General features: G+C 72.0%; 39 protein-coding genes and 1 rRNA gene (1 of these 40 cut by a window edge). 27 read left to right on the forward strand and 13 right to left on the reverse strand.

The window, feature by feature from the left end; genetic code table 11:
* From BM236_RS14825 to BM236_RS14845, 5 genes are all read left to right on the forward strand, one after another.
* Positions 1 to 771, forward strand: the 3' portion of a protein-coding gene (locus BM236_RS14825) for a bifunctional 3,4-dihydroxy-2-butanone-4-phosphate synthase/GTP cyclohydrolase II (RefSeq protein ID WP_091125265.1). The gene continues 480 nt to the left of window position 1, outside the view; 771 of the gene's 1,251 nt are visible here — the last part of the coding sequence; the start codon falls outside the window, past its left edge; the stop codon is at positions 769 to 771.
* Complete coding sequence (ribH, locus tag BM236_RS14830; RefSeq protein ID WP_091125268.1) at positions 768 to 1,250, forward strand: 6,7-dimethyl-8-ribityllumazine synthase; 483 nt, start codon at positions 768 to 770, stop codon at positions 1,248 to 1,250. Before BM236_RS14825 ends, ribH begins: the two co-directional genes overlap by 4 nt.
* Positions 1,251 to 1,330: 80 nt before the next feature.
* Entirely contained in the window at positions 1,331 to 1,594 is a 264-nt protein-coding gene (locus BM236_RS14835) for a phosphoribosyl-ATP diphosphatase (protein WP_091125269.1), read from the forward strand.
* A gap of 7 nt (positions 1,595 to 1,601) precedes the next feature.
* On the forward strand, positions 1,602 to 2,513 hold the full coding sequence (hisG, locus tag BM236_RS14840; RefSeq protein WP_091125272.1) for an ATP phosphoribosyltransferase: 912 nt from the start codon (positions 1,602 to 1,604) through the stop codon (positions 2,511 to 2,513).
* Positions 2,497 to 2,955: a PH domain-containing protein gene (locus BM236_RS14845; RefSeq protein ID WP_091125274.1), complete on the forward strand. Its 459-nt coding sequence runs from the start codon at positions 2,497 to 2,499 to the stop codon at positions 2,953 to 2,955. Before hisG ends, BM236_RS14845 begins: the two co-directional genes overlap by 17 nt.
* 22 nt (positions 2,956 to 2,977) lie before the next feature.
* Here BM236_RS14845 and BM236_RS14850 read toward each other — a convergent pair whose 3' ends face one another.
* Entirely contained in the window at positions 2,978 to 3,886 is a 909-nt protein-coding gene (locus tag BM236_RS14850; protein ID WP_091125277.1) for an aldose 1-epimerase family protein, read from the reverse strand.
* Positions 3,887 to 3,977: 91 nt separating this feature from the next.
* On the opposite strand from BM236_RS14850, the gene BM236_RS14855 reads away from it, so the two are divergent.
* Complete coding sequence (locus BM236_RS14855) at positions 3,978 to 5,459, forward strand: glycoside hydrolase family 6 protein (RefSeq protein WP_139230120.1); 1,482 nt, start codon at positions 3,978 to 3,980, stop codon at positions 5,457 to 5,459.
* A 51-nt stretch (positions 5,460 to 5,510) separates the two neighbouring features.
* On the opposite strand, the gene BM236_RS14860 is transcribed toward BM236_RS14855, so the two are convergent.
* Genes BM236_RS14860 through BM236_RS14870 form a run of 3 tightly spaced genes read right to left on the reverse strand, consistent with a single transcriptional unit; the run spans position 5,511 to position 7,685 of the window.
* Positions 5,511 to 6,059 carry a 4-amino-4-deoxy-L-arabinose transferase gene (locus BM236_RS14860; protein ID WP_245750350.1) on the reverse strand — a complete coding sequence of 183 codons (549 nt, stop codon included), beginning with the start codon at positions 6,057 to 6,059 and terminating at the stop codon, positions 5,511 to 5,513.
* Positions 6,043 to 7,269, reverse strand: coding sequence for an amino acid deaminase/aldolase (locus tag BM236_RS14865; protein ID WP_091125282.1), 1,227 nt, complete (start codon positions 7,267 to 7,269; stop codon positions 6,043 to 6,045). The genes BM236_RS14860 and BM236_RS14865 overlap by 17 nt, the downstream gene beginning before the upstream one ends.
* Positions 7,266 to 7,685: a hypothetical protein gene (locus BM236_RS14870; RefSeq protein WP_091125300.1), complete on the reverse strand. Its 420-nt coding sequence runs from the start codon at positions 7,683 to 7,685 to the stop codon at positions 7,266 to 7,268. Before BM236_RS14870 ends, BM236_RS14865 begins: the two co-directional genes overlap by 4 nt.
* A gap of 49 nt (positions 7,686 to 7,734) precedes the next feature.
* On the opposite strand from BM236_RS14870, the gene BM236_RS14875 reads away from it, so the two are divergent.
* From BM236_RS14875 to BM236_RS14895, 5 genes are all read left to right on the forward strand, one after another.
* Positions 7,735 to 8,265 (forward strand): SseB family protein, encoded by a 531-nt coding sequence (locus BM236_RS14875; protein WP_245750351.1) that lies wholly within the window; start codon positions 7,735 to 7,737, stop codon positions 8,263 to 8,265.
* A gap of 299 nt (positions 8,266 to 8,564) precedes the next feature.
* Positions 8,565 to 9,248, forward strand: coding sequence for a translation initiation factor IF-3 (gene infC, locus BM236_RS14880; protein WP_091125418.1), 684 nt, complete (start codon positions 8,565 to 8,567; stop codon positions 9,246 to 9,248).
* Between the two features lie 79 nt (positions 9,249 to 9,327).
* On the forward strand, positions 9,328 to 9,522 hold the full coding sequence (gene rpmI / locus BM236_RS14885; RefSeq protein WP_091125419.1) for a 50S ribosomal protein L35: 195 nt from the start codon (positions 9,328 to 9,330) through the stop codon (positions 9,520 to 9,522).
* 59 nt (positions 9,523 to 9,581) lie between these two features.
* On the forward strand, positions 9,582 to 9,965 hold the full coding sequence (gene rplT, locus BM236_RS14890; protein ID WP_091125333.1) for a 50S ribosomal protein L20: 384 nt from the start codon (positions 9,582 to 9,584) through the stop codon (positions 9,963 to 9,965).
* A gap of 29 nt (positions 9,966 to 9,994) precedes the next feature.
* Entirely contained in the window at positions 9,995 to 10,786 is a 792-nt protein-coding gene (locus BM236_RS14895; RefSeq protein ID WP_091125422.1) for a TrmH family RNA methyltransferase, read from the forward strand.
* Here the strand turns inward: BM236_RS14895 and BM236_RS14900 are convergent.
* A complete protein-coding gene (locus BM236_RS14900; RefSeq protein WP_091125336.1) occupies positions 10,756 to 11,151 on the reverse strand; it encodes a RidA family protein in 396 nt (131 codons plus the stop codon). The two genes, BM236_RS14895 and BM236_RS14900, sit on opposite strands and share 31 nt — an antisense overlap.
* A gap of 40 nt (positions 11,152 to 11,191) precedes the next feature.
* Between BM236_RS14900 and BM236_RS14905 the strand changes: the two genes are divergently transcribed.
* Positions 11,192 to 12,214 (forward strand): sensor histidine kinase, encoded by a 1,023-nt coding sequence (locus BM236_RS14905; RefSeq protein WP_091125338.1) that lies wholly within the window; start codon positions 11,192 to 11,194, stop codon positions 12,212 to 12,214.
* Positions 12,215 to 12,234: 20 nt separating this feature from the next.
* On the opposite strand, the gene BM236_RS14910 is transcribed toward BM236_RS14905, so the two are convergent.
* Genes BM236_RS14910 through BM236_RS14930 form a run of 5 tightly spaced genes read right to left on the reverse strand, consistent with a single transcriptional unit; the run spans position 12,235 to position 20,255 of the window.
* A complete protein-coding gene (locus tag BM236_RS14910) occupies positions 12,235 to 13,413 on the reverse strand; it encodes an MFS transporter (protein ID WP_245750352.1) in 1,179 nt (392 codons plus the stop codon).
* Between the two features lie 8 nt (positions 13,414 to 13,421).
* Positions 13,422 to 14,177: a respiratory nitrate reductase subunit gamma gene (gene narI, locus BM236_RS14915; RefSeq protein WP_091125340.1), complete on the reverse strand. Its 756-nt coding sequence runs from the start codon at positions 14,175 to 14,177 to the stop codon at positions 13,422 to 13,424.
* Entirely contained in the window at positions 14,174 to 14,854 is a 681-nt protein-coding gene (gene narJ / locus BM236_RS14920) for a nitrate reductase molybdenum cofactor assembly chaperone (protein ID WP_217645358.1), read from the reverse strand. The genes narI and narJ overlap by 4 nt, the downstream gene beginning before the upstream one ends.
* On the reverse strand, positions 14,851 to 16,542 hold the full coding sequence (gene narH / locus BM236_RS14925; RefSeq protein ID WP_091125343.1) for a nitrate reductase subunit beta: 1,692 nt from the start codon (positions 16,540 to 16,542) through the stop codon (positions 14,851 to 14,853). Before narH ends, narJ begins: the two co-directional genes overlap by 4 nt.
* A complete protein-coding gene (locus BM236_RS14930) occupies positions 16,542 to 20,255 on the reverse strand; it encodes a nitrate reductase subunit alpha (protein WP_091125344.1) in 3,714 nt (1,237 codons plus the stop codon). The genes narH and BM236_RS14930 overlap by 1 nt, the downstream gene beginning before the upstream one ends.
* 89 nt (positions 20,256 to 20,344) lie before the next feature.
* Between BM236_RS14930 and BM236_RS14935 the strand changes: the two genes are divergently transcribed.
* Positions 20,345 to 20,758, forward strand: coding sequence for a hypothetical protein (locus BM236_RS14935; RefSeq protein ID WP_091125347.1), 414 nt, complete (start codon positions 20,345 to 20,347; stop codon positions 20,756 to 20,758).
* A 9-nt stretch (positions 20,759 to 20,767) separates the two neighbouring features.
* On the opposite strand, the gene BM236_RS14940 is transcribed toward BM236_RS14935, so the two are convergent.
* Positions 20,768 to 21,100 (reverse strand): cupin domain-containing protein, encoded by a 333-nt coding sequence (locus tag BM236_RS14940; RefSeq protein ID WP_091125348.1) that lies wholly within the window; start codon positions 21,098 to 21,100, stop codon positions 20,768 to 20,770.
* Positions 21,101 to 21,235: 135 nt separating this feature from the next.
* Here BM236_RS14940 and pheS point away from each other — a divergent pair, with 135 nt between their 5' ends.
* The 3 genes from pheS to BM236_RS14955 are packed head-to-tail and all read left to right on the forward strand — an operon-like array spanning position 21,236 to position 27,782.
* Positions 21,236 to 22,333 carry a phenylalanine--tRNA ligase subunit alpha gene (gene pheS, locus BM236_RS14945; protein ID WP_091125351.1) on the forward strand — a complete coding sequence of 366 codons (1,098 nt, stop codon included), beginning with the start codon at positions 21,236 to 21,238 and terminating at the stop codon, positions 22,331 to 22,333.
* Positions 22,334 to 24,832, forward strand: a complete 2,499-nt coding sequence (gene pheT / locus BM236_RS14950) for a phenylalanine--tRNA ligase subunit beta (protein WP_091125353.1) — start codon at positions 22,334 to 22,336, stop codon at positions 24,830 to 24,832. It begins immediately after the preceding gene.
* Positions 24,833 to 24,866: 34 nt separating this feature from the next.
* Positions 24,867 to 27,782 (forward strand): ATP-binding protein, encoded by a 2,916-nt coding sequence (locus tag BM236_RS14955; protein WP_091125355.1) that lies wholly within the window; start codon positions 24,867 to 24,869, stop codon positions 27,780 to 27,782.
* A 12-nt stretch (positions 27,783 to 27,794) separates the two neighbouring features.
* On the opposite strand, the gene BM236_RS14960 is transcribed toward BM236_RS14955, so the two are convergent.
* Both BM236_RS14960 and BM236_RS14965 read right to left on the reverse strand, forming a co-directional pair.
* Positions 27,795 to 28,628: an ABC transporter permease gene (locus tag BM236_RS14960; protein ID WP_091125357.1), complete on the reverse strand. Its 834-nt coding sequence runs from the start codon at positions 28,626 to 28,628 to the stop codon at positions 27,795 to 27,797.
* Positions 28,628 to 29,614, reverse strand: coding sequence for an ATP-binding cassette domain-containing protein (locus tag BM236_RS14965; protein WP_091125359.1), 987 nt, complete (start codon positions 29,612 to 29,614; stop codon positions 28,628 to 28,630). The genes BM236_RS14960 and BM236_RS14965 overlap by 1 nt, the downstream gene beginning before the upstream one ends.
* Positions 29,615 to 29,767: 153 nt before the next feature.
* Between BM236_RS14965 and BM236_RS14970 the strand changes: the two genes are divergently transcribed.
* From BM236_RS14970 to BM236_RS15020, 11 genes are all read left to right on the forward strand, one after another.
* Positions 29,768 to 31,591, forward strand: coding sequence for a glycoside hydrolase family 15 protein (locus BM236_RS14970; protein WP_245750353.1), 1,824 nt, complete (start codon positions 29,768 to 29,770; stop codon positions 31,589 to 31,591).
* A gap of 60 nt (positions 31,592 to 31,651) precedes the next feature.
* On the forward strand, positions 31,652 to 32,677 hold the full coding sequence (gene argC, locus BM236_RS14975) for an N-acetyl-gamma-glutamyl-phosphate reductase (protein WP_091125363.1): 1,026 nt from the start codon (positions 31,652 to 31,654) through the stop codon (positions 32,675 to 32,677).
* The gene (argJ, locus tag BM236_RS14980; protein WP_091125365.1) at positions 32,674 to 33,828 is read left to right on the forward strand and encodes a bifunctional glutamate N-acetyltransferase/amino-acid acetyltransferase ArgJ; all 1,155 of its coding nucleotides are present in this window, start codon (positions 32,674 to 32,676) and stop codon (positions 33,826 to 33,828) included. Before argC ends, argJ begins: the two co-directional genes overlap by 4 nt.
* Entirely contained in the window at positions 33,825 to 34,751 is a 927-nt protein-coding gene (gene argB, locus BM236_RS14985; RefSeq protein WP_091125367.1) for an acetylglutamate kinase, read from the forward strand. Before argJ ends, argB begins: the two co-directional genes overlap by 4 nt.
* Positions 34,748 to 35,929 carry an acetylornithine transaminase gene (locus tag BM236_RS14990; protein ID WP_091125369.1) on the forward strand — a complete coding sequence of 394 codons (1,182 nt, stop codon included), beginning with the start codon at positions 34,748 to 34,750 and terminating at the stop codon, positions 35,927 to 35,929. The genes argB and BM236_RS14990 overlap by 4 nt, the downstream gene beginning before the upstream one ends.
* A complete protein-coding gene (argF, locus tag BM236_RS14995; RefSeq protein WP_091125372.1) occupies positions 35,926 to 36,870 on the forward strand; it encodes an ornithine carbamoyltransferase in 945 nt (314 codons plus the stop codon). The genes BM236_RS14990 and argF overlap by 4 nt, the downstream gene beginning before the upstream one ends.
* Positions 36,867 to 37,418: an arginine repressor gene (locus tag BM236_RS15000; protein WP_091125374.1), complete on the forward strand. Its 552-nt coding sequence runs from the start codon at positions 36,867 to 36,869 to the stop codon at positions 37,416 to 37,418. The genes argF and BM236_RS15000 overlap by 4 nt, the downstream gene beginning before the upstream one ends.
* A 7-nt stretch (positions 37,419 to 37,425) precedes the next feature.
* Positions 37,426 to 38,874 carry an argininosuccinate synthase gene (gene argG / locus BM236_RS15005; RefSeq protein ID WP_091125376.1) on the forward strand — a complete coding sequence of 483 codons (1,449 nt, stop codon included), beginning with the start codon at positions 37,426 to 37,428 and terminating at the stop codon, positions 38,872 to 38,874.
* Complete coding sequence (argH, locus tag BM236_RS15010) at positions 38,874 to 40,337, forward strand: argininosuccinate lyase (protein ID WP_091125378.1); 1,464 nt, start codon at positions 38,874 to 38,876, stop codon at positions 40,335 to 40,337. The genes argG and argH overlap by 1 nt, the downstream gene beginning before the upstream one ends.
* Entirely contained in the window at positions 40,303 to 40,917 is a 615-nt protein-coding gene (locus BM236_RS15015; protein WP_245750354.1) for a DNA-3-methyladenine glycosylase, read from the forward strand. The genes argH and BM236_RS15015 overlap by 35 nt, the downstream gene beginning before the upstream one ends.
* A 436-nt stretch (positions 40,918 to 41,353) precedes the next feature.
* Positions 41,354 to 41,475 (forward strand): 16S ribosomal RNA (locus tag BM236_RS15020); the annotation flags it as partial.

The following is a 41,475-nucleotide window of genomic DNA, read 5'->3' on the forward strand; positions in this document are numbered from 1 at the left end:
CGGCTGGCCGGGCTGGAGGAGGCGGGCGTCCTGGTCGAGGTCGTCAACGACGACGGCACCATGAAGCGCGCCCCCGAGCTGCGCGAGTTCGCCGACGAGCACGGGCTGGCGATGATCTCCATCGAGCAGCTGGTCAGCTTCCGCCGCCGCCACGACGTCCTCGTCGACCGGGCGGCCGAGACCCGGCTGCCCACGGCGTACGGCGACTTCGCCGCCTACGGCTACCGTATCGCGGTCGACGGCTCCGAGCACGTCGCCCTCGTGCACGGCGACGTGTCGGGCGACGCTCCGGTGCTGACGCGGGTGCACTCGGAGTGCTTGACCGGCGACGTCTTCGGCAGCCGGCGCTGCGACTGCGGGCCGCAGCTGGAGGAGAGCCTGCGGCTGATCGCCGAGGAGGGGCGCGGCATCGTCGTCTACCTGCGCGGCCACGAGGGCCGGGGGATCGGCCTGGTCGCCAAGCTGCAGGCCTACCAGCTCCAGGACGGCGGGCGGGACACCGTCGACGCCAACCTCGACCTGGGCCTGCCCGCCGACGCGCGCCACTACGCTGCCGCCACACAGATCCTGCGCGACCTCGGCGTCGGCTCGGTGCGGCTGCTCACCAACAACCCCGAGAAGGTCGCCGCGCTCGAGGAGTACGGCGTCCGGGTGGCCGAGCGGGTCGCGCTGACGCCGCGCCCCAACGACCACAACATCGCCTACCTGCTGACCAAACGCGACAGGATGGGCCACGTCCTTCCCGATCTCGACCTAGGAGCGACCTCATGAGCGGCGCCGGAGCACCCCAGACCCAGGCCATCGACTGCCACGACCTCCGGGTCGCGCTCGTCGCCGCCAGCTGGCACGAGCACGTCATGGACGGGCTGATCGCCGGGGCGCAGCGTGCCTTCGCCGAGCACCGCGTCGAGGCGCCGGTGGTCACCCGCGTGCCGGGCACCTTCGAGCTGCCGGTCGTCGCCAGCGCCCTCGCGCAGCACGGCTTCGACGCGGTCGTGGCGCTCGGCGTGGTGATCAGGGGCGGCACGCCGCACTTCGACTACGTCTGCAGCGCGGCCACCGATGGGCTCACCCGGGTCGCGCTCGACCACACGGTCGCGGTCGGGTTCGGCGTGCTCACCTGCGACGACGAGGCGCAGGCCCTCGACCGGGCCGGCCTCGAGGGCTCCAGCGAGGACAAGGGGTACGAGGCCGCCGCCGCCGCGCTGCAGACCGCCCAGACGCTCAAGCGGATCCGCAGCAAGGTCTGAGGGCGGCTCCCGCAGGCCGCCGGTCCCAGACCTGGGACCGAGTCGAGCCGCGCGCCGGTCACCGCCTAGGCTGGTGGCCCGTGAAGACGTTCGAACAGCTCTGGGCCGAGCTCTCCGACAAGGCCCAGAACCGACCCGCAGGATCCGGCACTGTCGCGCAGCTCGACGCCGGGGTCCATGCGATCGGCAAGAAGCTGGTCGAGGAGGCCGCCGAGTCGTGGATGGCGGCCGAGCACGAGGGCAAGGACGCGGCGGCGCTGGAGATCAGCCAGCTGCTCTACCACGCCCAGGTGCTGATGCTCGCGACCGGACTCGAGCTCGACGACGTCTACGCCCACCTGTGAGGAACTGATGGTCTCGACAAGCTCGACCACCGAGAACGCGAGCCCGACCAGCGGGAACGGTGCCAACCCCGGCTACCTGCGCATCGCGGTGCCCAACAAGGGCGCGCTCTCCGAGGCGGCGTCGACGATGCTGCGCGAGGCGGGCTACCGCCAGCGCGACGACAGCAAGCGCCTCACCCTGATCGACGACGACAACGGTGTGGAGTTCTTCTACCTGCGCCCGCGCGACATCGCGCTCTACGTCGGCGAGGGCACCCTCGACATCGGCATCACCGGCCGCGACCTGCTGCACGACTCCGGGGCCAAGGCGGACGAGGCGCTCCCGCTCGGCTTCGGTCGCAGCCGCTTCCGCTTCGCCGGCCCGGCCGGCTCCTACACCAGCGTCGAGGACCTGGCGGGCAAGCGGATCGCCACGTCGTACGCCGGCATCGTCGACGCCTTCCTGCAGCAGCGGGGGATCGAGGCGACCGTCACGCGGCTCGACGGGGCGGTCGAGTCCTCGATCCAGCTCGGTGTCGCCGACGTCATCGCCGACGTGGTCGAGACCGGGTCGACGCTGCGGCAGGCCGGGCTGGAGATCTTCGGCGACACGATCCTCGAGTCCGAGGCCGTCGTCATCACGTGTGCGCGCCGGGAGGCGCCCTCGGCGTTCGAGACGTTCCGGCGTCGGATCGAGGGCGTCCTGGTGGCGCGCAGCTACGTGATGATGGACTACGACATCCGCGCCCAGGACGTGCCCGCCGCCACCGAGCTCGCGCCCGGCCTGGAGGGCCCCACCGTGAGCCCGCTCCACCGCGAGGGCTGGGTCGCCGTTCGCGTCATGGTCCCGCGGGAGGGCTCGCAGAAGCTGATGGACGACCTCTGGGCGATCGGCGCCCGCGCGATCCTGCTGACCGACATCCATGCCTGCCGACTCTGAGCCCACGGGGCGGCCGGTGCTGCCGAAGACCTACCGCCCGCTCGGCCCCCGCATCGTCGCGGTCGTCCTGGTGGTCGGGCTGCTCGTGGTCTGCGTGACGGCGTGGTTCGCCTTCCCGCAGAGCACCCGCGACGCCTTCACCCTCTTCCAACGGATCACGATGGCGATCATCACCCTGATGATCCTGGCCTGCGTGCACGCGTTGACCCGCTCGCGGGTCACCGCGGAGCAGGACCGGCTGGTCGTCGTCAACGGCTACCGTCGGCGTGACCTGGCCTGGGCGCAGATCGTCGCGGTCCGGATGCCGCCGGGTGCCCCGTGGGCCAGGCTCGACCTGGCCGACGGGTCCGAGATCTCCGCGATGGGCATCCAGGGCTCCGACGGGGCCATGGCCAAGGACGCCGTCCGCGAGCTGCGCCGGCTCCTCGCCCAGCTGAGCTGAGCAGACCGGCCCGGGCGGCGACTCAGCTCGCCCGCACGCCCCACGACGCACTGAACCGCTGACCCGGCTCGAGCCGGACCAGGTCGACACCCGAGTTGAAGGCGTCGATCGGCGCGGTCATCGGCTCGACCGCGAGCGAGCGCCGGGCCGTAGCGGGCACGTCGTCGGCGGTGTAGACCATCAGCCAGTCGTGGTGCTCGTCGACCCACAGCTCCACGCCGGTGCCCTCGGGAGCGCGCAGGCGGGTCGTCGTCCGGCCGTGCTCGTCGCGCGCCAGCCGCCCGTAGGCGTGGTTGAGCACGAGGTCGCCGAGCGGTCGCGGCGCACGCAGGTCGTAGGGCGTGCCCTCGACGCCCTCGGTGTCGACGGGCAGCAGCCGCTCGGCGTCGGTGAGGATCCGGACCGAGGCGGGCAGCTCGACGGTCCAGCCGTCGACCGGCCCGGCGCCGGCGCGGAGATAGGGGTGCGCACCAGAGGCGTACGGCGCCGTCGTACCCGCCCTGTTGGTCGCCGACTGCGTCACCGTGAGCCCGTCGGGGCCGAGCGCGTAGCCGACCTCGAGGTCGAGTGTCCACGGATAGCCGGTCTGGCTCATCAGCCGGTAGGTGAGCGTCACGTGGTCGGGCCGGTGCGCGACCAGCGACCACGCCGCCCATCGCACCAGCCCGTGCGAGGCGTTGTGGCGCGCGGGCTCGCTCAGCGCGAGCTGCTGGGAGACGCCCTCGAAGGCGTAGCGCCCGTCCCGGACCCGGTTGGGCCACGGCATCAGCAGCTGACCCCGACCTCCGGACGCAGCGGCGTCCTCCTCGAAGCCGTCGATGAGCGGCCGGCCCGCGTGGCTGAGCGCCCGCAGCGCCCCTCCGCTCTCGGTGACGACGGCCTCGTAGTCGCCGCTGCTGATGACGAACTGCTGTCCGCTCGGAGGTAGCACGGCTCCACGCTAGCGCGCCTCGACTTGACTCCGCGGGCGGCACTGTCGGATGGTCGGGACCCGCCCACGACCGACCCGGAAGACGCCAGCCGTGCCGTCCCACGCTTCACCGCGCCCGCCTTCGCGGCTGCGCGACGTGTCGATGGTCGGCGCCATCCTCGTCGTCCTGGCGATCGTAGTCACGCTCGTCGTGGTGCGCCCCGGCGGGGACGACAGCGGACGGGCGGAACCGGCCAGCCAGCGCATCGCGGCGAGCTCCACCTCGTCGCCCACCCCGTCGCCCACACCGCCACCACCGCCGCAGCAGGTGAGCGCCGGGCGCGCGCCGAAGCTGGCCGAGGACCCCGTCGCCGGTCGGAAGGTCATGGCGCAGGTCCACAAGAAGCGCGGTTGGACCCCCGGCGTGCGGTTCACCTACCAGTGGCTGCTCGACGGCAAGCCGATCCCGGGCGCCACCAGGCGCGGCCTCGTGCCCACGGACAAGATGATCGGTCGCCGGGTCCGCGTGCAGGCGATCGGCCAGGTGCCCGGCTACCTGCCCGCCGTGTCACTCTCCAAGCCGCGCACCGTCGCGCCGGACAACCCGCTCGCCGGCGGCACGTGGGCTGTCTACCGGGGCCCGCAGAACGGCCTCTACCCCGCCTACGCGCGCGCCGGCGGCGACGACAAGCGCCAGCTCGCCAAGATCGCGCTGCAGCCGCGCGTCACCTGGTTCACTGACGCCAACTCCTCGATCGGCGAGGACGTCGACTCCTACATCGCCGACCAGCAGGCCGAGTCGGGCAAGGACGCGCTGATCCAGCTCGCCTTCTTCCGCGAGTGGCCGGACGGCGAGGCCGCCCGCGGCCGTCGCCTCAGCGGCGGTCAGCAGGCGGACTACCGCGGCGCCGTCGACGCGGTCGCCCGCGCGATCGGCGACGCCCGCGTGGCGCTGGTGCTCGAGCCCGACCTCGGCCTCAACGCGGTCCCGAACAACTCCTGGGAGACCCGGACGGCCGATCCCGCCGTGCGGCTCGGCCTGGTGCGCTACGCAGCGAAGCGGTTCTCCGAGCTGCCGCGCACCAGCGTCTACCTCGACGCCTCCGACTCCGACTGGCTGGCGATGTCGAAGATCGTCCCGGTGCTCGAGGCGGCAGGGGTGGAGTACGCCCGAGGCTTCGCGCTCGGTGCGACCCACTACTCGAGCGTCGGCGACAACATCGACTACGGCATGCAGATCATCCACGAGCTCGAGGCGGACGGGATCGACGGCAAGCGGTTCGTCATCGACACCGCCGACAACGGCCGCCCGTTCACCTGGCTGCAGCACCGCTCCGAGCACCCGGGCGACGACTTCGACAACGCGATCACGTGCCGCAGCGTCTCGGACACCACCTGCGACACCCTCGGCGTGCCGCCGACAGCCGACGTCGCCGGTGACCTCGGGCTTGACCTCACCGGCCAGCAGCGGGCCAACGCGCTGCGCAACGTCGACGGCTACCTCTGGTTCGGCCGGCCCTGGCTGATCCGGCAGGCCTCGCCCTTCTCGCTGTCCCGCTCGCTCGAGGTCGCCCGGTCCACGCCCTTCCAGTGACGGCCTTTCGCTGGTCGAGTAGCGAGCGCCGGCGAGCTCATCGAGACCACCTCAGGTCGCGATGACCACGTCCGCGTGCTCACGGGTCCGGTCCCGGGCGAAGACGGCCGCCTCGTCGCGCGCCCACTGCTCCCAGTAGGGCGCGAAGTCCTCCCCGTCGCGCTCGATGCCGCGACGCATCCGGACGTCGTGGGGCGCGTCGACCCACACCAGCGTGGTGACCCAGGGGGCGACGTACGGCGACCACGAGCCCACCCCCTCGACCACGACCAGGTCGACGGGCTCGACCGAGCGTGTCTCGGCCCAGGCCGACGTGTGCCAGTCCCAGCGCCGCCAGCTGCCCGCGAGCCCGGCGGCCAGCGGCTCTAGCAGCGCGCGGACGGCGTGGGCGAGCCGCGGCAGTCCGCTCCAGCCCGCGATCATCTCGTCGCTGTGCAGGACGGTCGCGTGCGGCGCGAGCTCCGCGATCGCGGACGTCAGCGTCGTCTTCCCGGACCCGGCCGGGCCGTCCACGCACACCAGCCGTCCGGCGCCGAGCGTCGCCGGGCGCGCCATCGTCACGCCCAGCACCTGCCGCGCGTGCTCAGAAGGCGAGCCCATGACCCCGGTAGGTCGCCACGTGGTCGACGAAGGAGTCTGCCGCGAGCAGGTGGGCGGTCGTGGTGTGCTCGAAGAGCTCGCCCGACTTCGCGTGCCGCATCCACACCAGATCGCCGATCCGCAGCAGCGCTGCGGCCGGCCCGACCAGGGGCGTCTGGACCTCGCCGGCGCCCTCGAGCCCGGTGAGGGCGAGGCCCGCAGGGGCCCAGGGGAGCGGCAGCCGGTCGGCACCGGCCGGCCCCGAGGCGACCAGACCGCCGCCGTGCACGGTCACCGTCCCGTCCGACGGTCGCCGCGTGACGGGAAGACCGAAGAACGCCGCCGGCCGCGGCTCGAAGGAGCGGAAGTGGTCGAAGAGCCCCGGGACCAGCAGCCCGGACCCGGCGGTGAGCTCCGTGACGACGGGGTCAGCGGCAGAGGTCTCCAGCGACCCCGAGCCGCCCGCGTTCCAGAACTCCAGCTCCGCGACCCGGGACAGCCCCTCCGCGACCGCCGCCCGGCGCGCGGCGAGCTGGGTCACGGACAGCGACTTCAGCCGGCGGACGACGCCCGAGCGCAGCCGCTGGCCCGGCACCTGGTCCGGCACACCGGCCACCTGGCCCTCGTAGGTCATCACACCGACCAGCGTGAAGCCCGGTCGCTGCACCTCGCGGGCCAGCGCCTCCGCAGCCGACGCCGAGGTGATGGGGGAGCGGCGCGGCCCGACCCGGGTCAGGCCGAGGTCGAGGCCGGCGTCGACGTCGATGGCGACCCGGACGGGCACCGCCTTCGACGTCCGCACCGAGTCGACGACGTCGAGGTGCTCGACGGAGTCCACCATGACGGTGATCGCCGCGGCGGCGCGCGGTGAGGCGACCAGCCGGGCCAGCGCCCCGCGGTCGACGGTCGGGTAGGCGACGACGATGTCATCGCTGACGCCGTTCTCCTCCAGCCAGAGCGCCTCGGCGAGAGTGAAGGCGAGGACCCCGGCGAACCCGGGATGGGCCAGCGCCCGCGAGATCAGCGTTGGGACGCGCAGCGACTTCGACGCCACCCGGATCGGCGTGCCACCCGCGCGCCGGGCGAGGTCGTCGGCGTTGGCGTCGAACGCATCCAGGTCGACGACGACGGTCGGGGTCGGGAGCGGATCGGCGTGCGCGGTGACCGCCCGGGACAGCCGGGACCAGAGCCGGTTGCGCTCGAGGGCACCGGCATGGGCGTGCGCCGTCACTTGATCCCGCGCTGCTTGAGGAGCGCCTCGATCTCGGCCATCTCGGGGTCGGAGCCGGGCAGGGCCGGGGCGCCCCGGCCGCGTGGCGCCGCCTTCGTCTCGTCCCGCTTCGGGCGGTCGCGACCGGGCAGCCGGGCCGCGACGAAGAAGAGCAGCACGGAGACCACCGCCAGCGCGAGACCGACCCAGACGAGCGGGTTCCAGACGAACGAGGTCGCCCAGTCGGCGATCGCCGACCCGATCCGACCGAACATCTTGAGCGTGCGCGTGAAGTAGGCGGCCGGCAGCAGCAGCGTGGCCGCGGTCCAGCGCAGCCCCGCCCGCAGACCGCGGCGCCGGTAGGCCAGCCACGCGCCCACCCCGCCGAGGACCGTGAAGGTGAGCGTGAAGGCACCCCAGGTGACCGAATCGAGCATGCTCCCATCCTCGCACCGACCACCAGGGAGCGTGCGGGAGAATGGCCGCGTGACCGACCCGCAGAGCGAGCAGCGCCGGCGTGACATCGCCGCGCCGGCGTACCCCGACGACACGGGAGCGGGCGACCAGCGCCTCGTCGACGTGCTGGGGCGCTACGCCCGCCGCCAGGCGACGTACGCCGACGCGCTGGCCGTCCTGCTCGACAGCCGCCTGATCGTGCCGGTCGTCGCGGTGCTGGGCGAGGTCGACGAGCGCGGCGCCGACAAGACCGCCGACATGGCGACCGTGCTGCTCACGGGCGCCGACGGCCGGCAGGCGCTGCTGACGTTCACCAGCCTCGAGACGATGGCCGCGTGGCAGGCCGACGCCCGCCCGGTCGGCGTACCCGCCGGCGACGCCGCGAAGGCCGCGCTCCAGGACGGGGCCGCCGCGCTGGTCCTGGACGTCGCCGGTCCGGTGACCTTCGTGGTCGAGGGCGAGGACCTGTACGGTCTCGGAGCGGGCTGGAACCTCGCCCAGGTGGGCGACGGCCGATCGGCCTGGATCCGCCCCGCTGGGGATTCGGCGTCGGCGGAATGATCCGGTAGCCTCTCCTGTTGACCGATGTGGTGGCAACACCACATCTGAACAAGCGGAAGGCAGCCACTGCCCTCCCACCCGCATCGACCGTTGCACCACCAGGTCGTCGGGTCCGGTCCCGGAGCAGTCCGGAGGCGTCGTACGACGTCCCCGGATCCTGCGCCGAGCCCCCACCCTGCGGTGGGGCACCTGACTGGCTTCCGCTTGGACAACAGCGGAAGCCTTTTTCGCTTTCCGGGCCGAAGTGCACGCGGTCCGGCACCGATGAGGCCTCCCACCACCGAACACATGGAGGACACATCAGCACCGAGCTTCGTATCAACGACCGGATCCGGGTACCCGAGGTCCGCCTCGTTGGTCCCAATGGAGAGACCGTCGGCATCGTGCCGACGGCCGACGCACTGCGCCTGGCCCAGGAGGCCGACCTCGACCTCGTCGAGATCGCCCCGCAGGGCAAGCCCCCGGTCTGCAAGCTCATGGACTACGGGAAGTTCAAGTACGAGAACGCCCAGAAGGCCCGTGAGGCCCGCCGGAACCAGACGAACGTCATCATCAAGGAGATGAAGCTTCGTCCCAAGATCGACTCGCACGACTACGAGACCAAGAAGGGTCACGTCGTGCGGTTCCTCAAGGCCGGCGACAAGGTCAAGATCACCATCATGTTCCGCGGTCGCGAGCAGCACCGCCCGGAGCTCGGCTTCCGCCTGCTGCAGAAGCTCGCCGAGGACGTCCAGGACCTCGGCTTCGTCGAGTCCTCGCCGAAGCAGGACGGCCGCAACATGGTGATGGTGCTCGGGCCGAACAAGAAGAAGGCCGACGCCAAGGTCGACCAGCAGGCGGCGAAGGAGACCAGGCTCGCCGAGCGCGAGGCCGAGGAGGCCCAGGAGCGCGCCGAGCGTGCCGCCGCTGCCGCCGCCGGCCCGGTCGCCGCCAAGAAGGAGCGCGGCCGCTCCGAGAACCTCGACCCCGAGATCGACGCCTGACGTTTTCCGCTGGTCGAGGACCTTGCCCGGCAAGCGTCGCGAGACCACCGAGACAACCAGCAACAAGAAAGAGACGAAGATGCCGAAGAACAAGAGCCACTCCGGTGCCGGCAAGCGCTTCCGCGTGACCGGCTCGGGCAAGATCCTTCGCGAGAAGGCCGGCAAGCGCCACAACCTCGAGAAGAAGCCCTCCAAGGTGACTCGTCGCATGACCGGCACCGTCGAGGTTGCCAAGAACGACGTCGCGCGCGCCAAGAAGCTTCTCGGCCGCTGATTCCCCCGGGATCGCCGTTCGCCGGCACCCACTGACTTTTCGCACTAAAGGAGTTCCACATGGCACGCGTGAAGCGCGCAGTCAACGCGGCGAAGAAGCGTCGCGTCACCCTCGAGCGGGCGAGCGGCTATCGCGGTCAGCGTTCGCGTCTGTACCGCAAGGCCAAGGAGCAGGTCACCCACTCCCTGGTCTACGCCTACAACGACCGCCGCAAGAACAAGGGCAACTTCCGGCGCCTCTGGATCCAGCGGATCAACGCCGCCGCGCGTGCCGAGGGCCTGACCTACAACCGCTTCATCCAGGGTCTCAGCCTGGCCGGCATCGAGGTCGACCGGAAGATCCTGGCCGAGCTGGCCGTCAACGACGTCGCCTCGTTCAACGCGCTCGTCGCGCAGGCCAAGGCCGCTCTCCCCGAGGACGTCAACGCTCCGGCTTCCGCCTGAGCCGTTCGCTGGTGGAGCTTGTCGAGACCATGACTCCTCTCGCCGCGTCCAACGCGCGACTGAAGGAGCTCAGGAAGCTGAGCCGCCGCTCGGAGCGATCCGAGCGGCGGCTTTTCCTCGCCGACGGCCCCAAGGCCGTCGAGGGCGCGCTGGGCGTGCCTGACTGCGTGGTGGAGGTCTTCGCGACGCCCACTGCCGCCGAGCAGTACGCCGGCCTGCTGGCCGCGGCCCCGACCGTGACCCTGGTCGACGACCGGGCGATGGCCGGCCTCTCCGACTCGGTGACCCCGGCCGGCGTGGTCGCGCTCTGCCGCTTCCTGGAGCCTTCGCTGGTCGAGGAGGGCCGCCAGGCCCGTCCCGACACCACCCCGCGACTGGTCGCCGTCTGTGCCGACGTACGCGACCCCGGGAACGCGGGCACCGTCATCCGCTGTGCCGACGCGGCCGGTGCCGACGCCGTCGTCCTGGCCGGCGACAGCGTCGACCGCTACAACCCCAAGACGATCCGCGCGAGCGTCGGCTCGGTCTTCCACCTCCCGGTCACGACCGAGCGGGACCCGTTCGCCGCCGTCGCGGCCGCGAGGGCCGCCGGGCTGACCGTGCTCGCCGCCGACATGGACGGCGAGTCGCTCTTCGAGACCGACCTGACCGGCCCGACCGCGTGGATGTTCGGCAACGAGGCCTGGGGTCTGCCCGACGCGCTGCGCGGCGCCGCGGACCGGGTCGTCAGCATCCCGATCTACGGCCGGGCCGAGAGCCTCAACCTCTCCACCGCCGCAGCGGTGTGCCTCTACGCCAGCGCCCGCGCGCAGCGGGCGTAGACCTCGATCTCGATCCTCATCCGCGGGTCGGCCAGGCCGCAGACCAGCATCGTCGCGGCCGGCCTGACCTCGCCGAAGACGCGGCGCAGGGTCGGCCAGCACGGCTCGAAGTCGGCACGGTCGGGCAGCAGGTAGCGCACCCGCACCACGTCGGCGAACGTGCACCCCGCCTCCGTCAGCGCCGCCTCGATGTTGCGCAGGCACTGCTCGGCCTGCTCGACGACGTCGTCGGAGATGGTCATCGTCGCGTAGTCGAATCCGGTCGTCCCGGACACGTGCACCCAGTCGCCGTCGACCACGGCGCGGGCGTAGCCGATCTGCTCCTCGAACGTCGATCCGCTGAGGATGGCGCGTCGCTCCGTCATGTGCCGAAGGCTAGGGGAACCGCCCGGTAGGTTGGCCGTCATGGCCACCGACCCGCTCGACGCCTTGCCCGACGGAGTCGTTCTCGCCGGCCCGGACGGCTCGGTGACGATCACCAACTCCGTCGCCCGACGGATGCTCGGCGTCGACGACGCCGTCGGCCGCCCCCTCGCCGACGTGCTGGTGCTGCTCGACACCGACGGACGCGCCTGGGTCGACGCCAACGAGCCGTACGCCGGCCTGGTGACCCGCACGGGCGTGCCCGAGCAGTCCTGGCTGCTGCCCGACGGCACCGAGGTGCTCACCCACGCCCGGCTCCACCGCGACCGGGCCGGCGGGCCGGTCACCGGCGTCGCCGTCACCATGCGCAGCGGTCGCGGCCGCGCCCGCCTGGACAGGGAGCGCTCCGACCTGGTCGCGACGGTCGCCCACGAGCTGCGCAGTCCGCTGACCGGCGTCAAGGGCTTCGTGCAGGCGCTCCTCAACCGCTGGGACAAGCTCAACGACGACCAGAAGAAGCTCATGCTGACCACCGTCAGCGTCGACTCCGACCGGCTCAGCCGGCTCATCGCCGAGCTGCTCGACGTGGCCCGGCTCGACACCGGCCGGCTCCAGCTGCACCCGCGGCCCAGCGACGCCGCGGTGCTCACCGAGCGGGTGGTCAACTCGGTGCAGCTGACCGCGACCAGCCGCCCGATCGAGCTGCACGCCCAGCCTGACCTGCCGTCGATCACCGTGGACCCGGACAAGTTCACCCAGGTGGTCACCAACCTGGTCGAGAACGCCGTGCGCCACGGCGAGGGCACGGTCAGCATCCGGCTGAGCGCCGACGACACCCTCGTCACCCTCACGGTCGAGGACGAGGGCGAGGGCATCCCCGTGGAGCTGCGCAAGCGGGTCTTCACGAAGTTCTGGAAGGGCGGCAAGAGCGCAGGCTCCGGCCTCGGGCTCTACCTCGTCGGCGGTCTGGTGAAGGCCCACGGCGGGACCGTGACGGTCACCGACGCCGAGGGTGGTGGGGCCCGGATCACGACCACCTGGCCGCACGGGAGCGACTTCGACTGAACGACGCGGCGGGCTGGAGCCTAGAGGCGCGTGGGCTCCGACGCGCGCTTCGGCGTGATCAGAAACTCGGTCAGGACCAGTGCGAGCCCCGTCACGACCGCGAGCAGGACGAGCCCGTGCGTGTAGCTGTGGTGAGCCTCGTCGTACGTCGCCCCCATGACCAGCGGCGGGAAGAAGCCGCCGAGGCCGCCGGCCGCACCGACGATGCCCGTGACCGAGCCGACCCGGTCCGGCGGAGCCAGCTGGGCGACCCACGTGAAGACCGCGCCGCTGCCGAGTCCCATGAAGGCCGCCATGAGGACGAAGGAGAGCCCGGCCCGCCACTCGAGGGCGGGACGGGTGGCGAGGATGACCGCCATGACCAGCGCGCCGAGGAAGGAGATGAACAGCACCTTCCGCGGCCCGATCCGGTCCGCGACGATGCCGCCGATCGGGCGGCAGACGACCGCGGCGACGGCGAAGCCGGCCGTGCGCGTGCCCGCCTCGGGGAGCGCGAAGCCGTAGACGTCGTGGAGGTAGGTCGGCAGGTAGGTCGAGAAGGCGACGAAGCCCCCGAAGCAGGCGGCGTAGAGGAACGCCATCTCCCAGGTGATCGCCAGGCTGGCCGCTCCGATCACCTTCGGGACGAAGGGGACCCGCTGCGGCGTCCACGCCGGCGCGTCCCGCATGAAGAGCCACACCACGACGGCCGTGGCGAGCAGGGCCGCCGCGATGATCAGGTGGGTGGTCACGAAGCCGAACCACATGACGAACCGCGAGGTGAAGTACGCCGAGAGCGCGGTGCCGCCCATGCCGGCACCGAAGACTCCGGTGGCGAAGCCGCGGCGCGACGGTTCGAACCAGGCGTTGAGGAACGGGATGCCGACCGCGAACGTGGTTCCGGCGACGCCGAGCAGGAACCCGAAGGCGAGCAGCAGCGGGTAGGACTCCTGGCTGCCGGCCAGCGCGACCAGGAGCACGGCCGGGACGGTCAGCACGATGAGCACGGGGAACATCAGCCGAGCGCCGTACCGGTCGGTCAGCGCGCCGGCCGGGATGCGGCCGAGCGAGCCGACGAGCACGGGCACCGCGACCAGCAACGACTTCTGACCCGAGGAGAGGTCGAGGTCCGTCGCGTAGCGGATGCCCAGCGGGGCGATCATGTTCCAGGCCCAGAACGTGATCGTGAACGCCCCGGTGGCGAGCAGCAGATTCCTCATCGGGGCGCTCATCGGCGCCCGCCCCGCTCCCGGTCCGCGGTGCCGACCGGCGACCACCCGGGTCGGACCGGTCGGGCTCCGGCGCCGCCGACGTCCCGGCTCCGATAGACGATGTAGGGGCGGAACAGGTAGTGCAGCGGAGCGGTGAACGCGTGCACGAGGCGCGTGAACGGCCAGATCGCGAAGAGCAGCAGGCCGACCAGCGCGTGGATGTGGAACTGCACCGGCGCGGCCGCCATCGCGTCCACGTCCGGCTGCAGCCGGAACAGCGAGCGGAACCACGGTGAGACCGTCTCGCGGTAGTCGGCCGTGTCGTGGCCCTGGTAGACGGCCACGACGGTGGTCCACAGGCCGAGCACGAGGGCGGCGACCAGGACGACGTACATCACCTTGTCGTTGGTCGTGGTGGCCATGAAGACCGGGCCGGTGGTGCGGCGCCGGTAGATCAGGATGACGATCCCGGCCAGCGTGCAGATGCCCGCGATCGAGCCCCAGAACAGCGCGTTGCCGTGGTAGAACTCGTCGCTCACACCGAACGTCCGCGTCCATGACTCCGGGACGAGCAGGCCGACGACGTGGCCGACCACGACGACCAGCAACCCGAAGTGGAACATCGGCGACCCGATCCGCAGCAGCCGCGACTCGTAGAGCTGCGAGGAGCGGGTGGTCCAGCCGAACTTGTCGTAGCGGTAGCGCCAGATCGTGCCGGACAGCAGGATCACGACGGCAAGATAGGGGAGGACGCCCCACAGGGCGGCGCTCACCGGGTCGCTCCCGGCGCAGCGGCTCCGATCGTCGGCAGACCGAGCAGCACGGGCTCGCCGAGCCCGACGCTCTCGGCCGGCGGCGACGCCACGGACCGCCACAGCGACCGGGCCTCGGCGAGCGTCTGCGGCGAGCGGCCGGGCAGCGTGGCGCAGACGGCCGCCAGCACGTCGGCGTACGCCGAGCCGCGCTCGGCCAGCGAGAGCCGGATCAGCTCCAGACTCGGCCGGTGCTCGGCGAGGAGGTCCGCGCCACCGGCCGGGTCGGCCAGGGCGGCGTACTCCAGGACCATCGGGAGGTGGTCGGGCAGGTCGCCGCCGGTGTCGACGAGCCACCCGCTGGCCCGGTAGCGCTGCTTGATCGCGGCGATGGTCTCGCCGCGGCGCCGGGTGTCGCCATCGGTCCAGTAGGACAGGTAGAGCGTCTGGCGCCGGCTCAGGTCGAAGGTGTCGACGTACGCCGACCGGAGGGCCTCCGGCTCCCCCGAGCCGAGGTGCGCCACGAACCTCGAGAGCAGCGACACCGGCGCCGCCGCCCATCGGTGCGGCCGCTGCTCGTCGAGCGCCTGGCGCAGCAGCGGCAGCCGGCCGAGCAGGTCGTCGTCGGGGTAGCCGAGGCACCAGGCCGCGACCTGGTGGACCACGCGCCAGTCGGACCGGCCGCCGGGGCGTCTCACGGCTGCTCCGGTTCGGCGGCGGGATGCGCTTCGGGCGGCCGTTCGGGGAAGAGGCCGCTGGGCCGGCCGTTGCCGTCCCAGTTGAGCAGGTTGACGCGCCCCCGCAGCGACTCGCTGGAGGCGGGCTGGTCGGCGGTCTGCCGGTCGCGCAGCGCGTGGAAGGTCTCCACCGCGACCGGCACGGGCCGGCCGCTGGCCTCGCCGAGCGGGCCGCTCTCATACATCCCGGGACCCTCGTCGTAGTCCAGGGAGCAGCCGATCTCCTCGAGCCGGTGGGCGTCCTCGACGTGGGCCTTGGGAATGACGTAGCGCTCGTCGTACTTCGCGATCCCCATGAGTCGGTACATGTCGTAGACCGCCTCCTCGGTCATGCCGACCGACGCGGGGATCGAGCCGTCCGGCTCGCGGCCCAGGGTGATGTCACGCATGTAGGCCCGCATCGCGGCGAGCTTCTTGAGGACGCCCTCGACGACCTCGACGTCGCCGGCGGTGAACAGCTCGGCGAGGTACTCGACCGGGATGCGCAGCGCGTCGATGGCGCCGAAGAGGGTGCCGGCGGACTCCGCGTCGTGACCCTGCTCCTTGAGCAGGTCGACGACGGGGGAGAGCGGCGGGACGTACCAGACCATCGGCATGGTGCGGTACTCCGGGTGCAGCGGCAGCGCCACCCGGTAGGTCTTGGCCAGCGCGTAGACCGGCGAGCGGCGGGCGGCGTCCATCCAGTCCTCGGGGATGCCCTCCTCGCGGGCGGCGCGGATCACCTCGGGGTCGTTCGGGTCCAGCATCAGGTCGAGCTGGGCCTGGTAGAGGTCCTTCTCGTCCGGCGTCGAGGCCGCGGCGGTGACCCGGTCGGCGTCGTAGAGGAACAGGCCGAGGTAGCGCAGCCGGCCCACGCAGGTCTCCGAGCACACGGTCGGCAGCCCGACCTCGATGCGCGGGTAGCAGAACGTGCACTTCTCGGCCTTGCCGCTCTTGTGGTTGAAGTAGATCTTCTTGTAGGGGCAGCCGGTGATGCACTGCCGCCAGCCGCGGCAGCGGTCCTGGTCGACGAGCACGATGCCGTCCTCGGCGCGTTTGTAGATCGCGCCCGACGGGCAGGAGGCCATGCAGGACGGGTTCAGGCAGTGCTCGCAGATGCGCGGCAGGTAGAACATGAAGGTCTGCTCGAACTCGAACCTGATCCGGTCCTCGGACTCACGCCGGATCTTCGCCACGATCGGGTCGAGGTGCCCCATCTCGCTGGCGCCGCCGAGGTTGTCGTCCCAGTTGGCCGACCAGGTGACCTTGGTGTCCTCGCCGGTGATCAACGACTTGGGACGGGCGACCGGGAAGTCGTCACCGAGCGGCGCCTCGACGAGCGTGGCGTAGTCGTAGGTCCACGGCTCGTAGTAGTCGGCGAGCTCCGGCTGGACGGGCGACGAGAAGATCGTCAGCAGCTTCTTGAGCCGCCCGCCCGCCTTGAGCCTGAGCCGCCCGTCGGCGCCCACGGTCCAGCCGCCGCGCCACCTCTCCTGGTCCTCGTACTGCCGCGGGTAGCCCTGGCCCGGCCGGGTCTCGACGTTGTTGAACCAGACGTACTCGGTGCCGGCCCGGTTGGTCCACGCCTGCTTGCAGGTGACCGAGCACGTGTGGCAGCCGATGCACTTGTCGAGGTTCATCACCATGCCCATCTGGGCCATGACCTTCATCAGTAGTGCACCTCCTGGCTCCGCTTGCGGACCGTGGCGACCATGTCCCGCTGGTTGCCGGTCGGGCCGAGGTAGTTGAACGTGTAGGACAGCTGGGCGTAGCCGCCGATCAGGTGGGTCGGCTTGACGAGCAGCCGGGTGACCGAGTTGTGGATGCCGCCGCGGCGGCCGGTCGCCTCCGACTTCGGGACGTCGATCGTGCGCTCCTGCGCGTGGTGGACGTAGACCACGCCGTCCGGCATCCGGTGGGAGACGATCGCCCGGGCGACGTAGACGCCGTTGGCGTTGGTGACCTCGACCCAGTCGTTGTCGCTCACGTCGATCGACCCGGCGTCGCCCGGGCTCATCCAGACCGTCGGGCCGCCGCGGGAGAGCGACAGCATGAAGAGGTTGTCCTGGTACTCCGAGTGGATCGACCACTTGTTGTGCGGCGTCAGGTAGCGCACCGTCACCGTCGCGGCACCGTCCGGTCCCAGCCGCGGCTCCCCGAAGAGACGGTGCATGTCGAGCGGCGGGCGGTACGTCGGCATCGCCTCGCCCAGGTCGGTCATCCAGTCGTGGTCGAGGTAGAAGTGCATCCGGCCGGTGAGCGTGTGGAACGGCTTGAGCCGCTCGATGTTGACCGTGAACGGCGCATAGCGGCGCCCGCCCGTCTCGGACCCGGACCACTCCGGCGAGGTGATGACCGGCACGGGAGCCGTCTGGGTCTGCGCGAAGGTGATCCGCTTCTCCTCCGAGCCCTCGGCGAGGTCGGCCAGCCGCTTGCCGACCCGCTGCTCCAGCGTGCGGAAGCCCTGCGTGGCCAGCTCCCCGTTGGTCGTCCCCGAGAACGTGAGGATCGCCTCGGCCAGCTTCGCGTCGGTGTCGATCGCCGGGCGGCCCGCGGCCGGGCCGTGCGACATCACGCCGTTGCTCTGCGCGAGCCGAGCGATCTCGTGCTCGACCCGGTAGGTGACGTTCTTGACCGTGAACCCGAGGCTGTCGGCCAGCGGGCCGACGGAGGCGAGCTTGTCGGCGATCGCGGTGTAGTCGCGCTCGACCACGGCGAACACGGGGGTGTTCCGTCCGGGCACCGCGTCGACGCCGTCCTGCCGCCAGTCACGTGCGACGCCACCGGGTTGGGCGGTCTCGCCGGGGGTGTCGTGCTGGAGCGGGACGCTGACCAGGTCCCTGCGGGTGCCGAGGTGTGTCCGGGCCAGCTCGGAGAGCTTGCGGGCGAGCGCGTGGAACATGTCGAAGTCGCTGCGCGCCTCCCAGGGCGGGTCGATCGCCGGGGAGAAGGCGTGCACGTAGGGGTGCATGTCGGTGGAGGAGAGGTCGTGCTTCTCGTACCACGTCGCCGCGGGAAGGACGACGTCGGAGAGCAGCGTCGTCGACGTCATCCGGAAGTCGGCCGACACGAGCAGGTCGAGCTTGCCCTCGGGCGCCGCGTCGTGCCACTTCACGCCCTCCGGGCGCGGCGCACGCGGGTTCTCGCCACCGAGGCCGTCCTCCCCGAGCACGTTGTGGTGGGTGCCGAGCAGGTGCCGCAGGAAGTACTCGTCGCCCTTGGCCGAGGACCCGAACAGGTTCGACCGCCACAGCATCAAGGTGCGCGGCCAGGCGGTGGGCGCGTCGACGTCCTCGATCGCCGGGGCCAGCCGGCCGTCCTGGAGCGCCCGGGCGACGTACGCAGGGGCGTCGGGCGCTTCGCCGGCCTCGACCGCTGCCGCCGCCTCGTCGGCGACGTCGAGCGGGTTGCGGTCGAACTGCGGGTAGAACGGCATCCAGCCCATCCGCGCCGACGCGGCGATCGCGTCGGCCGTGTGGCCGCGGACGTGGCCGCGGGCCAGCGGCGAGGCCAGCGACTCGGTGCTGTAGCCGTCGTTGCGCCACTGGTCGGTGTGCATGTACCAGAACGACGTGCCGGTCATCGTCCGTGGCGGGCGGCTCCAGTCCAGCCCGTTGGCCAGCGAGATCCAGCCGGTGGTCGGCCGGCACTTCTCCTGCCCGACGTAGTGCGCCCAGCCGCCGCCGTTGCGGCCCATCGAACCGGTCATCATCAGCAGCGCGAGCACGGCGCGATAGGTCGCGTCGCCGTGGAACCACTGGCAGATACCGGCGCCCATGATGATCATCGACCGACCGCCGGACTCCTCGGAGTTCGTGGCGAGCTCGCGCGCCACCCGGATGCACGCCTGCGCCGGCACCGAGGTGATCTGCTCCTGCCACGCCGGGGTGTAGGGCGTGCTCGCGTCGTCGTAACCGGCCGGCCAGTCACCGGGCAGGCTCTGCCCGTCGAACGTCCGGCCGACGCCGTACTGCGCCAGCATCAGGTCGAAGACGGTCGTCACCAGGTGGCCGCCGACCCGTTGCGTCGGCACCCCACGGGTCAGCACGGACCCGCTGCCGTCGGGGTCCACGAACGCCGGGAGCAGGACGGTGACCCCCTCACCGCCGAGCAGGGTCAGCCGCGGCGTCACGCCCTCGAGGTCGAGGTTCCACCTGCCGACGCCGGAATCGGCGTAGCGGAAGCCCATCGACCCGTTGGGGACGACGGCCCGGCCGGTCGCCTCGTCCAGGACGACGGTCTTCCACTGCTCCTCCTCGGCGCCGCCGCCGAGATCGGCCGCAGTGAGGAACTTGCCGGCGACGTAGGCGCCGGGGTGGTCGGGGTGCTCCTCGAGCCGGACCAGGTGGGGCAGGTCGGTGTAGGTGCGCACGTAGTCGGCGAAGAAGGGCACCTGACGATCGACGAGGTACTCGCGCAGGATGACGTGCCCCATCGCCATCGCGAGCGCGGCGTCCGTCCCGGCGGCCGCCGGCAGCCACTCGTCGGCGAACTTGGTGTTGTCGGCGTAGTCGGGGCTGACGGTGACCACCTTCGTGCCGCGGTAGCGCACCTCGGTCATCCAGTGCGCGTCGGGCGTGCGCGTGACGGGGACGTTGGAGCCCCACATGACGAGGTAGCTCGCGTCCCACCAGTCGCCGGACTCGGGGACGTCGGTCTGGTCGCCGAACACCTGCGGCGAGGCGACCGGCAGGTCGGCGTACCAGTCGTAGAACGAGGTCATCACCCCGCCGATGAGCTGGGTGTAGCGGGTGCCGACGCAGTGGGACACGATCGACATGGCCGGGATGGGGGAGAAGCCGATGTTGCGGTCGGGCCCGTGCGCCTTGATGGTGTGCACCTGGGCTGCCGCGACCATCTCGGTGGCCTCGGCCCAGCTGACCCGGACCAGGCCGCCCTTCCCGCGGGCCTGCTGGTAGCGACGGCGGCGCTCGGGGTCGGCCTGGATGTCGGCCCACGCGAGGACGGGGTCGCCGAGTCGCTGCCTCGCCTCCCGGTAGAGCTCGACGAGGACGCCACGGGCGTAGGGGTAGCGGACCCGGGTGGGGGAGTAGGTGTACCAGGAGAAGGCGGCGCCGCGCGGGCACCCGCGCGGCTCGTACTCCGGCCGGTCGGGCCCGACGGACGGATAGTCCGTCGCCTGGGTCTCCCAGGTGATGATGCCGTCCTTGACGTAGACGTTCCACGAGCAGGAGCCGGTGCAGTTGACCCCGTGCGTGGACCGGACCACCTTGTCGTGGCTCCAGCGGTCGCGGTAGAAGACGTCTCCCGCCCGTCCGCCCTTCCGGAAGACCGCGCGTCCGTCGTCGGTCTCGTCCCATCGCGTGAAGAACCGGCCCGCCTTGAGGAGCAGGTCGCTTGCCGTTCCGTCGAGGCCGGGCACGAGTCAACTATCAGCACACGCCGCAGCAGGCTGACAAGGGACGCAACGCCCCTGTCCGGACGGTATCGGCGCAGTGGTCTGATATCGGCATGACCGAACTCGCCGCCGCCGTCACGTGGCTCTGGCTGGGCATGGTCCTGGCGATCTCGTTCCTGGAGGCGCCCTTGAAGTTCCAGGTCGTCGACATCCCCACCGGGCTGGGGATCGGGCGGGTCGTCTTCCGGGCGCTCAACAGCGTCGAGGCGGTCCTCGCCGTCGTGCTCGTCGTCGCGCTCGTCTCGGGCGATCCCGGTCGGACCGCCGGGATCGCCGGGGCGGCGGCGGTCCTCGTGCTGGCGGTCCAGCTGGTCGGCGTACGGCCGTCACTGACGCGACGCTCCGACGCAGTCCTCGCCGCCGGCTCCGCCGAGGATGCCCCGCGGTCCCACGCCCACCTCTGGTACGTCGGCCTCGAGCTCGTCAAGGTCGCCGCCCTCGTGGTGGCGGGCGTCGCGCTCCTGTGAGGAGCCGACTCAGGCGCGCGTGGCGACCGTCAGGAGCACGACCGCGTCGCTGACCGCCTCGAGCGCGTGCCGCTGCGGCGGGATGTGGAGGTAGTCGCCCGCGCCGGCCTCGCAGGAGTCGTCGCCCGCGACCAGCCGGACGGTGCCGGACAGCACCTGGAGGCTCGCGTCGCCCGGAGAGTCGTGCTCGTGCAGCGCCGCGCCGCCGACCAGCGCAATGAGGGTCTGGCGCAGGTCGTGCTCCTGCCCACCGAAGACGGTCACCGCTGCACGGCCGTTCGAGGCCGCGCGGGCAGCCGCGAGCTGCTCCTCGGCGAGGCTGGTCAGGGACCGGATCTCCATGCGTGCACTCCCTCGTCTCGAGCCGTCGGATCCCACGGATCCGCTCCCAGTGCGACGATATCCGGATCCCGTTCGCGGGCGAACGCCGACGGTTCCTAGACTGACCCCGCACGTCACCTGCTGGGAAAGGCACCGATGTCCGGCCCGAACACCGACTACGACCCTGTGGAGGTCACCCCCTTGAAGGCGGAGGAGGTGGAGGCCGCCCGCGACGCCGCGCTCACGGCCATCGCCGGAGCGCAGGACCTCGACGAGCTGAAGGCCGTCCGTCTCGAGCACGCGGGCGACCGTTCGCCGCTCGCGCTGGCCAACCGCGAGATCGGCGCATTGCCGCCGCAGGCGCGCAAGGAGGCCGGCCAGCGCATCGGCCAGGCGCGCGGTGCGGTCAACAAGGCGCTCGCCGAGCGGCAGGCCGTCCTCGAGGCCGAGCACGAGGCGCGGATGCTCGTCGAGGAGGCCGTCGACGTGACCCTGCCGGTGGACCGGAGGCCGGGCGGCGCCCGCCACCCGATCACCACCGGCTCCGAGCTGATCGCCGACATCTTCGTGGGGATGGGCTGGGAGGTGGCCGAGGGCCCGGTCATCGAGGCGGAGTGGCTCAACTTCGACGCCCTCAACCTCGGCCCGGACCACCCGGCGCGCACCATGCAGGACACGTTCTGGACCGAGCCCGCCGAGGACCACCTCGTGCTGCGCACCCACACCAGCCCGGTCCAGGCGCGGACGATGCTCACCCGGACGCCCCCGATCTACGTCGTCTGCCCCGGCCGGGTCTTCCGCACCGACGAGTACGACGCCACGCACAGCCCGATGTTCCACCAGGTCGAGGGTCTCGCCATCGACGAGGGCATCACGATGGGCCACCTCAAGGGCACCCTCGACCACTTCGCGAGCGCGATGTTCGGCGAGGGCATCACGACGCGGTTCCGGCCGTCGTACTTCCCCTTCACCGAGCCCTCCGCCGAGGTCGACCTGGTCTGCTTCGTCTGCCGCGGCGTGGACTCCGAGGAGTGCCGCACCTGCCGTGGTGAGGGCTGGATCGAGTGGGGTGGCTGCGGCATCGTCAACCCGCGGGTGCTGCGCGCCTGCGGAGTGGACAGCGAGCGCTACAGCGGCTTCGCCTTCGGCATGGGCATCGACCGGACCCTGATGTTCCGGCACGGCCTCGAGGACCTGCGGACGCTCTTCGAGGGCGACGTCCGCTTCACCACGGCATTCGGAAGCGAGCTCTAGATGAAGGCCCCCGTCTCCTGGATCAAGGAGTACGTCGATCTGCCGGCCGACGTCACCACCGAGGCGCTCACCGACCGGCTCACCATGCTCGGCCTCAAGCTCGAGGCGATCGAGACGGCCGGTGCGGGCATCGAGGGCCCGCTCGTCGTCGGCCGGGTGCTCAGCAAGGAGCCCGAGCCGCAGAAGAACGGCAAGACGATCAACTGGTGCTCGGTCGACGTCGGCGACGCCAACGGCACCGGCGAGCCGCAGGGCATCGTCTGCGGGGCGCACAACTTCGCCCCCGGCGACAAGGTCGTCGTGATCCTGCCCGGAGGCGTGCTGCCCGGGAACTTCGAGATCTCCGCCCGAAAGACCTACGGCCACCTCTCCGCCGGCATGATCTGCTCCGCCCGCGAGCTCGGCCTCGGCGAGGACCACGACGGCATCATCGTGCTGCCCGCCGACGCCCCCGAGCCGGGCACCGACGCCCGCGGCGTGCTCGGCTTCGGCGAGGAGATCATCGAGTTCGAGATCAACCCGGACCGCGCCTACGCGCTCAGCCTGCGCGGTGTGGCCCGCGAGGCGGCGCTCGCCTTCTTCGATGGGCACCGCGGCGCGCCCTTCCGCGACCCCGCGCAGCTGGACTACCCGCAGGCCGACGGCGCCGGCCACCCGGTCGTGCTGCAGGACGCCGACGGCTGCCCCTACTTCGTGGCCCGGACGGTGACCGGCTTCTACCCGTCCGCGCCGACGCCGGCCTTCATCAAGGAGCGTCTCGAGGCGGTCGGCGTCCGGTCGATCTCGCTCGCTGTCGACGTCACGAACTACGTGATGTTCGAGCTCGGCCAGCCGATCCACGCCTACGACCGGGCCAAGCTGCAGGGCCCGATCGTGGTCCGCCGCGCCCAGGAGGGGGAGAAGCTCACCACCCTCGACGACGTCGTCCGCGAGCTCTCGCCCGAGGACCTGCTCATCACCGACGACTCGGGCCCGATCGGCCTGGCCGGCGTGATGGGCGGCGCCTCCACCGAGATCTCGGCCGCGACGACCGACATCGTCGTCGAGGCCGCGCACTTCGAGCCGACGTCGGTCTTCCGCACCCAGCGGCGGCACAAGCTGCCGTCGGAGGCCTCCAAGCGGTTCGAGCGAGGCGTCGACCCGCTGCTCCCGCCGGTCGCCGCCCAGCGCGTCGTCGAGCTGCTCGTCGAGCACGGCGGCGGAACCGCGGACACGGGGGTGACCGTCGCCGGCGCGCCGCCCCGGCCCGGCGAGATCACGATGCCGGTCGATCTGCCGGCCCGGATCTCCGGGATCGACATCGACGACGCCACCACGGTCGCCGACCTCGAGGCGATCGGATGCCGGGTCACCGTCACGGGCGGCACGCTCACGGCCCAGGTGCCGACGTACCGCCCGGACCTCACCGACCCCTACGACCTCGTCGAGGAGGTCGTCCGGATCGTCGGCTACGACAAGGTCCCGTCCATCCTGCCCCGACGCGCGACCGGCCGCGGCCTCACCCGCGAGCAGCGGCTGCGCCGCCGGGTCGGGCGCGTGCTCGCCGGTGCCGGCGCCATCGAGGTGGTGAGCTTCCCGTTCGTCAGCGACGCGTCGTTCGACCAGCTCGGGTTGCCCGCCGACGACCCACGCCGCAACACCGTCGGCCTGGCCAACCCGCTCTCCGCGGAGGCGCCCGCCTACACCACCACCGTGCTCCCGGGCCTGCTCGAGGCCGCCGGGCGCAACCTGGGCCGCGGAGCCCCCGGGGTGGCGCTCTTCGAGACCCAGATCGTCGCGATGCCGGCCGGCAACGGTCCTGCGCCGATCTACGGCGTCGACCGCCGTCCGACCGGCGAGGAGCTCGACGCGCTCGAGCATGCCATCCCCACGCAGTGGGCCGAGCTGGGCGTCGTCCTGGCCGGCGAGCAGGAGCGCGGCGGCTGGTGGGGCGAGGCGCGTACGACCGGGTGGGACGACGCGATCGCCGCGGTCCGCCGCCTCGCCGACGACCTCGCCGTCGAGGTCACCGTCGAGTCCGCGGCCGTCATGCCGTGGCACCCGGGTCGCTGCGCCCGGATCGTCTCGGGCGACCTGACCCTCGGGTTCGCCGGCGAGCTGCACCCGACCGTGTGCCGCGCCTTCGGGCTGCCCGAGCGCAGCGCGGCCGCGGTCGTCGACCTCGACACGCTGATGCGGATCGCGCCCGACGCGGTCCCGGGGCCGGAGTTCTCCACCTACCCCGTGGCCAAGGAGGACGTCGCGCTCGTCGTCGACGAGTCGGTGACCGCGGGAGCCGTCGAGTCGGCGCTGCGTGAGGGCGCCGGCCCGCTGCTGGAGTCGGTCCGGCTCTTCGACGTCTACGCGGGCGCGCAGATCGGCGAGGGTCGCAAGTCCCTCGCCTTCGCGCTGCGGTTCCGCGCCCCCGACCGCACGCTCGCCGAGGGCGAGGCGGGCGCGGCCCGCGACGCCGCGGTCGCCCGGGCGGCCGAGCTCACCGGCGCCGTACAGCGAGCCTGACGCGACCACCCGCCCTGGCTGGCATGATCGCTGCGTGATCCGGCTCAGCGTCCTCGACGACGTCGCCTGGGAGGGCAGACCCGTCCCGGGCGAGCGGACGCATGCGCTGCTGCGGGCGCTGGTGGGCGCTGGCGCCCGGGGCCTCGGCGAGCAGGCGCTCGTCGAGGAGGTATGGGCCGACGACCCGCCCGCCAACCCCGCCAAGGCGCTCCAGGTCGTGGTCTCCCGCGCGCGCTCGGCGACGGCGCCCGGCGCCATCGAGCGCACGGCCTACGGCTACCGCCTGGCGCTCCCGCCGACCGACGTCGACGCGTGGGCGCTGCGCCCCGAGGGCCTGCGCCTGGCCGCGGAGGGGAAGTACGCCGACGCGCTGCCGCTGCTCGAGCGGGCCGAGGAGTCCGGCCAGTCCGACGACGAGGTCATCGCGGCCCTGCTCCGCGCGGTGGCCGACGTGCACGGCGTGCCGGCCGCGCTGGAGCGCTACGAGACCTACCGCGAGCGGCTCGCCGACCGGCTCGGCGTCGACCCGAGCCCGGCCCTGCAGGCCCTGCACAGCGAGCTCCTCGCCCGCGACCGCCCCGTCCGCAGCGGTCTCCGCTTCGACGCCGACGCACTGATCGGCCGGGAGGCCGACATCGCCGCGGCCACCGCGATGGTGCGCACCGCCCGGGTCGTCTCGATCGTCGGCGCCGGAGGCCTCGGCAAGACCCGCCTCGCCCACGTGGTCGGCCGCCAGGCCGAGCAGCCGGTGGTCCACTTCGTCGAGCTGGCCGGCGTCACCTCCCCGGACGGCGTCCCGCTGGAGGTCGCCGACGCCCTCGGCGTACGCGAGACGGTGGTCACCCGCGGCCGGCCCCGCCGGGAGGATGTCGTCGGCCGCATCGTCGACGCCGTCGGTACGACGCCCTCGCTGCTCATCCTCGACAACTGCGAGCACGTCGTGGGTGCCGTGGCCGAGCTCGTCTCCGTGCTGGTCGCCCGCACCCCGGCGCTCACCGTCCTCACCACGTCGCGGGCTCCGCTCGGCCTGGCCGCCGAGCGGATCTACCTGCTGCCCGAGCTCAGCACCGAGGACGGTGTCGCCCTGTTCGTCGAGCGCGCGACGGCCGCGCGCCCGGGCGTCCAGCTCGACCCGGAGGCGGTGCGCAGCCTGGTGACCCGGCTCGACGGGCTGCCGCTCGCCGTCGAGCTGGCCGCCGCCAAGATGCGGGTGATGAGCGTCGCCGAGATCGAGCGGCGGCTCGACAACCGCTTTGCCCTGCTGCGCGGCGGCAGCCGCGACGCCCCGGAGCGGCACCAGACGCTGATCGCGGTCATCGACTGGTCGTGGAACCTGCTCACCGAGGAGCAGCGGGTCGCGCTGCGCCGGCTCAGCGTCTTCCGCGACGGGTTCTCCCTCGACGGTGCCACCGCTGTCGTCGGCCCCGACGCGCTCGACCTCGTCACCGCGCTCGCCGACCAGTCCCTGGTGACGGTGCAGGAGGGCGAGCGGGTCAGGTTCCGGCTGCTCGAGACCGTCCGCGAGTTCGGGCGGATGCAGCTCGTCGACGCCGGTGACGACGCCGAGGCGTCCGAGCGGCTCCGTGAGTGGGCGGTCGAGCTGGCCGACGCCGCCGGCCGGCGCCTCTTCAGTCGCGATCAGGTCGCGACGATGGCCGAGGTCCGCGTGGAGGAGGGCAACCTCCTGGGCGTCGTGCGTGCCGCCCTCGCCGCCGGCGACGTGGCCACCGTGATCCGCATCTTCACCAGCCTCGGTGGCTTCTGGACCATCGAGGGCAGCCACCTCAAGGTGGTCAGCCTCGCCCAGCAGGTCGAGGACCTGGTCCTCCCTGCGCCGCTCGTGCCCGGCCTGGAGGACGCCCTCCGGACGGTGCTGGTCTTCATCATCACCAACCGGATGATCTTCTCCCGGCAGAGCACCGCCGAGGTCGCCGCGCGGCTCCGGGAGATCGGCCCCGGCGACACCGACCCCATCACCCACGCCAACGTGCGCGTCGTGCTCGCACTGATCGGCTCCGAGGCCAGCGGCCAGGTGGAGGAGCTGCTCCAGCTCACCCACGACCCCGACCCCGTCGTCTCCCGGGTCGCTCTGATGTGGTCCGCCGCCGCGCTGGAGAACAACGGTGACCTCGCGGGATCGCGCTCCAGCGCCCGCCGCGCGCTGGCGTTGGCCGACCCGGACGAGGGGCCGTGGACCGGTGCCCTGCTCACCGCCCAGCTCGCCAGCCTCGCGCTGCAGGCGGGCGACACCACCGAGGCCAAGGAGTACGCCGCCAGGGCGCTGCCGCTGCTCGAGGAGATCGGCGCCTGGGACGACCTCGCCCAGACCCGGTCGATGCTCGCGCTGGCCGCGATCCGGCTCGGTGAGCTCGACGAGGCCGAGCGGATCCTGACCGCGGTCGACGACGACGAGGCGAGCAAGTCGATCTTCGGCGGTGCCGTCAGCCAGCTCGCCGGCCACGCCGAGCTGCGGCTGGCCCGCGGCCACACGGCGGCGGGGCTGGCCGCCTATCGCGAGGCGGTCGCCCTGCTGCGCGACCGCGGCATCCCCGGCCAGGACATGCCCATCGACTACGCACCCTGGGTGATCTTCCCCGAGTCCGCCTCGATCGCAGCCCACTGCCGGGTCGGCCGGGCGGACGACGTACGCGCCGAGCGGGAGTCGATGCGCGAGACGCTCGTCAGCCTCCTCGGCGACGACAGGGACTTCCTCGACTACCCGATCGCCGGCTGCGGGATGTTCGCCCTCGCCGTCTGGGAGCTCACGACCGGCGGGTCGCGGGAGGCCGCGCGGCGCCTGCTGGGCTACGCCGTCGCGTTCTCCTTCAACCGGATGCTGCCCAGCCTCGACCTCGAGTGGGCCGAGGACCTGCTGGGGGAGAAGACCGACGAGCCCCGCCCCGCACCTGACGTGCGGGGCGAGGCCCGGGAGCTGCTGCTCACGCTGTGAGCGGCGGCTCGCTCACATCTTGCGGCTGTAGCTGCGCACCGCCAGGGGCGCGAAGATCGCGACCACGATCGCGCAGGCCACCAGCGCCCAACCGACCTGGCCGGTGACGTCGCCGTCGTTCATCAGGTCGCGGACCGCGGTGACGACGTGGGAGACCGGGTTGATGTTGACGAACGCCTGCAGCCAGTCGGGCATCGTGCCGGCCGGCACGTAGGCGTTGGACAAGAAGGTCAGCGGGAACATGATCATCATCCCGATGCCCTGGACGGCCTGGGCGGACCGGGCCACAGTGCCGAGCCACGCGAAGATCCAGGCCAGCGACCAGCCGGCGACGATCGTCAGCAGCCAGCCGGCGAGCACACCGAAGAAGCCGCCGCCCGGGCTGTAGCCCATGGCCAGGCCCACCGCGATCGTGATCGTGGCGGCGATGCCGTAGCGGAGGAGGTCGGCCATCATCGGCCCGGCCAGGGGCGCGATCCGGGCGATCGGCAGCGACTTGAACCGGTCGAAGACGCCCTTGTCCATGTCCTCGCGCATCTGCGTGCCGGTCGCCATGCAGGCGGTCAGTGCGGTCTGGGCGAGGATGCCGGGGATCATCAAGGGCAGGTAGTCCGCCACCGAGCCGGAGACCGCCCCGCCGAAGACGTAGGCGAACATGGCGGTGAACAGGATCGGCTGGAGCGTGACGTCGAAGAACTGCTCCGGGTTGCGGCGCATCTTCTTCAGCGCGCGCCACGCCATCGCGAACGTCTGGGTGACGGTCTCCTGGAGGCTCGGCCGCACGCTGAGCGGACGGCTCTCGACCGTCCGGGTCGCGGCGTCGGGGAGAAGCGTCTGGGTGGTCATCAGGCCACCTCCTGCTCTGCGTCGGTGGAGTCCTCGGACTCGCTGTGGTGGCCGGTGAGCACGAGGAAGACCTCGTCCAGGGTGGGCTGCCGCACGGTGGCGGTGGCGATGGAGAGCGAGGCCTCGCGCAGGGCGATGAGGACGTCGGCCGCTCGGTTGGGGTCGGGCAGGGCGATGTTGAGCCCGCCCGCCTCGGGAGTGAGCAACGGCGTCTCGCCGAGCACCCGCTCGACGATCGTCGCCGCCGACGCGGTGAGGTCGCGCTCCTCCAGCCTGACGTGGAGGGTCGACTTGCCGACCGACGACTTCAGCTGGTCCGACGTACCCTCGGCGACCTTCCGGCCGCGGTCGATGACGGCGATCCGGTCGGCGAGCTGGTCGGCCTCGTCGAGGTACTGCGTGGTCAGCAGGATCGTCGACCCATTCGCGACGAGCTCACGGATCGTGTCCCACATCTGCCCGCGGGTGCGCGGGTCGAGCCCGGTGGTCGGCTCGTCGAGGAAGATCAGCGGCGGCTGCGCGATCAGCGAGGCGGCCAGGTCGAGGCGGCGCCGCATGCCACCGGAGAAGTTCTTGATCTGGCGGGTCGCGGCCTCCTCGAGGCCGAACCGCTCCAGCAGGTCGACGGCTGTCGCGCGGGCCCGGGGCTTGCCCAGGCCCAGCAGCCGGCCGAAGAGGTAGAGGTTCTCGGTGGCGGTGAGGTTCTCGTCGACGGAGGCGTACTGCCCGGTGACACCGACGAGCTGGCGGATCTGGTGCGGCGACGAGGCGACGTCGACGCCGAAGATGCTGGCCCGGCCGCCGTCGAGGGGCAGCAGGGTGGCGAGCATCGAGAGGGTGGTGGTCTTGCCGGCGCCGTTCGGACCGAGCACGCCGAAGACCTCGCCCCGGCGAACCTCCAGGTCGATCCCGTCGACGGCATTGAAGTCGCCGAACCTCTTGACGAGGCCCTCGGCGCTGACCGCGAGTGTCGTGGATTCGTTCATGGGCACAGCCTGCGGCCGGCCGGTTTCAGGACGCTTTCAGTGCCCGAGGGCACCGGTTTCACGAGTCTCCGACGGCCGGCACGGGTCGTCCTCCGCATGCGGCAGGACCGCTCAGGCCACCGGCGGGTCCATGAACGCACCGGCGGAGTCATGGTGAGCACGAACCGAAGCGGGATCGAGGACTACGCCCTGATCGGCGATCTGCACACCGCCGCAATGGTCTCGCGGACGGGCAGCATCGACTGGCTGTGCCTGCCGAGGTTCGACTCACCGGCCTGCTTCGCGGCCCTCGTCGGCGACAGGAGTGCGGGTCAGTGGACGCTGGCGCCGACCGCGGGCGGAATCGTCACCCACCGCGAGTACGTCGACGACACGCTCGTCCTGCGCAGCCGCTGGGAGGTCGAGGGCGGAGCGGTCGACGTGCTCGACCTGATGCCGCCACGCGGCGACGACGCCGACGTCGTCCGGATCGTCCGGGGTGTCCGGGGCAGGGTCGACATGCGCAGCGAGCTGGTGCCGAGGTTCGACTACGGCAGCGTCGTCCCCTGGGTGGTCAGGCGGGGCGGCGAGGTACGCGCGGTGGCGGGGCCCGACACGCTCCTGCTCCGCAGCGACGTGCCGGTGCAGGTCGACGACGCCGTCATCGCCGCGGACTTCGCCGTGGCCGAGGGCGACGAGGTCGCCTTCGTGCTCACCCACCGCCCCGCGCACAACCCCACGAGCACCGGGAGGGAGGCGGCCCGTGCGCTCGAGGAGACCACGACCTTCTGGACCGAGTGGATCGGCCGGTGCCGCTACGAAGGCCGCTGGCAGCACGAGGTGCGTCGGTCGCTGATGACGCTGAAGGCGCTGACCTACGCGCCGACCGGCGGGATCGTCGCGGCCGCGACGACCTCGCTGCCAGAGCAGCTCGGCGGCGTACGCAACTGGGACTACCGCTACTGCTGGCTGCGCGACGCGACCTTCACGCTGCAGGCCCTGCTCGGGACCGGCTACGTGGCCGAGGCGAAGGCGTGGCGCGAGTGGCTGGTGCGCGCGGTCGCCGGCGACCCCGCCAAGCTGCAGATCATGTATGCCGTCGACGGCCGTCGGCGGTTGCCCGAGCTCGAGCTCGACTGGCTGTCCGGGTACGCCGACTCCCGACCGGTCCGCCAGGGCAACGCCGCCGCCGGGCAGCTCCAGCTGGACGTGTGGGGCGAGGTGCTCGACGGGCTTCACCTGGCGCGGGAGAGCGGACTGCAGGCCGACGACGCGGCCTGGGACCTGCAGCTGGCGCTGCTGGACTGGCTCGAGGGCCACTGGGACGAGCCGGACAACGGTCTCTGGGAGGTCCGCGGCCCCCGCCGGCACTTCGTGCACTCCAAGGTGCTGGCGTGGGCCGGCCTGGACCGCGCACTCCGCGGGGTCGAGAACCACGGGCTCGACGGCCCGGTGGACCGTTGGCGCGAGCTGCGCGACCGGATCCACGCCGACGTCTGCGACAAGGGGTTCGACGCCGAGCGCGGCACGTTCACCCAGTTCTACGGCTCCCGCGGGCTGGACGCCTCGCTGCTCCTCCTGCCACGGGTGGGGTTCCTGCCCTGGGACGACGACCGCGTCCGCGGGACCGTGGACGCGGTCCAGCGCGAGCTGTCCCATGACGGCTTCCTGCGCCGCTACGACCCCGAGGCCGACGGCGGAGCCGACGGTCTGCCGGGCGGCGAGGGTGTCTTCCTCGCGTGCAGCTTCTGGCTCGTCGACGCCCTCGCCGGGATCGGCCGGACCAACGAGGCGGAGCAGCTCTTCGAGCGTCTGCTCGGTCTGCGCAACGACGTCGGGCTGCTCAGCGAGGAGTACGATCCGGCCAACCACTACCACCTGGGGAACATCCCGCAGTCGTTCAGCCACGTGGGGCTGGTCAACTCCGCCCGGCAGCTCAGCGGCGCGTCGACCCGCACGTCCTCGAGCAGGGAGCACCAGGGACTGCATGGCGACTGACCGATGAAATCGTCATGCATGTCGGTGTATACTCATGCATATGAGTGAGGGAGAGCCCACGTGAGGCGGGTCGCCGTCGCCGGTGCCAGCGGGTACGCCGGGGGTGAGCTGCTGCGCCTGCTGCTCGGCCATCCGGAGGTGGAGATCGGCGCGCTCACCGGCGCGTCCAACGCCGGACAACGCCTCGGCACCCTGCAGCCGCACCTCCTCCCCCTCGCCGAGCGCGTGCTCGAGGAGACGACGATCGAGGTGCTGAGCGGCCACGACGTCGTCTTCCTGGCGCTGCCGCACGGGCAGTCCGGCGCGATCGCCGAGGCCCTGCCCGAGGGCACCGTCGTGATCGACTGCGGCGCCGACTTCCGGCTCGTCGACGCGGGGGAGTGGGAGCGGTTCTACGGCTCCCCGCACGCCGGCACCTGGCCCTACGGCCTGCCGGAGCTTCCCGGCAACCGGGAGCGACTGATGGGTGCCACGAAGATCGCTGTGCCGGGCTGCTACCCGACCGTCTCCTCGCTCACCCTCGCGCCGGCGGTCGCGGCCGGCCTGGTGGACAACGACGTCGTCGTGGTCGCGGCGAGCGGCACGAGCGGCGCCGGGAAGGCCGCCAAGGCGCACCTGCTCGGCAGCGAGACCGCGGGCAACGTCAGCGCGTACGGCGTCGGGGGAGTGCACCGCCACACCCCGGAGATCACCCAGAACCTGTCCGCGCTCACCGAGGGCACCGTGACGGTCAGCTTCACCCCATTGCTCGTCCCGATGCCGCGCGGCATCCTCGCCACCTGCACCGCGAAGCTGAGGCCCGGTGTCACCGCCGAGCAGGTCCGGGAGGTCTACGAGAAGGCCTACGCCACCGAGCAGTTCGTCCACCTGCTCCCCGAGGGCACCTGGCCGCAGACCAAGGCGGTGACCGGCTCCAACGCCGTCCACCTCCAGGTCACCGTCGACGAGGCCGCCGGCCGGCTGGTCGCGGTGGGCGCCGTCGACAACCTCACCAAGGGCACGGCCGGCGCCGCCGTCCAGTGCATGAACCTCGCCCTCGGCCTCGACGAGGCCCAGGGCCTGAGCACGATCGGACTCGCACCATGAGCGGCGTCACCCACCCGAAGGGCTTCCGGGCCGCGGGTGTCACGGCGGGGCTGAAGTCCTCCGGCGGCAAGGACCTCGCCCTGGTCGTCAACACCGGCCCGCGCTTCGACGCGGCCAATGTGTTCACCGCCAACCGCTGCCAGGCCAACCCGGTGCTGTGGAGCAAGGAGGTCGCCAAGGACGGCGTCGTCCGGGCGGTCGTCCTCAACTCCGGCGGCGCCAACTGCTACACCGGCCCCGAGGGCTTCCAGACCACCCACGCGACCGCCGAGCGGGTCGCGGAGCACCTCGCCATCGGCGCCGGGGACGTCGTGGTCTGCTCGACCGGCCTGATCGGCCTGCTCAACGACCGGGCCGCGCTGCTGGCCGGCGTCGACGCCGCGGCGGCCGCCCTCGACGCCGACGGAGGTGACGCGGCCGCCCACGCGATCATGACGACCGACACCGTCGCCAAGCAGGTCGTGGTCGAGGGTGGGGGCTGGTCGATCGGCGGCATGGCCAAGGGCGCGGGCATGCTCGCGCCGGCCCTGGCCACGATGCTCGTGGTGATCACCACCGATGCCGTCGTACCTGCCGCCGACCTGGACAAGGCGCTGCGCGCCGCCACCCGGGTCAGCTTCGACCGGCTCGACTCCGACGGCTGCATGTCGACCAACGACACCGTCAGCCTCCTGGCCAGCGGGGCGAGCGGGATCGCGCCGAGCCTGGAGGAGTTCACGGCCAGGCTGGCCGACGCCTGCACCGACCTGGCGCTCCAGCTGCTCGCCGACGCCGAGGGCGCCGACCACTCCATCGCGATCACCACCGTGCACGCCGCGAGCGAGGACGACGCGGTCGAGGTGTCCCGCTCGGTCGCGCGCAGCAACCTCTTCAAGGCCGCGATCTTCGGGAAGGACGCCAACTGGGGCCGCATCCTCGCCAGCGTCGGCACCACCGGGGCCGCCTTCGACCCCGCCGACCTCGACGTCGCGATCAACGGCGTCTGGGTGTGCCGTAACTCGGGGATCGGCGAGGACCGCGACCTGGTCAGCCTCGAGGAGCGCGACGTCACCGTCACCGTCGACCTCAAGGCCGGCGAGGCGTCGGCCACCGTCTGGACCAACGACCTGACCCACGCCTACGTCCACGAGAACAGCGCCTACAGCTCATGAGCGAGATCCACTACGAGACCAAGGCCGCCGTGGACACGGCCAAAGCCGCCACCCTGGCCGCGGCGCTGCCGTGGCTGAAGAAGTACAACGGCAAGGTCATCGTCATCAAGTACGGCGGCAACGCGATGATCGACGACGCGCTCAAGGTGGCCTTCGCCGAGGACATCGCGTTCCTCCGGCTGGCCGGCTTCAAGCCGGTCGTCGTGCACGGCGGCGGCCCGCAGATCTCGGCGATGCTCGACCGGCTCGGCATCGAGTCGGAGTTCCGGGGCGGCCTCCGGGTCACCACCCCGGAGGCGATGGACGTCGTCCGGATGGTGCTGGTGGGGCAGGTCCAGCGCGAGCTCGTCGGCCTGCTCAACCAGCACGGCCCGCTGGCGGTCGGCCTGTCCGGCGAGGACGCCGGCCTGTTCACGGCCAGCCGCACCAGCACGGTCATCGACGGCGAGGAGGTCGACCTCGGCCTCGTCGGCGAGGTCACCTCCGTGCGCCCGGAGGCGGTCCTCGACGTCATCGAGGCCGGTCGCATCCCGGTCATCTCCAGCGTCGCCCCCGACTCCAGCGGGCAGGCGCACAACGTCAACGCCGACACCGCCGCCGCCGCGCTCGCCGTCGCGCTGGGGGCAGAGAAGCTGCTCGTGCTCACCGACGTCGAGGGGCTCTACCGCGACTACGGCAACAGCGACGACGTGATCGGCGAGATCGGCCCCGAGGCCCTCGCCGAGCTGATGCCGTCGCTGGCCGCGGGCATGGTGCCGAAGATGGGTGCCTGCCTCCAGGCGGTCCAGGGCGGCGTACCGCGTGCGACGGTCGTCGACGGCCGCGAGCAGCACGCCGTGCTGCTCGAGATCTTCACCGAGGAAGGCATCGGGACGCAGGTCCTGCCCGGTGTCGAGACCAAGATCAGGAGGGCTGCCCGATGACCTCGAGCGCATCCACCCAGCGCTACCAGGGCGCGCTGATGAACACGTTCGGCCCGCCGAAGCTCGTCCTCGCCCGCGGCCAGGGCGCCCACGTCTGGGACGAGGACGGACGCGAGTACGTCGACCTGCTCGGCGGGATCGCCGTCAACGCCCTCGGCCACGCGCACCCCGCGATCGTCGAGGCGGTCTCGACCCAGCTGCAGACGCTCGGCCACATCTCCAACTTCTTCGCCTCCGCGCCGCAGATCGAGCTCGCCGAGAAGCTCATCTCGCTGGTCGCGCCCGGGGCCACCGAGGACGCCAAGGTCTTCTTCGCCAACTCCGGCACCGAGGCCAACGAGGCCGCCCTCAAGCTCACCCGTCGCACCGGCCGGACGCACGTCGTCGCGATGGACGGCTCCTTCCACGGCCGGACGATGGGCTCCCTGGCGCTGACCTCGAAGGAGGCCTACCGCGCCCCCTTCGAGCCGCTGCCCGGCGAGGTCACCTTCGTGCCCTACGGCGACGTCGACGCCCTCACCGCCGCTGTCACCGACGCGACCGCCGCGGTCCTCATCGAGCCGCTGCAGGGCGAGGCCGGCGTCGTCGCGCCACCCGAAGGCTTCCTCGCGGCCGCCCGGGCGATCGCCGACGAGCACGGCGCACTGCTGTGGTTCGACGAGATCCAGTCCGGCATGGGCCGGACCGGCCACTGGTTGGCCTCCCACTCCGCGGGCGTCACGCCCGACATCGTCACGCTGGCCAAGGGCCTCGGCGGCGGCATCCCGATCGGGGCCTGCATCGGCCTGGGCCGGGCGGCGACGCTGTTCGAGCCCGGCAACCACGGCACCACCTTCGGGGGCAATCCGGTGGCGTGCGCCGCCGCGCTGGCGGTCGTCCGCACCATCGAGGACGAGAACCTGCTCGAGCACGTCACCGTGCTGGGCCACAAGCTCCGCGACGGCCTTGCCGCCGACCCCCGTGTCGCCGAGGTGACGGGGGAGGGCCTGCTGATCGGCGTCGTCCTCACCGAGGACAGGGCCGCCGAGGTGGCCGCCGCCGCGCTGCGGGCCGGCTTCATCGTCAACAACGCGACTCCTCGCCGGGTGCGGCTCGCACCCCCGCTGGTGCTCACGCCCGACGACGCCCAGGCGTTCCTGAGCGCCTGGCCGGCGATCCTGGACGAGGCTTTCGCATGATCCGCAGCTTCCTGCGCGACGACGACCTCACGCCCGAGGAGCAGGCGCGGGTCCTCGACCTCGCCGCGGCGCTCAAGGCGGAGCCGTACGGCGCGAAGCCGCTGGCCGGGCCGCGCACCGTGGCGACGATCTACGACAAGCCGACCCTGCGCACCCAGGCGTCGTTCGCCGCCGGCATCGCCGAGCTCGGCGGGCACCCGATGCTGGTCGACGGCACCCTCGCCGGGATCGGCCGCCGCGAGTCGGTCGCCGACGTGGCGCGCGTGCTCGGCCGGCAGGCGAGCATGATCGTGTGGCGCACCTACGCCCAGGATCGGCTCGAGGAGATGGCGGCGTACGCGGGTGTGCCGGTCGTCAACGCGCTCACCGACGACTTCCACCCCTGCCAGCTCCTCGCCGACCTGCTCACGATCCGGGAGCACAAGGCCACCGACGGGCAGAGCCTCAGCGGGGTGCGGGTGGCGTTCCTCGGCGACGGCGCCTGCAACATGGGCAACTCCTGGGTCCTCGCCGGCGCGCTCGCCGGGATGCAGGTCGTGATCGGCGCCCCGGAGGGCTACGCCCCGGCCGAGGACACGTTCGAGCGCGCCAACGAGATCGGCGCCGCGACCGGCGGCACGGCGAGCTGGACCGCCGACCCGGCCGAGGCCGTGACCGGCGCCGACGTGGTCGTCACCGACACGTGGGTCTCGATGGGCCGGGAGGACGAGGCGGACGCGCGGCTGGCCGTCTTCTCGTCGTACTCCCTGACCGAGGACCTCTTCGCCCGAGCGGAGCCCGACGCGATCGCGATGCACTGCCTGCCCGCCTACCGCGGCAAGGAGGTCGACGCCGCCGTCATCGACGGCCCGCGCAGCGTGGTCTGGGACGAGGCCGAGAACCGGCGGCACGCCCAGAAGGCGATCCTGGCCTTCCTCCTCGAGGAGAGCGTGGGCGCATGACCGAGTCCGCGCTCCGACCGTCGACCAAGAACGCCCGCCACCAGCTCATCGTCGAGCTGGTCGAGGGACACGAGGTCAGGTCCCAGGGCGAGCTGGCCGACCTGCTCGCCGAGCACGGCGTGCAGGTCACCCAGGCGACGCTCTCCCGCGATCTCGTCGAGCTCGACGCGCTCAAGGTGCGCTCCTCGGGCGGTGCGCTGGTCTACGCGGTTCCCGGCGAGGGCGGCGACCGGCGCCCGGCGGCGCCGGGGGAGACCGCCGCGACGCGCAACCGGCTCGCCCGGCTCTGCGGCGAGCTGCTCGTCTCCGCGGAGGCGAGCGCCAACCTGGTCGTGCTGCGGACGCCGCCCGGGGCCGCGCAGTTCCTCGCCTCGGCGTTCGACAAGGCCGAGTTCCCCGACATCCTGGGCACGATCGCAGGCGACGACACCGTCCTCGTCATCGGCCGCGACCCGCAGGGCGGCGACGACCTGGCGCGGCGGTTCCTCGCGCTGGCCGACCAGCCCCACCACGACGAACCGACCGAATCCGACGCACACGAGAGATGAGCAAGAAGTGAGCAAGGTCCTGACCTCCCTGCCCCAGGGCGAGCGCGTCGGCATCGCGTTCTCCGGGGGCCTCGACACCTCGGTGGCGGTCGCCTGGATGCGCGACAAGGGCGCCATCCCGTGCACCTACACCGCCGACATCGGGCAGTACGACGAGCCCGACATCTCCGGCGTCCCCGACCGGGCCAAGCAGTACGGCGCCGAGATCGCCCGCGCGATCGACATCAAGCCTCAGCTGGTCGAGGAGGGACTGGCGGCGCTGGCGTGCGGCGCGTTCCACATCCGCTCGGGCGCGAAGGTCTACTTCAACACGACGCCGCTGGGCCGCGCGGTCACCGGGACGATGCTGGTCCGGGCGATGCAGTCCGACGAGGTCAACATCTGGGGCGACGGCTCGACCTACAAGGGCAACGACATCGAGCGGTTCTACCGCTACGGGCTGATGGCCAACCCCGAGCTGCGGATCTACAAGCCCTGGCTCGACGCCGACTTCGTGACCGAGCTCGGCGGCCGGCACGAGATGAGCGAGTGGCTCGTCGCCCACGACCTGCCCTACCGCGACTCCACCGAGAAGGCCTACTCCACCGACGCCAACATCTGGGGCGCCACCCACGAGGCCAAGACCCTGGAGCACCTCGACGTCTCGCTCGAGACCGTCGAGCCGATCATGGGCGTGAAGTTCTGGGACCCCTCGGTCGCGATCGAGACCGAGGACGTCGCGATCAGCTTCGAGGCCGGCCGGCCGGTCGCCATCAACGGTCGCCGCTTCGACGGTCCCGGCGGGGCCGTCGCCCTCGTGCTCGAGGCCAACGCGATCGGCGGCCGGCACGGACTGGGCATGTCCGACCAGATCGAGAACCGGATCATCGAGGCCAAGTCCCGCGGCATCTACGAGGCGCCGGGCATGGCCCTGCTCTTCGCCGCCTACGAGCGCCTGCTCAACGCCGTCCACAACGAGGACACCCTCGCGAACTACTACACCGAGGGCCGCATGCTGGGCCGGCTGCTCTACGAGGGTCGTTGGCTCGACCCCCAGGCGCTCATGCTGCGCGAGTCGATCCAGCGCTGGATCGCCTCCCTCGTCACCGGGACGGTCACCCTGCGGCTGCGCCGCGGCGACGACTACACGATCCTCCGGACCGAGGGCGAGAACTTCTCCTACCACCCCGAGAAGCTCTCGATGGAGCGCGTCGAGAACGCCGCGTTCGGCCCGACCGACCGGATCGGCCAGCTCACGATGCGCAACCTCGACATCGCCGACAGCCGCGCCAAGCTCGAGGCGTACGCCGCCCAGCCGCTCGACCAGGGGAACGTGCTCGTCGAGCACGGCACCCTCTTCGGCGAGCTCCCGGCCGGCGGGTTCGACCAGATCTCGGCCAACCCCGAGGCGACCGAGGAGGCCGTCGCGCTCGACGAGGCGCTCGACGACGCTGCGATGGAGTTCGGGACCGACTGATGGGCGAGACCACCCCCCACACCACCAACGAGGGCAAGCTCTGGGGCGGCCGGTTCGCCGGTGGCCCCTCGCCCGAGCTCGAGGCGCTGTCCCGCTCGACGCACTTCGACTGGCGGCTGGCGCTCTACGACATCGCCGGGTCCCACGCGCACGCCAAGGCGCTCGGTGCTGCGGGCCTCCTCACCGCGGAGGAGGAGCTCGAGCTGCACCGCGGTCTCGACGCCCTCGCCGAGCGGTTCACCTCGGGCCGTCTGCGCCCGGCCGCGTCCGACGAGGACGTGCACGGTGCGCTCGAGCGGCTGCTGATCGAGGAGGTCGGTCCGGACGTCGGCGGCAAGCTGCGCGCGGGGCGGTCGCGCAACGACCAGATCGCCACGCTCTTCCGGTCCTACCTGCTCGACCACGGGCGCGTCGTCGCCGGCCTGCTGCTCGACCTGGTCGACGCGCTGGCGGCCCAGGCGCAGACGCACCTGACCGGTCCGGACGGACCGGCCATCATGCCGGGACGCACCCACCTGCAGCACGCCCAGCCGGTGTTGGTCTCGCACCACCTGCTGGCGCACGCCTGGGCGCTGCTGCGCGACGTCGACCGGCTGGGCGACTGGAGCCGGCGGGTCGGGTCCGACTCGCCGTACGGCTCGGGGGCCCTCGCCGGCCAGAGCCTCGGCCTGGACCCCGAGCTCGTCGCCGACGAGCTGGGCTTCACCGGGTCGAGCGCCAACTCCATCGACGGCACCGCCTCGCGGGACTTCGTCGCCGAGTTCGCCTACGTCTGCGCCCAGGCGGGCGTCGACGTCTCGCGGATCGCCGAGGAGATCATCCTGTGGGCGACCAGGGAGTTCGACTTCGTGACGCTGCATGACTCCTGGTCGACCGGATCGTCGATCATGCCGCAGAAGAAGAACCCCGACATCTCCGAGCTCGCTCGAGGCAAGGCCGGGCGCCTGGTCGGCAACCTGACCGGGCTGCTGACGACCCTCAAGGCGCTTCCGCTGGCCTACAACCGCGACCTCCAGGAGGACAAGGAGCCCGTCTTCGACTCCGTCGACACGCTCGAGGTCCTGCTGCCCGCCTTCACCGGTCAGGTCGCCACCCTCGTCTACAACACCGAGCGGATGGCCGAGCTGGCCCCGCAGGGCTTCTCCCTGGCCACCGACATCGCCGAGTGGCTCGTCCGCGAGGGCACCCCGTTCCGCATCGCGCACGAGCTCGCCGGCGCGTGCGTCCGGGCGGCGGAGGCGAAGGGCACGGAGCTGGACGGCCTGACCGACGAGGAGTTCGCCGCGATCTCGCCGGCCCTGACCCCGCAGGTGCGGCTCGTCCTCACCGCCACGGGGTCGGTCGAGTCCCGCAACGGCCGTGGTGGCACCGCCCCGGTCCGGGTCGTCGAGCAGCTGGCGGAGCTGCGCGAGCGGGTCGTCGCCGCGCGTGCCGCTCTGGACGAGCGTGGCCGAGCTCGCTGAGCGCCTGTCCGGCCCGGCGGAGCAGGTCGCCCCGCTGCTCCTGGGCGCCCTGCTCTCGCACGGCGGCGTCACCGTCCGGCTGACCGAGGTCGAGGCGTACGCCGGCCCGGCCGACCCGGGCTCGCACGCCTACCGCGGCCGCACCGCCCGGAACGCGACGATGTTCGGACCGGCCGGCCACCTCTACGTCTACTTCACCTACGGCATGCACTTCTGCGCCAACGTCGTCTGCGGGCCGGAGGGCGTCCCCTTCGGGTGCCTGATGCGCGCCGGCGAGGTGGTCGAGGGCCTCGACACAGCCCGCCAGCGCCGGCTCGGGTCGAGCGACCGGGACCTCGCCCGGGGACCGGCCCGGCTCACGCAGGCGCTCGGCCTGACCCGCGCCGCCGACGGCGCCGACCTCAGCCGCGGTCCGGTCCGGCTCGAGCTGGGGGAGCCGGTGACCCAGGTGTCGACCGGCCCGCGGGTGGGGCTCCGCGGCGCTCCGGAACGGCCGTGGCGATTCTGGATCACGGGGGACCCGACCGTCTCGGTCTACCGCCCGGCGAAGGCCCTGGATCGGCCGCGACGAGCGCCCTGAGCAGGGGTCGCCGGCGCCTGAACGCCGGACGTACGCCCGGATTTGAAGCCCCGGACGCCCCTGTGTAGTGTTCTTCCTGTCGCCGCGAGCGACACCAAAGCCCACCGGCCGAGAGGCCAACCGGACCGAGGTGAAGCGCGCGCCGATTCGGCCAGTCCGACCGGCTCAACGCCAAGTTGACCGGGACAGACGGAGCCGGTAAGTTTCTGCAGGTTGCCCCGCAGCAAGGCCGACAGGCCGAGCACGGTGTGCGTGTGATTCTTGAGAACTCAACAGTGTGTCATAGTCGACGAATTAGTTTGTTATGCCCCGTCGACTGCCTTTTTGGTGGTTGATGGTTTCTTTGACAATTGATTCTGGCAATTTTTTGTCAGTGTCTCCTGTCAGGGCATCTCTTTTTCTCTGCATCGACCTGGTTGGTGTGGGGTGTTGTTTTTCAACGGAGAGTTTGATCCTGGCTCAGGACGAACGCTGGCGGCGTGCTTAACACATGCAAGTCGAGCGGAAAGGCCCTTCGGGGTACTCGAGCGGCGAACGGGTGAGTAACACGTGAGTAAT

The organism is Nocardioides terrae (assembly GCF_900112345.1).
In the GTDB taxonomy this organism is placed as follows: Bacteria; Actinomycetota; Actinomycetes; order Propionibacteriales; family Nocardioidaceae; genus Nocardioides; species Nocardioides terrae.

Bases quoted from the DNA above. Each gene is read 5' to 3' on its own strand.
- ribH (WP_091125268.1), top strand. From the start codon at position 768: ATGAGCGGCGCCGGAGCACCCCAGACCCAGGCCATCGACTGCCACGAC.
- hisG (WP_091125272.1), top strand. From the start codon at position 1,602: ATGGTCTCGACAAGCTCGACCACCGAGAACGCGAGCCCGACCAGCGGG.
- BM236_RS14845 (WP_091125274.1), top strand. From the start codon at position 2,497: ATGCCTGCCGACTCTGAGCCCACGGGGCGGCCGGTGCTGCCGAAGACC.
- BM236_RS14860 (WP_245750350.1), bottom strand. From the start codon at position 6,059: ATGGGCTCGCCTTCTGAGCACGCGCGGCAGGTGCTGGGCGTGACGATG.
- BM236_RS14870 (WP_091125300.1), bottom strand. From the start codon at position 7,685: ATGCTCGATTCGGTCACCTGGGGTGCCTTCACGCTCACCTTCACGGTC.
- rpmI (WP_091125419.1), top strand. From the start codon at position 9,328: ATGCCGAAGAACAAGAGCCACTCCGGTGCCGGCAAGCGCTTCCGCGTG.
- rplT (WP_091125333.1), top strand. From the start codon at position 9,582: ATGGCACGCGTGAAGCGCGCAGTCAACGCGGCGAAGAAGCGTCGCGTC.
- BM236_RS14895 (WP_091125422.1), top strand. From the start codon at position 9,995: ATGACTCCTCTCGCCGCGTCCAACGCGCGACTGAAGGAGCTCAGGAAG.
- BM236_RS14900 (WP_091125336.1), bottom strand. From the start codon at position 11,151: ATGACGGAGCGACGCGCCATCCTCAGCGGATCGACGTTCGAGGAGCAG.
- BM236_RS14905 (WP_091125338.1), top strand. From the start codon at position 11,192: ATGGCCACCGACCCGCTCGACGCCTTGCCCGACGGAGTCGTTCTCGCC.
- BM236_RS14910 (WP_245750352.1), bottom strand. From the start codon at position 13,413: ATGAGGAATCTGCTGCTCGCCACCGGGGCGTTCACGATCACGTTCTGG.
- narH (WP_091125343.1), bottom strand. From the start codon at position 16,542: ATGAAGGTCATGGCCCAGATGGGCATGGTGATGAACCTCGACAAGTGC.
- BM236_RS14935 (WP_091125347.1), top strand. From the start codon at position 20,345: ATGACCGAACTCGCCGCCGCCGTCACGTGGCTCTGGCTGGGCATGGTC.
- BM236_RS14940 (WP_091125348.1), bottom strand. From the start codon at position 21,100: ATGGAGATCCGGTCCCTGACCAGCCTCGCCGAGGAGCAGCTCGCGGCT.
- pheS (WP_091125351.1), top strand. From the start codon at position 21,236: ATGTCCGGCCCGAACACCGACTACGACCCTGTGGAGGTCACCCCCTTG.
- pheT (WP_091125353.1), top strand. From the start codon at position 22,334: ATGAAGGCCCCCGTCTCCTGGATCAAGGAGTACGTCGATCTGCCGGCC.
- BM236_RS14960 (WP_091125357.1), bottom strand. From the start codon at position 28,628: ATGACCACCCAGACGCTTCTCCCCGACGCCGCGACCCGGACGGTCGAG.
- BM236_RS14965 (WP_091125359.1), bottom strand. From the start codon at position 29,614: ATGAACGAATCCACGACACTCGCGGTCAGCGCCGAGGGCCTCGTCAAG.
- argJ (WP_091125365.1), top strand. From the start codon at position 32,674: ATGAGCGGCGTCACCCACCCGAAGGGCTTCCGGGCCGCGGGTGTCACG.
- argB (WP_091125367.1), top strand. From the start codon at position 33,825: ATGAGCGAGATCCACTACGAGACCAAGGCCGCCGTGGACACGGCCAAA.
- BM236_RS14990 (WP_091125369.1), top strand. From the start codon at position 34,748: ATGACCTCGAGCGCATCCACCCAGCGCTACCAGGGCGCGCTGATGAAC.
- argF (WP_091125372.1), top strand. From the start codon at position 35,926: ATGATCCGCAGCTTCCTGCGCGACGACGACCTCACGCCCGAGGAGCAG.
- BM236_RS15000 (WP_091125374.1), top strand. From the start codon at position 36,867: ATGACCGAGTCCGCGCTCCGACCGTCGACCAAGAACGCCCGCCACCAG.
- argH (WP_091125378.1), top strand. From the start codon at position 38,874: ATGGGCGAGACCACCCCCCACACCACCAACGAGGGCAAGCTCTGGGGC.